We start from the raw sequence: 53,591 nt of genomic DNA, 5'->3' as shown, positions 1-53,591 counted from the left end.
CGGCCCCATCTCGGACGCACGCGCTTCGACGGGGCGGTGCTGCCGTCCGATGCGGCGCTGCGGGCCTTCTGCGTCGAACAGGACAGCTCGTTCGACGGTGCGTGCTTCCTCGGGGCCGCGTCCTTCTACGACGCGCGGTTCTTCGGCAACGCCTCGTTCCGCGACGTGCGGTTCGGACGCAACGTCTCCTTCCACGGGGCGCGTTTCCACCGGCACACCTCGTTCGAGGAGGCCGTCTTCGCGGAGGACGCCCTGTTCGGCGACGCGAACTGGCACGCCGACGCCTCGTTCAGGCGCGCGGCGTTCATGGGCGCGGCCTGCTTCGACGGCGCCAGGTTCGGCCGGGACGCGGCGATGCAGGCGGCCCGGTTCGGCGGGGCCGCTTCGTTCAAGCGGGTCCAGGTGACGCGGCACGCCCGGTTCGAACGGACGAGGTTCCGGCACGGGATGTGGCTCGGGCCGCTCGTCGCGGGCGGCAGGATCGAGCTCGTGGACACCACCGTGCACGGCGGGCTGCGCGTCCGGGCGGCGGCGCGGAAGGTCACGGCCCGGGGCGCGACCGTCCACGGGGAGGCCGACTTCCGGCTGCGCCACGCCGAGCTGGACCTGTCGGACGCCCTCTTCGAGGGGACGGTGTCCGTGCGTTCGCTGCACCACCCGATCCAGGGGCTCACCGAGCCGCCGTGGGCGGGCCCGGCGGAGGTGCGGCTCACCTCCCTGCGGGGGGCCGACGCGGAACTCCTGCAGGTCACGGACGTCGACCTCAGCGAATGCGGCTTCCCGGGGCTGCGCCGGCCGGAGGTTCTGCGCATCACCGGCGAACGACCGCCCGCGGGCGTCCGCGGCGGGCCGGGTCCGCGCCGCGGCGCCGGCCGGGCGGTACGGGTCGCGGCCTGGATCGCGGTCATCGCGGCGCTGCTGTTCTGCGGCGCGTCATTCCTGCGCTACGACCACCGGCAAGACGTCCGCCAACACGATCGTCACGGCGACCGCTCCGACAACACGCAGACCGCGCACACGGCCGGCCCGAACACATAACCGGGATCACGCCGAAAGGGCGGGGCCCTTGTTTTGTCAGACCCTTGCGTAATGATTCCAGTTATGAGCAGAGACACCCACCCGGGGGTGCAGTGCCCGCACTGCCAATCGCATCTCGCGCTCGTCCCCGTGCCTGGAAACTCCGCCGCCACCACCATCCCCGTCCTGCCCGTCGTGCCCATCGTCTCGAAGGAGGAATGGCAGCCGCCGCCCGTCGCGGAGGTCCTCGCGGTTTACGCCGGCCGCGCCAAGGACACCGTGACCGCGACGCGCGGCGCCGCCAAGGTCAGGGAAAGCCTCAACCGCGCGAGGGCGACCGCCGCGCAGCGCAGAGCCGCGCAGAAAACCGCCCGCCGCACCCCGAAAAGCGCCTGATCACAACCCGGCCACTAACACGCGCCGGGGTCATGCGAAAGGGACGGCACCAACCGGGCGCCGCCCCTTCCCATAAACGGGTCACCGCGGGGGCGAGTCCGTCCATTCCGCGCTGATCGTGACGACCGAGTTCATCGCCCGCCCGGCCGGGACCTCCTCCCCGGATGCGGGCTTCAGCATGATGTTCTGGCTGGCCAGCGCGGTACCGATGGACAGATCAATGATCATCCGGTGCCGGATCACACCGCGGGGCGTCTCCTTGTCGACGGCGATGGCGTTTCCCGTCCTGCCCTCGGGGTCCGTGACCTCGCCGATGGACTTCACCGACGGGAGCCCGGCGAGCATCCGGAACGCGGCGGCGCGGACCTCCGGCCGCACCGGCATGTCCATGACCAGGCCCTGGGCGACGCCGTAGAGCCACTCCCCGGGCCGCGCCGGCACGTCGCCCTCGGTGCCGTGCCCCTCGTACCACCGCATCAGCTCGGCCTTGAGCCGCGCCGCGTCGGACGGCAGCGACCGCAGATCCTTCATGGTCACGTTCCGGCCGAGCCAGAACACCTTGCCGCCTTCCGCCGGCGTGGAAGGCCGGATCTCGACGGGACCGGGTTCGACCTCCACTGTGAACGGCTTGGTGATCGTGCTGCCCGGGGAGATCGGGACCCGGACGTCGAACCCGCCGGGCGACCCCGCGCTCCGCCACGCCTCGGCGTCCGCCGCCGTCGCGGGCTTCGCGCCCAGGTACTGCCGACCGTTCCACGCCTTACCGCCCGGCTCACTGGGCGTCCAGGTCTCTTGCCTGTCCCTGGTCACGATGGCGTAGCGGGCACCGGCCTTCCCCACCGTGTAGGTGTGGGACGCGATCGCCACGTGGTGCCAGTACGCGCGCGGGGTGTCGGTCTGCCCGTTCGCCTTCTCGGCGGCGGCGAGCAGGACGGTCTTCGCGTCGAGCGTCTTCTCGGCCCCGGGGCCGCCGCCGGCCCGGTTCGCCCCCGGCTCGTCTCCGCCGGGCGCGACCAGCGTCGCCGCGACCAGCGCCCCTGCCGCCACCGCCCCTGCGAGGCCGAGGCCCCACATAGGACGGACGCGTCTCCGCATCGCCTTCCCCGGCGTCGCCGGGTCGACGTCGGCGGCCATCGCGCGCGCCAGTTCCGCCCGCCGGGCGTCCGCGTCGACCGTCGCGTCCGGGTTCAGTTCGGCGGGCCGGGCCTCCCGCAGGGTCCGCAGCACGTCGTTCATGTCAGCTCCTCACCGATGATTCGCACTTGCGGACGTGTTCCGGCCGGTCCGGCGCCTTCCGCCGCCCTCCCGGTCGCCGCCTTCCCCGCCGCCGCTTCAGCCGTCGCCTCCACCTGGCGGACGAGCCGCCGCCGCGCCCGGTGCAGCCGGACGCGCAGCGCGGCGGGCGAGCATCCGACGACCTTGGCGGCCTCGCGGGGCGTCAGCCCCTGCCAGGCGATGAGGATCAGGATCTCCCGGTCCCCCTCCGGCAGCGTCGCCATCGCGCGCAGGACGGCGAGGCGTTCCGCCACGTCCTCGGCGATGTCGCCGGCGGGACGCGCCGTCCACCGTCCGACCTCGTAGGCGAACGACTCGCGCCGCACGTCCGCGCGGTGGCCGTCGCGCAGGACGTTCCGCGCGACGCCGAGCAGCCACGGCAGCGCCGGGTCGGGGACGTCGGCGAACCGCCGCCACGCGACGGCGAACGTCTCGCTCACCACCTCGTCCGCGACCTGCCGGCCGGCGCGGCTGACGGCGTACGCCCACACGCGCTGACGGCACTCGTCGTAGATCGCGGTGAAGCGCCGTTCATCGGGGGTCACGGGCACCGCCCACCCGTTCATCAGGGGCTTCGTCTGCCACCGCCTGCTCCTCCGTCCGTCCGGATGTCCACGTCACCAGGTAGTGGCCCGGGGAGCGCCATTGTTACGCGCGTGTTCTCGGGAGGACCGTGTCGAGGAAGTCCGCGATGAGCGGGGCGATCTCGGGAAGCCCGTCCTCCAGCGCGAAGTGGCCGGTGTCGAGGACGTGGAGGTCGGCGTCCGGGAGGTCGCGCAGGTAGGCGCGGGCGCCGGGTTCGGGGAAGAACATGTCGTTCCGTCCCCACACGATGAGGGTGGGCGGGGTGTGCTCGCGCAGCCACGCCTGCCACTCCGGGTACCGCTCGACGTTCGAGTGGTAGTCGAAGGCGAGGTCGATCTGCGGCCTGGTCCGGCCGGGCAGGTCGAGGAAGTGCTGGTCGAGCGTCCAGCCGTCGGGGGCGACGAGTTCGGGATCGGCCGTCCCGCCCTCGTACTGGCCGCGCGTGGACGGCAGGGTCAGCAGGTCGCGGACCGTCTTCTCCGCGCCCTCCGTCTCCGGGCGCAACGCGATGAACTCGCGTGCGCCGTCCGAGAGCCCCTCCTCGTAGGCGTTGCCGTTCTGGACGACCAGGCCCGCGATCCACTCCGGGTGCCGCAACGCCAGCCGGAACCCGACCGGCGCTCCGAAGTCGAAGACGTACATGACGAAGCGGTCGAGGCCGAGGCCCTCGACGAACCCCTCCATGACGTCAGCGAGCCCGTCGAAGGTGTAGGCGAACGTCCCGCCGGTGGACGCCGGTTCCGGGACGTCGCTGTGCCCGAAGCCCGGGTAGTCGGGGGCGATCAGCCGGTAGCGCGCCCCGAGCAAGTCGATCAGGCGCCGGAACTGGTGCGAGGCGGAAGGGAAGCCGTGCAGGAGGAGCAGGACGGGCGCGTCCGGGTCCGCGGGCAGCGACTCGCGGTAGAAGACGCGGATCCCGTCGACGTCGATGTGGCGGTGAGCGGTGCGGGCGAGCACGGGGAACGTCATGTCACATGCCTCCATAGCAAGAAGATGCATTAGTCCTAACCCGTGCAGGCCTAATGTGTCAACGTGGCCGGATAGCATTAGGACATGAGACATCCCGTGCCGCTGACCGGTGAGCCGCCCGCGCTGGACCTGCTCAACACCCGTCCGGCCGGCGCCGACCTGATCTCCACACCGGACGGGCTCGCCGCCTGGCTGGCCCTCCAGGGCGACCGGGTACCGCAGCCGGGACCCGGAATGCTCACCGACGACGACCTCGCCCCCGTCCACGAGGTCCGCGACCATGCCGCCGCCGCGATCGACCGGGCGCGCAGGGGCGAGCGACCGCCCGCCGCGTCCCTCGACGGCCTCACCGACGCCCAGCGCCGGGCACCCGCGATCAGGCGGCTGGCCTGGAACGGGACGGCCGTCACCGCGACCGCCCACCGCACCGGCCCGTACGGCGTGCGCCTCGCCGCACACCTCGCCGAGGCGGCCGCCGCGCTCCTCGCCGACCCCGCGATCGGCCGGGTCCGTGCCTGCGAGGCCGACGACTGCACGATGCTCTTCCTGCCCGCGCACCCCCGCCGCCGCTGGTGCTCGGCGGCCCGCTGCGGAAACCGCGCGCGCGTCGCCCGCTACTACGAACGGCACAAGTACGGTTGATCAGATGAACGCTCCGTTTCGAGCGATACATCGGCACTTGCGGTGCCTCGCCTTAGCCGAATGCCCTTAACATTTGCTCAACGGCAAGCAACTACCCGCCTGACATGCTCATGGTCGTGCCAGGCCAAAGGAGCTGATCGATGACCGCGATGCACAGTCGCGGCGCGGAGCGGCTCCTCGGGGTGGCCGGCTCCCCCCACCTGCTTCTCGTCGAGGACGACCCGGGCGACGCGTTCCTGTTCGAGGAACTGCTGGCCGAAGCGCAGCCCGGCGTGCGGATCACCGTCGCCGCCACGCTCAGCGAGGCCCTCGACGCGCTGCGGCCCGACATCCAGTGCGTCATCGTCGACCTGTCGCTGCCGGACGCGGAGGGCCTCGACGCGCTGCGCCAGATGCACGCCCACGCGCCGTCCATCGCCGTCCTCGTCCTGACCGGCCTCGACGACGCCCACGTCGGCGTCGAGGCCGTCGCCGCCGGCGCCCAGGACTACCTCGTCAAGCAGGACGTGGACAGCGCGCTGCTCACCCGGGCGATCAGCTACGCGATCGAGCGCAAGCGCGCCGACGAGTCCGAGCGGCAGCTGGTGGAGGCGCGGGCGCTGAGCCGGGAGAACGCCCGGCTGGAACGCGGGCTGCTGCCCGTCCCGATCCTCAAGGACACGACCCTGCGCCACCACACCCGGTACCGGCCGGGACGCGACCGGGCGCTGCTCGGCGGCGACTTCCACGACACGGTGGAGACCGAGGACGGCGCCGTCCACGTGGTCATCGGCGACGTCAGCGGGCACGGCGCGGACGAGGCGTCCCTCGGGGTGCGGCTCCGCATGGCGTGGCGCACGCTCGTCCTCGCCGGGCACACCGGGCCGCGGCTCCTCGACACGCTCGACGCCGTCCTGGAGCACGAGCGGTGGGGCGAGGAGATCTTCACGACCGTGTGCATGCTAACCATCGCCCCCGACCGGCGCAGCGCCAGGCTGTACCGGGCCGGGCATCCGCGCCCGCTGTTCTTCGGCCCCGGCGGCGTCGAGACGATCCCGGACGAGCCGCGCGGCCCCGCGCTCGGGCTGATCCCCGGCGTGGACTGGCCCGCGGTCGACCTCGAACTCGGCGACTCGTGGGGGCTGCTGCTCTACACCGACGGGCTGATCGAGGGGTACGCCGGCGACGGCGGCGAGCACCTCGACCTGTCCGGACTGGTGGAACTGGCGAAGGCCGCGCACGGGGACGGGCAACGCGGCGACGTGCTCGTCGACGGGCTCATCGCCGAAGCCGAGCGGCTGAACGGGGACGTCCTGTCCGACGATCTGGCCGTCCTCCTGCTGAGCCGGGGCGACAGCTGATGACCGCGCACGACCCCGGCCCCGACGAGCCGCCCACGGACGGTTCCGCGGACGGGTCTCCGGCGGACGCATCTCAGGCGGACGCATCTCAGCCGGGCGCATCTCAGGCGGGCGGGCTTCAGCCGGACGCATCTCCGGCGGGCGCATCTCCGGCGAGTGGGTCTCCGGCGGGCGGGTCTCAACCGGGCGGGTCACCTGCAGGCGGGTCCCAGGCGGGCGCGTCTCAGGCGGGTGGGCTTCGGGTGGGTGGGGGCGAGCCGCCGCCGGTCGTGGAGACCGGGCGGAAGCTGAGGATCTCTGGGCCAGCCATGGTGCTGCCGGCGGCGGACATCCCGGAGGCGCACGGGATGAGCCGCATCCGGCTCGTCCAGATCTACCGGTGGGGTTCGATCGTCCTCGGGCTGCTGCTCCTGCTCGCCTTCGTGCAGGCCGGGTCGGCGCTGTACGAGGACGGCCGGGCGCGGGAGGTCCTCGTCGACAGGGTCGACCCGGCGGCGCTGGAGCAGTTCCGGCTCTCCTCCGCGCTCACCACCCAGGACGCGGCCATCCGCGACTACGCCTTGGACGGCGGGCAGAACCGCCTCACCGAGTACCGGGAGGCGGTCGAGCAGGAACGGGCGTCCGCCGCCAGGATGCGCAGGTTGCTGGCCGGGGTCCCGGGCAGCGGGGACGTCCTCCGCCTCCTGGACAGGGCCATGGCCGATTCACGGGCATGGCGGACCACGTTCGCCGACCATGTCGCGGCCGGACCGGGCGGCCAGGGCCTCGACCGGGCCGAGAGCCGGCAGGCGCGGCGGCTGCTCAACCAGGCGCGCGGCGACATGTCCCCGCTGCAGGCCGGGATCACCCGGCTGCACGACCGGGCGGCCGGCACGCTCCAGTCCCGCGCCAGGACGATGGTGTGGTCGATCGGCGCCGCGCTGATCCTGGTCGTGGTGGCCGCGATCGCGCTCGCCATGCTGATCCGCCGGACCGTGCTGACACCGATGTCCTCGCTGACCGGACGGGTCCGCGCGGTGGCCCAGGGCGACTACGCGCACCCGCTGGACGTCCCCGGCCCGGCGGAGATCAACGAACTCGCGGTGATCATCGACGCGATGCGCGACCGGATCATCGACGAGTGGCGGGCCACCGTCGACAAGACCCGGCAGCTCGACGCGCAGACCGAGGAGCTGCGCCGCTCCAACGCCGAGCTGGAGCAGTTCGCCTACGTCGCGAGCCACGACCTGCAAGAGCCGCTGCGGAAGGTGGCGAGCTTCTGCCAGATGATCGAACGGCGGTACGGCGACCAGCTGGACGAGCGGGGGCGGCAGTACATCGTGTTCGCCGTCGACGGCGCGAAGCGCATGCAGGCGCTCATCAACGACCTGCTGAGCTTCTCCCGTGTGGGCCGGCTGTCGCGTCCGGAGGAATCCGTCGACCTGAACGAGGTCGCCCGGCAAGCCCTGGACAACGTCGCGGCCCTGCGGGAGGAGACCGGCGCAGAGGTGGACATCGGGGACCTCCCGCATGTGCCCGGCGACCGCACCCAGTTCACGCAGCTCTTCCAGAACCTCCTCGGCAACGCGATCAAGTTCCGCCGCGCGGACGTGCCGCCCCGCGTCACCATCGACGTCCGCCGGGCCGGGGACGAGTGGGAGTTCCGCTGCGCCGACAACGGCATCGGCATCGAGCCGCGCTACGCCGACCGGATCTTCCTGATCTTCCAGCGGCTCCATCCGCGCGACGCCTACGCCGGCACCGGCATCGGCCTGGCCCTCTGCAAGAAGATCGTCGAGTTCCACGGCGGCCGCATCTGGCTCGGCACCGGCGACGACAGCGACGACGACGGCGACGACGGCCCCGGCACCGTCTTCCACTGGACGCTGCCGGCCGACCCTCCGCAGACGCAGGCGAACACCACCGGCGCGGACGCATCCCGATGACGCGGCCGCACCGCCACCCGAGACACCCGGCACCCGTCCACCCGAGACACCGAGCGAGGACACGCACATGACCGAAGGCCCGCTCCCCATCGAGGTCCTGCTCGTCGAGGACGATCCCGGCGACGTCCTGCTGACCGTCGAGGCGTTCGAGCACAACAAGGTCAACAACACCCTGCACGTCGTCAACGACGGCGAGCAGGCGATGGCGTTCCTGCGCCGGGAGGGCGAGTACGCGGACGTCCCGCGCCCCGACCTGGTCCTCCTCGACCTCAACCTGCCGCGCAAGGACGGCCGGGAGGTGCTCCAGGAGATCAAGAACGACGACGACCTGCGCCGCATCCCCGTCGTCGTGCTCACCACGTCCGAGGCCGACGAGGACATCCTGCGCAGCTACAACCTGCACGCCAACGCCTACGTCACCAAGCCGGTCGACTTCGAGCAGTTCATCTCCGTCGTCCGCCGGATCGACGACTTCTTCGTGACGGTGGTCAAGCTTCCGCGCTGACCGGCGGGTCACCGGCCGGCGGGTCAGCGGTCGGCCGGTCAGCGGACGCCGCCGTCCCGGCCGGTCCAGTCGATGCAGACGATCACCGCGTCGTCGGCCGGCTCGGTCTCCTCGTGGTAGGCGACGAAATGCCGGATCACGGTACGGACGGCCTCCGGCGGCTCCTGCATCCGGGTGGCGCGCAGAGCCTGGATCAGCGCGGACTCCCCGTACGGCTCGCCCGCCGGCGACAGCGCGGTGTGCACCCCGTCGCTGACGATGACCAGCCGGTCGCCCGGCTCGGCGGTGAACTCCTCCGTCACGTACCGGGTGTCGCCGAACATCCCGAGCGGCATTTGCGCCTCGAACCCGACGCCGTCGGTGGCGCTCCCCCGCATGCGGAGGATTCTCGGTGAGCCCGCGTCGGTCACCCTGACCCGCCCGGTGGCGAGCTCGAAGTCCAGCAGGAGCGTGTCGACGTGCCGTTCGCCGCGGTGTCGCGCGAAGACCGTCTGGTCGGCGAGCGCGGCCTGCTCGGCGATGCCCGCCCCGGACCGCCGCGCGTTGCGCAGCGCGCTGATCGCGAGATGGGTGAGCGCCGCCGCGTCCGTCCCGGATCCCATCCCGTTGCTGACCGTCAGCGTGAGCCGCTCCCCGGACGCGGCCCAGTCGAAGTTGTCGCCCCACACCGCGTACGCGGGTTCGAGTTGCCCGGCGAGGTGGAACTCGGCGGTGTCGCAGGCCGGGGCGGGCAGCAGGTCCCACTGCATCTCGGCCGCCAGCGTCAGCCGCGTCCGCCGACGGATGCGCCGGAACAGGTCGGTGCCCTGGTTCGCGATCTTCATGGCGCGGGCGAGGACCGCGGCGAACTCCTCCAGCCAGGGCGGGCCGCCGTCCGGGAGCCGGACGCTCAGCACGCCGAGACGCTCGCCCTGCACGGTCAGGGGGAGGTGGACGAGGCGGCCGCCGTCCTCGTCCGCCCGTTCCACGACGGTCCGCTGCGCGGCGAACGCCTGCCCGGGGGCGGTGTTGTCGACCGGGACGTCCTCGTGCCCCGGGACGGTCGGGACGAGGAACGCCTGCCGGTAGTCGATCAGCAGGACCCCGGCGTCGACCCCGTTCGCGTACCGTCCGATGAGCCCGTTCGCGACGTCGATGAGTTCGTGCGGCGGCGCCGCCCAGACGGCCTGCGCGATCGCCTGGAACTCCTTCTCCGCGGGTTCGTCGTGCATCGGACTCCTCGCCGGGGGTGGGAGCGGGCGCCACCTGCGGATCCGGACGGGCCGTGCGGCCCCGGATGCCGTTGGCGACGTCGTATGTAACAGTGGAGGGCATGGTGGCCACATCGGGTGAGGGCGCCGCGGAGTCCGCGGCCGCGCTCGACGACGCGGCCTCCACTCTGATGAACGTCTGGTCGCGTGCGCACAGTGCCCCCGATGTGCCCGTTCCGTCGACGCAGTTGCGCGCGCTCTTCGTGGTGGAGCGCGGGCCGGTGAACGTCAGCCGGCTGGCGGAGGAACTCGGCGCGCTGGTGTCCTCGGCGAGCCGGCTGTGCGACCGGCTGGAGGCGTCCGGGCTGCTGACCCGCGACCCCGGCCGGGACCGCCGCGAGGTCACGGTGCGGCTGAGCGCCGACGGGCAGGCGCTGCTCGACCGGCTGCGGCTGCGGCGGCGCGAGGATCTGACCCGGGTGCTCGCCTCGATGCCGGCGCCCGCGCGGGCGGCGCTGCTGTGGGGGCTCAGCGAGTTCCATGAGGCGGCCTCCAAGCCGGACGCCGCCGGCGGCTCCTTCTCCATGCCCGCCTGATCCACGTTCATGCCCGCCTGATCCGCCAAAATGTCCCGCTTTGCCGGGACAGGCCGAGGCTAGGCAAGTTTTCTAGAAAGTCGGAGAATATCGCCATTTCCAGAGGCGACTCCGCGTCAATTTTTCGCCATTATCGATGCGCGCGACTTCTCCGCCGCTAATATCGCGCCTCATGGCGACCACCAATGTCACGCGGCATTCCCGCCGCGCCGTCACCGCCGCCGGCCTGGTTCCGGCGGTGGCCGCCGTGCTGCTGCTCGGCGGATGCGGCGGTTCGTCGCCCAGCGCGGCGGCGAAGGACGGGAGCGCGGCGGCGAAGGACGCGGGCGCGGCGGGCGGCGAGACCGGCGCGTCCGACGTCCCCGAGGCCACGACGTTCACCACCGTCCCCGGCGCCCCCGAGGACCCGGCACCGGACGGCGTCACCGACGGCCTGGTCGTGCACCCGACCCAACCCGTGCCGGTGCACGACCGTCCGGACGGACGCCGCGTCGCCACCCTCCCCGCCGAGCAGCTCGGCGGTCCCACCTGGGTCCCCGTGGTGGAGACCTCGGGCGGCTGGCGGCGGGTGCTGCTGCCGAGCCGCCCCAACCGGGCGAGCGGCTGGATCTCCGGCGCGGGGCTGCGGACCGCGCACACGCCGTACGCCGTCCGCGTCGACCTCGCCGAGCGGCGGCTCACGCTGCTCAAGTCCGCGCGGGAGGTCGGCCGGTGGAAGGTCGCGATCGGCGGCGCGAAGACCCCGACACCGTCCGGGCGGACGTTCATCATGGCCACGCTCGCCCGGAAGAAGACGTCGCCGAGCCCGATCGTCCTGCCGCTCGGCACCCACTCGGCGACCCTCGACACCTTCGGCGGCGGGCCCGGCACCGTCGCCCTGCACGGCTGGCCCGACGCCTCCGTGTTCGGCCGGGCCGTCACGCACGGCTGCGTCCGGGTGCCGAAGGACGCGCTGAACGCCCTGTCACGGGTCCCGCTGGGATCCCTGGTTTTCATCAACGGCTGACCAGCCGCACGCCCCAGATCTCAAGAATCGGAGAAACACCATGCGTTACAGCCATGCCGTAGGACGGCTCACCGCCGCCGGAATTCTCACCGGGGGCCTGCTGGCGCCCGGCCTGGCCGCCGCCGCCCCGGCCCTCGCCGCCGCCCCGCACGGCTCCGAAGGCTCCGCGTACGGGCTGACGGTCGCCGGGCCGGTCGCCGTCCCGCCGGTGCCGGCCGTCTCCTCCACCACCGGCAAGGTCAGCAAGAGCCTGCTGCGCGAGAACCACACCAAGCTCGTCCAGGCGTCCGCGCTGGACGTCAGCGCCTCCGCCGCCCGCGCCCGCTCGACCGTCGCGCGGGTCGCCGTCCCGGCCGCGAAGCTCATGGCCAGCGCCGTCTCCGCGAAGTGCGACGGCGGCCGGGGCTCGGCCCACCTCGCCCGCGCCGTCATCGCCGGCAAGCGCCTGGACGCCTCGCCGCCGCCCAACACCACCGTCCCCGTCGACATCGAGGGCCTCGGACGCGCCTCGCTGATCCTCAACAAGCAGGAGCGCATGGCCGACGGCCGGCTCGCCGTCACCGCGATGGAAATCCAGGTGCCGCTGCCCGGCAAGCCCGCGACGGTGCGGATCGCGTCCGCCACCTGCGGCAAGACCGTGTCCGAGGCGCCCGCCCCGACCCCGGTCGAGCACGACCTTCCGGTCACCGGCTGACGAACGCCCCCGGCGCGGCGGCCCGGCAGGGTACCTCCCTCCGGGCCGTCGCGTCAGCTCGCCAGCGACTTCTCGAAATGCACGATCGCGCCCTCCCGGTGGACGCGATCGGCGATGTGCAGTTCCTCCGTGAACGCCCGTATGAGTTGAAGTCCCCGTCCATGCTCGGCCAGCGGCGCGGTCAGGGCGCTCTCCCACCCGCCCGCCACCTCGGCCTCGTCACCGGCCACCGCGACGCCGACGCCGTCCGCCGTGCCCCCGTCGATGACCTCCACGACGCATCTCACCCCGTCCATCCGCGCCCGGACCTCGTATTCCATTCCGTTCGCGGCGTGCTGGATGACGTTCGCGCACGCCTCTCCCAAGGCGAGCGCGATATCGGCACGGATCTCGGAGGCGACCCCGAGCCCGCGGAGAGAGGCATCGAGCGTGTGGCGCACCAGCGGAGCGCTCTCGGCGTTCCTCGGCAGGGTCATTTCGAGAACGACCTCCATGCCAATCGCCTCCGTTCCTCTAGCAGCCAGATTTCCCGTTGATCTTCAGAAGAAACTCAAGCCACCAGAAAAACACGGGCGACCGGGACACCTTTCCCGGGCGACTTCGGCGTCCGCCGGGACCTACTCGTCCGCCCGTCCGGCGAGCCGCCGCGCCGCCGCGATCTGCTCCTCGTCCAGCCCCTGGTAGTCGCTGCGCCGATGCTGCTCGGCCTGGTCGTCGATCCACCGGCCGTGCGCCTCCCACGCCGCCTGCTTGCTGACCCCGAGCGCCGCGCCGATCTGCGTCCACGACGCCCCTGCGGACCGCGCCGACCGCACCGCGAGCTGCCGCCCGTACACCGCCTTCCGCGCGATCACCTCCCCGAGCGCGAGCATCTCCAGCACCTCCTCCCGCCGGAGCGGCTCCTCCCCGACGGCGTCCCGCAGCCACAGCTCGTCGTACCGCCCCGCCGCCGTCGTCAGCGTGATGTCCCGTTCGATTCCATCCGGAGTGACCATGCAACAAGTTTCACCGTCAAGGCCCCCTGACGTCAAGAACCCTTGACGCTCAGGCTCGGAAGGCCGCTGCGGCGTCCATGGACTCGACGCCGAAGACGACCGAGCCGACCGGGGTGCCCCCGGCGGCCGTGTGCACCCGGGCCACGGCGTCGGCGCCGAAACCGCCGAACAGCTCGATCAGGCCGGCCTCCTCTTGCGCGGCGACCCGTTCCGCGGCCTCGACGCCCGGCACCGCGACCGCGGTGAAGCGGGCGCCGCCGCCGTGCTCGCGGACGATCCGGTCCCGGTCCGGATCGGCGCCCGGAACCAGCACCATGAACAGGTCCGACTGGATCCGCCCGGCCAGGTACGCCAGGTGGTAGCGGGAGATCGCGGCCAGCGACTCGCCGCCGTAGCCGATCGCCCCGACCGGGGCCCGGTCGCCGACCTCCGCGATCACCTTCGCCGTGCCGACCGGCCCGAACCCGCCGCACAGCTCGATCAGCCCGGCGCCCTCGCCGACGAGTCCGGCGACCACCGGCCCGGCCTCCTCCTCGTCCGGGACGGCGACCAGCGTCACCCGGCGTCCACCGCCGTCGAACACGATCCGGTCCTTGTCCGGGTCGGCGCCCGGCTGCGGGTAGATCACGACTGACTGGGGCACGGCGCTCACTCCTCGGATCCGTTCTGCCGGACGTCGGCGACGCTACGGGGAGCCGCTGATGACCGGCTGACGGTCCGCTTACGATCGTGGGCGTGCGATTCGGGGTGCTGGGCTCTCTCGCCGTGTGGACCGACACGGGGCGGGAGGTCGCCGTGCCCGGCGTCAAGGTGCGCGCCCTGCTCGCGGACCTGCTGGTCCATCACGGGCGCGCGGTGCCGGCGGAGACCCTGATCGAGGACCTCTGGGAGGGAGCGCCGCCCGCGCACGCGGCTGGAGCCCTCCAGTCCAAGGTGGCGCAGCTGAGGCGCGCCCTGGAGCTGGCCGAACCCGGTGCCCGCGCGCTGGTGGAGACCGCGCCGCACGGGTACCGCCTGCGCACCGAGCCGTCCCGCGTGGACGCGGCACACTTCGGCGAGCTGGCCGCACAGGCGCGCTACGAGGAGGCCCTCGCCCTGTGGCGCGGCCCCGCCTTCGCCGAATACGCCGGGGCGCCTTTCGCCCGAGCCGCCGCGGAACGGCTGGAGGAACAGCGCGTCACCGCGTTCGAGGGCCTCGCTGAACAGCGCGTCGAACGCGGCGAGCACCGGGCGCTGGCCGGTGAGCTCCCGGCGATGCTGGCCGCCCACCCGCTCCGCGAACGGCTCCACGCCGCCCGGATCCGCGCCCTCTACCTGGACGGGCGGCAGGCCGAGGCGCTCGCGGCCTACCGCGAGATCCGGGACAGGCTCGCCGAGGAACTGGGCGTGGAACCGGGTCCGGAGCTGGCCGCGCTTCACCAGGCCGTCCTCCGCCAGGACCCGGAGCTGGCCGGTCCGGCGGAGCCGCCCGCGTCCGGCCTGCCCGTCCCGCTCACCGCGCTCGTCGGGCGGGACGCGGCGGCGGCCGAGGTCGGGACGCTGCTGCGCGGGCACCGGCTGGTCACGTTGACGGGCCCGGCAGGGGTGGGCAAGTCGCGGCTGGCGCTGGAGGTCGCGGGCGCCGCCGAGGAGGTCGCGTGGCTGGTCGAGCTGGCCGACGCCGGGACGGGTGAGGACGCCGCCGGCCTGGCCGACCGCGTAGCCGCGGTGCTCGGCGTCCGCGGCGAGCCGGTCCGGGCGCTGCGCACCCGCCGGCTCCTCTTGGTCCTGGACACCGTCGAGCACCTCACCGTCCCGGTGTCCGGGCTGGTCAAAGCACTGCTCGAGAACGCGCCCGGGATCCGGATCCTGGCGACCGGGCGGGAGCCGCTGGGCATACCGGGGGAACGGATGTGGCAGGTGCCTCCCCTAGGCCCCGACGAGGCGGTCCGCCTCTTCCGCGAGCGGGTGCGGGACGCCGTGCCCGGCTTCCGCGCCGACGACACGGAGATCGCGGCGGTGTGCCGCAGGCTCGACCGGCTGCCGCTGGCGATCGAACTGGCCGCCGCGCGGGTCCGGACCCTCGGCCTCCGGGAGGTGGCGGCCCGGCTCGACGACCGCTTCCGCCTGCTGGGATCGGGCACGCGCACGCTGAGGGCCGCCTTCGACTGGAGCTGGGACCTCCTGGACGGCCGCGAACGCGCCGTCCTGCGCCGGCTGTCGGTCTGCGCCGGCGGGTTCGACCTGGCCACGGCGGAGGCGGTCGCCGCGGGCGCGGGCGTCGCGCCCAAGGAGGTCGCGGGGACGGTCGCCGCCCTGGCCGACCGCTCCCTCCTCTCGGTCGACGACGCCGGGCCGCGGCGATTCGGGCTGCTGGAGAGCGTCACCGCGTACGCGCGCGAGCGGCTGGCCGAGGCGGGCGAGGCCGCCGAGTACGCCGGGCGCCACGCCCGCCACTTCGCGCGGCTCGCCGAGGAGGCCGACCAGCATCTGCGCGGCCCCGGGCAGCGCGAGTGGCTACGCCGCCTCGACGCCGAGACCGCGAACCTGCGTGCCGCGCTCGACCGGGCGCTGGAGCGGGGCGACGCGGACTTCGCTCTGCGCCTGTGCGGGTCGCTCGGCTGGTACTGGTTCCTGCGCGGCCGGTACCGCGAGGCGCACCGCTCGTTCGGCCGGGGCCTCGACGCCGGAGGCGGGCCCCGAACCGGCGCTCTGGTGTGGCGGGCGGCCCTGGAGGCGTGGGAGCGCATGCCGGTCGAACCGGTGGAACCCCCTGGCGACCTGTCCCCCCGCGAGCGGTGGCTCCTGGGATTCGCCCGCGCCGACGGCGGTGACCTCCCCCGGGCCATCCACCTCGTGGACGACGCGCTGAAGGACTTCCGGCGGCTCGGCGACCGCTGGGGCACGGCGGCGGCGCTCGCCGTCCTCGGCTGGGAGTCGCTGCGGCTCGGGAACCTGGAGGCCGCGCGCCGTGCGGGCGAGGAAGGGCTGACGCTTTTCCGCGAAGTGGGCGACCGCTGGGGCGAGTCGCGCGTCCTCCAGCTACTGGGCGTCCTCGCGGAGGTGGACAGCGACTACGACAGTGCGGAACGGTTGCACCGGGCAGGCCTGGCCTCGGCCGAGGAACTGCAGCTCTGGCCGCTCGTGGTGGAGGAGATCTCCCAGCTCGGCAGGGTCGCCGCACTCGCCGGGGACTTCGACCGGGCCGACGCACTGTACGAACGCGCACTGCGGGTGGCGCGCGAACGATCGTTCCACCACGGGGTCGTCCACGCGCGCGTGGGTCTGGGGGCGTCGGCGCGCAGGCGGGGGCGGCTCGACACCGCCGAGGAGCATCTGCGCGCCGCCGAGGACGCCCACCGCGCGGACGGCTACCGCTCCGGCCTGGCCTACGTGCTGGCGGAGCTGGGCTTCGTCGCGGAACTGCGTGGTGACGCCGCCCTGGCCCGCGCCCGCCACCAGGAGAGCCTGACCCTGGCCCGCGACGCGGACGACCCGCGGGCCGTTGCGCTGGCCTGCGAAGGGCTCGCCGGTGCGGCGTCCCTGGAGGGGGCCGCCGACGAGGCCGCCCGCCTGCTCGGCGAGGCGTCCGCGATCAGGCTACTGCCGCCCGCCGAACGCTTCGACGTCGACAGGATCGCGGCGGCGATAAACCGAACCCGCTCTTGACCTCGCCCGGCGGACGGGCAGACTGGGGCGGTGGTCAAATCGCTGCGTCCCCAGAACTACAACGAGGTCCTTTACGTCGGGCACTTCTTCCGCAAGGGCGTGCCCGTCCTCATGGACCTGACCGACCTCCCGGACGCCGAGGCCAAGCAGCTCGTCGACTTCGCCACCGGCCTGGTCTTCGGCCGCGGCGGCGCACTCGACCGAGTCGACCGCAAACTCTTCCTCCTCCAGCCCTAGGCGATGGCCAAGCAGGAACGGTGGCCCGGAAGTTGCCCGCGCTGCGGCCGGCGCCAGGAGTACTCCGAAGCGTTCGACGCCGCCTTGTGCCCCCACTGCGACGAGTGGCGCGAGGGCGCCTGCCGTGATCCCGACTGCGAGTACTGCGGGGACCGCCCCGTCCGCCCCAGCCTGGGCCGCGAACTCCACCCCCGCGACCCGGCCCTACGCCGCGCCGCCAAACTCGCCACCCGCCCCCAACGCCCGGTCCCCAAAAGCGCGACCGTCCGGAGTAAGGGGGAAACATGAAACCAGTCGCCGTAGGTCTCCCTTCTGAGTGGGCGGCTTACCGGTTTTGGAACCGGGCAAGGAACCGCCGGAACTCGGCGACCGGGAAGCCGAGTGTCCCGGCTTCCCGCGCCTTGGAGTCACGGACCCTGACGAGGTCGCCGTCCCGGCCGATCTCCACGCAGTCTTCTTCCATTCCCGAATGCCGGGACTTACGGAACTCGATGTCCTCGCTCACACGCTCTCCTCAAAGGTCGGCCAGGGTGTTCTCGGTACGGTGCGTCACGGGATGGCCGGTGCCAAGCACGCGCTGCAGCACAGACAGCAGTTCCTTGAGCTCTTTGCGTGCGGCCCGCGTTCTGCCACGCGCCACGAGCATGGTCGCCAGTTCATATCTGATCGACAGGACGTGCCCATGTTCGGCGCCAAGGGCTCGTCCCAGGGCGGGCAGTATCTCGGTCAGCTCGCGTTCCGCCTCATCGAGCCGCCCGGCCTGGACGAGCGTGGTCCCGATGTACTTGCGCGCGACCAGCGTGTCCTGGTGGTCCGGCCCGAGGACACGCAGCCTCGCAGCGTAGACCGCGCGGTATTGCTGTTCCGCCTCGTCCAGCCTGCCGAGCTGAACCGGGACACGGGCCAGCACATGACGGCTCATCAGCGTGTCCGGATGGTCCTCGCCAAGAAGGTTCCGCCTGGCGGCCAGAACGGCCGTGTACTCCTGTTCTGCATCGGTGACCCTGCCCTGGCCAATGAGGCAAAGTCCGAGTTCGTGGCGTGCGCTCAGCGTGTCCTGGTCGTCGGGGCCGAGGACGCGCTCGCGCGTCCGCACGACTTGGCGGGCGATCGGCTCGGCCGCCTCCGGGTCACCGAGCAGGCGAGTGACCTTGGCCTTGGTGAGCGTGAGCTCAACGACGGCGGGATGTTCACCGCCCAGGGCCGTGATGGTCGTCAGCGACTCCTCGGCCAAGCGGAGCGCGGCGAAGTAGTGGCTACCCCAGCCGAGCGCAATGGCGACAATGCTCGCCGCCTCAGCGGCCCGCTCCAGGGCGGGATCACCGTGCCAGGACATCGTGGTCTGGAGCACTTCAGAGACGTGCGGAACGAGGGAGGCCCAGGCGGGATGGTGCCCGGGATCCCTCGGGTCCAGGCTCTCGGCGCCGGTCGCCAGCAGGTCCGCCGCGACGCCCCCGTGGGCGCGAACGTCCCCGTCGTCGGTCCGCAGCGTCTCCGCGACCAGCGGATGCACCGTAATCACGTCAACGTTTCCGGAGGAGCTGAGCGAGACCAGGCCGGTGTTCGCCAATGCCCGTAGCCCGTCGGCGCCCCGCGCGCCGTCCGGCAGACCGCAGCCACGCGCAAGGACGTCGTGGTCGAGCAGGTCGCACCGGAAGGGGACGCCGCCGGCGAACATGGACAGCACCCGCATCAGGGCGCCGGCCTCTGTGTGTCCGTCGTCGATCAGTGCGTCGAGGGTGATCCGCCAGGTGCTCGTCACGATCGACCGGTCGTCGACCCCTGCTCCCATCAGCTCGGGGAATCGGTCCTCCAGAGCATCGGCATAGGCACTGAAGGAGCGCTCACGATGGAAGGGGGACGCCAGGTGAAGCCCTGCGTGATGCAGCGCCAGCGGCAGTCCGCCCAGACGTTCCGACAGCTCGCGGGCTTCGTCCATGGTGCCCGCCTGCGGAGCAAGGTCCAGCAGGACGCGTGCGCCCTGTTCGGCCGAAAGCCAACCCACGGTATGGACCGTGACATGCCGTCCCCAGACCATCGGGTCGATGTTACGGCTCGTGATGAGAAGCAGGCCGGACGAGGTAGGCCGGATCCAACCGGAACTGTCGCCCACCGTCCGGCCGTGCACGGCGAGCGCGTCGGGGTCATCCGCGTTGTCGATCACCAGTACCCAGTCCCGCTGGGTCTCCAGGAACTCCCACAGCAGGTCGGCGGGGTTGCGTCTCCCGCTCGACACGTCCTCGATGTCCTGAGCCGTAGCGCCCAGCGCCAGCGCCAACTCCAGAAGTTCGGAGCCGAGTGAGCCCGCGTCCACGCCGGAAACCCACCACACCCGCCGCCCGGCGGACAGGCACGTGTCCGCGACACGCAGCGCGATGGTCGTCTTCCCCGTGCCACCAAGGCCGCCGAGCAGGTGGATCGTGCCGTCCGGGCGCCGCGCGGCGCCCTCGATCGTGTGCAGAATCTGCTCGCGGCCGCGGACATGGCCGGGCAACCGGCCGGTCGGCGGACGCAGGATCACCTGGGGCGATCTGCCGCCGTTTCCCTGCCCCCGGGAGATGGCCGGAGTCCGGCGCAGCTGAACCCACGCGATCACAGCGGCGGTCGCCGCGACGACTAAGCCACCAGCGCCGAACACCGCCTCCAGATTCATGCTGTAATCATAGATTCGCCGGCGGACGCCTGCGCGTCGATCAGGTGGCGTGGTTGAGGACGAGGCCGGGTAGGGCCGGTTTTCGATTTAATGAGCCGGCTGGGACTGGAGGCGATCCGAAGGCGTTTGGCCGCCGCCGAGTCACCGAAGAACTCGCAGCGTCCTCCTTTCGCGGCGTATAGGTCGGCGGCCGTGCTAAATGAAAGAGTTGAACGCCGCGCCCCGTCTCGCCCGGTAGTCGACCCACTGGCCGACGGCAGAGACCATGGCCCAGAGCCAATCCGCATCGGGGTCGCGGTCATGGCGATGGCGGTTCATGCGCAAGGCCGCAGCGGCGAAAGCGTCCACAGCTTCCGGATCCGCATTCGCCCACGCGGTGGAGCCGCCCGCCCACTCCTCCGCTGATTCTGCACTGTGGCCGGCTGCAATGAGCTGGACGACCAGGAGCGAGGGCGGAATGTGCGCCGCGCCCCGAGTGGGCCACGCCCAGTCGACCGCCCACGTCGTCTGCTCCCCGATCAGCAAGTTGTCCGGATTGAGGTCGGTGTACAGCAGTGCATCCCCCCGCAACAACCGAGCCTCTGCGTCGGTAGAGAAGCGGTCCCACCGGGTCTCAGGCCAGTCCCGCACAATGCCGGGCGGTTCGACGCGCGCGATCCGGTTCAGGACGTCGACCACGGCGGGCAGGTCCGGGGATCCCGGCGACAGGTCGGCATGATGGCCGCGGACGATCTCAAAGCCGAGCGCGATCCATTCTGGGCTCTCGGCCTGCCAGAGCACAGCTGGAGAGATCGGGTGAACGGACGGGTTGATGAGCCCTTCCCGGATCAGGGAGTCGCGTCGGCCGCCGGGGCGGTTGCGGACGGCCTTGACGAACCACTCCCCCTTCTCACCGACGACCAGGGCGGTGACGTCCGAGAGGTTTCCGCGCTCGGTCGGCTCGACGCTGGTGAGGGCTCCGGTGTGGGGGGCGAGGGCCTCGGCGAGCCCCGCGGATCCGGGAAGGTCGCTCAACGGGTGCTCCTCAGGTGCGTGGGCTGCAGCCGCTGTCGCCGTATCCGGGGCTGCACTCCCCGTCGGGGTCGCAGTCGGTGATGGCGGGGACGGCGTCGCGGATGGCCTCTGTCACTTCGGTCATTGCCGTGCCGCCGAGGATAGCGGCCAGCTCGGCGGTGTTGACGTTGCCGACATTCAGCGCGGCGGACATCGGGCATGGCGAGACATCACCGGTCGGACCTATGGAGGCGCGGCCAGTGCCGCACCGGCCGCACAGCTCCGCCGGCTCCGGGGGAAGGTCCTTGGAAGCACGGCCGAACGCCCGGACCCGATCGATCCTGATGCTGGTGACGCCGATCTTCTCCAGATCGCACCGGGCGTCTTGGGCGCGGCGGAGGTCGCCTGTGTTGACGATCCCGACTCGGATGGGGACGCCGAACTGGACGGCCCGCATGATGTTCCCCCGGGTGAGCCGGTGGCTCGGTCGCCCGGTGACCGCGTTGTGCCCAGAAGCGTCGGCGGCATAGTAGGACGTGGCGATCGACACGCCGTCCCGCTGGAACAGGTCCCACCACGCCGCGGAAACGTGGACGAGGTTGCTGTAGACCTCGACGGCCATGCCGAGGTCGAGGGCATGGCAGAGGAGTTCGACGGCGTCGGGGTGCATGGTCGGCTCCCCGCCGATGAGCTGGATCCACACGACGCCGCTGTCCCAGGCCTGATCGATCACTCGGATCCAGTCCTCGCGGAACATGGTGCCGTGCGTACCGGCCGGGCCGGAGTCGTTGTAGCAGTGCGTGCACTCGAGCTGGCATTTGCGGGTCAGGTCCAACCACAGCATCCGGGGAACGGTGCTGTCGGCTGGTAGCCGCGTGTCGGTGATGGTCATCATGCCCTCCATGGCGCGCCTTGGGTTCGGAGTCCGTGGCCCGGTGCGCGCCTACCGGCCCGGACCACGGAGCATCAGGGCCGCTCTTCCGTGGCGGCTGCCGCCGGAACTCGCGCGCCGAGGGCTTCGGCCGCGGCCGGCGGGCCGAAGGTGTCGAGCCTCACTTGGACACGGCCTCCAGCCGGACGTACAGCTCAGCTGGGGTGGATGCCTCAATGGTGGACGCGGCGTCAGGATTGAGGTCCTCGCGAACCAGCACGGCACGGGTAGCCCACCAATTGCCGCGGTCGGTGTGGATGATGTTCCAGCCGGGGAACTTGTCGGCGAACAGCGCCTTGATGTCGGAGACGTCACCGTCCGGGACCGGGTGCGTCCGCTTCACCCTCAGGGCTCCGATGACCGAGACGGCCGCATCGATGACATGGTCGGCCGCATCGATCGGTTCACCCCACGAGTGCCAAAACCACAGCCGGTTCCCATCGGACGGGCGAGGCTTGCACACGATCTCGGTCGTCAAGCGGGACCCGTGGTCGCCCGGGGCGGTCACGGCCAGGGACGACGTGGTCAACTCGACTTCGAAGCCGTGCATGGCCAGCCGCACCCGGAGTGCGGCGAGCCGGGCGGCGTCCTCGCCTGTGGGGGATGCCTCTGTGGGGTCCTGGTCTGGGACGGCGTGCACCATGCGCTCCATGTTTCGTGGCGATTGGGTCACGGTCAGTCAAGGCCCACGTTGCCTGCGGACGGTAGGCGGATAATGGCGGACAGTGAGGCGGACTGCTGGAGAGTCCGCTCCGGTCGAGGCGGGTGGTGCACGCGATGACCGACGAGAATCTGCCGCTGTGGGCAGTGCGGTTAAGGGCTGAGCGAGACGCCCGGAAGTGGTCGAAGCCGACTATGGCGCGGGCCTTGTACAAGGCGGCTGACCTGCGACCGACCCGGACACAGGTGGAATCACTGGCGCGGCAGATCCGCGGGTATGAGCGAGGTGAGCATTTCCCCCGCGACTGGGCGTCCGCCTATGCCGCATCATTCGGAACCACCCCCGATGAGCTCTTTGGCGGTCCGGGTACAGGGGTGGACAATGAGGACGTGGACCGCCGCGCACTCCTTGGCCTAATGGCCACCGCCGCCACCACGAGCGCCCTCGCCCGTGACACCGAACCTCTGCGGGACGCCTTCGAGGCAGCGGTCACCGCCGACGCGAGCGACCGCGACGCAGATGCCTGGGAACGTGTCGCCCATGACTACGCCCGCGAGGTCGGCTGGGCCTCCTCCACGGTCCTGCACCGGGAACTGTCCACCGACTTCGCCGAACTGACGCGGCTGTTGCCGTCCGCGCGCAGTACTGCCCGGACCCGGATGATCCATGTCGCCGCACAACTGGCGGCGCTCATGGCCATCACCCTGACCAACATGGGCGAAGGGCGGGCCGCGCGCCGCTGGTGGCGTACCGCCGCACGCGCCGCCGATCAGACCAGCGACCATCAGGCCGCCGCACTCGTCCGTGGCCGCGCCGCGGTCTTCTCCACGTACGCCGACGTGTCGCGCCTGTCGATCGTCGAGCAGGCCGAGGAGGCCATCGCGGTCGGGCACGGCGCCCCCTGCACCGGCGTGGTGTCCGGGCACGCCGCCCGCGCCCAGGCCCTCGCGGAACTCGGCCGCCACGCGGAGGCCGTCGACGCGCTCGACTACCTTCGCGGCGTCTTCGAACAACTTCCTGACACGGTCACCGGGCTCCGCGGCCACCAGTGGGGCTGGCCCCAAGGCCGCCTCCACTTCGTCACCAGCCTCGTCCATACCTGTGCCGGGAACGTCGGCCCGGCGACGGCCGCGCAGGACGCCGCGCTCGCCCTGTACCCGACGCGGAACTGGCAGGCTCGCGGGCAGATCGAGATGCACCGTGCCGGGGTCATGATCCGCGCCGGGGACGCCGCCGAAGGCGCCCGCCACATGACGCGGGTACTGGAGAGCCTGCCGGTCGAGCAGCGCGGTGACGGGCTGCTGCGGGGGAGCGCGTTGGCGTCGCTGCGGCTCGCGGACCCTGACCAGACTGCCGCGCCCGCCGTCCGGCAGGCTCGGGAACTGCTCGCATCCACCACGACGGGAGATCGATGACACCGGATCCGACGTTCAGCCGCCACGACCCCGCCGCCGCAGGAGAGATCCTGCACAGCGTGATCGTCCCGCTGTACGTGGCGTCGCATCAGGAGGTGATCGACCGGCCGTTCTATTCGGCGGAACGGTTCGCCGAACGTTTCCCTGGATATGCGAAGGCTCCAGGGTTCGAGATCGTCATCGCCTACCTCGGCGGGGAACCGGTGGGGCAGGCGTTCGGGTACACGTTGCCGCCGGCCGCCCGCTGGTGGGACGGGTTGACCACCCCGGTCCCGGACGGGTTCACGGAAGAGACGGGGTCGCGCACGTTCGCATTGAACGAGCTCATGGTCGTGCCGGACTGGCAGGGAAAGGGTGTGGCACACGCCCTGCATGACGCGCTGCTGGGCGGTCGGGCCGAGGAGCGGGCAACGTTGCTGGTGCGGGAGGACAACACCTCGGCGCAGCGCGCGTACGCGCGGTGGGGGTGGCGAAAGATCGGCAAATCGCAGCCGTTCCCCGACTCGCCGCACTTCGACGCGATGATCCTCGACCTGACGCCGGGCGACGACCGGGAATCGGCGGCCGGCGGCACGCCGCAGGTTCGCTAGTGCTCGTGCCGACGCCGGCGCGCCCGGGGGCGTCAGGTGGCGTGGTTGAGGGGTAGGCCTGGGTGGGGCCAGTTCTCGATTTTGAGGAGCTGGCCGGTGCTCGATGCGGTGACGTAGGCGGTGCGCATGTCGTCGCCGCCCCAGGTGATGTTGGTGATGCCCGGGTCGTTGTCGACGTTGATGTCGACGAACTGGACCAGGTGGCCCTTGGGGCTGACGACGGAGATGCCCGCGTGGATCATGGACGCGACGCAGACGTTGCCGTGGCCGTCCACGCCGAGGGAGTCGAAGTTGGTGTAGTCGGGCGCGGTGTAGAGGAAGTTGCCGCCGCCGGAGCCGCCGAGGGACCGGCCGCCCTCGATCTGGCCGGGGCCGGTGACGTCCCACCACCAGACGCGGGCCGTGTAGGTCTCGCTGACGTACAGGCGGGTGCCGTCGGGAGACAGGCCGATGCCGTTCGGGCCCTCCATGCCGCCGGCGATCATCTCGATGGACGAGCCGTCGGTCTTGGCGTAGAAGAGGCGGCCCTTGTCGCCGGTGACGCCGTCGCTCTTGCCGTAGTCGGTGAAGTAGATGCCGCCGGAGGCGTCGACGACCAGGTCGTTCGGGCCGCGCAGGCCGTCGGTGTAGAGGGTCTCGACGGAGCCGTCCGACAGGTCGACGGCCTGGATGCTGCCGGTGGTGTAGTCGTCGGGGATGCCGCCGGCGAAGACGAAGCCGCCGACCTCGAAGCGGTTCAGGCCGCCGGAGTTGGCGATGTAGACGCGTCCGTCCGGGCCGAGCGCCGAGCCGTTGGGGCCGCCGCCCGTCTCGGCCGCGATGGACGTGGTGCCGTCCGGCCTGACCCGGGTGAGGGTGCCCCGGTGCAGTTCGACGACGAGGACGTCGCCGTTGGGGAGGACGGTCGGGCCCTCGGGGAACATCAGCCCGTCGGCCAGCTTCGTGATCTTCATCTTTCTTCCCTTTCGCGGTCGGTGCGGGCCGGCGGCGGCCGTGCCGGCGGGGCCGAGGACGGCGGCGGCTCCGAGACCCGAGATGAGGGCCCTGCGGGTGAGCTTCATGCCATCTTGTGGAGGATCCGGCGGGCCGTGCTCTGGATGTGGACCTCGTCCGGGCCGTCGTAGAGGCGGGCCTCTCGGGCGTGGCGGTACATGCGGGACAGGGGTGTGTCGTCGGTGAGCCCGGCGGCGCCGTGGACCTGGATGGCGCGGTCGACGACGTTGTGCAGCATGCGGGCGCCGGCGACCTTGATCGTTCCGATCTCGATTCGTGCATCCGCCCCAAGGCCGTGCTCGCCCGCGTCGATCCGCTCGGCGGCCTGGAGGGTCAGCAGCCGGGACGCCTGGATCTCGGTGTAGGAGTCGAAGACGTGCTGCTGCATGAGCTGCTTGGCCGCCAGCGGCTCGCCGAACGCGACGCGGGTACCGAGGCGGGCGCACATGAGCTCGAAGGCGCGCTGCGCCTGGCCGAGCCAGCGCATGCAGTGGAAGATCCGGCCGGGGCCGAGGCGGTCCTGGGCGATGACGAAGCCGTGCCCGCGCGGGCCGAGCAGGTTCTCGGCGGGGACGCGCACGTCGTCGTAGGCGACCTCGTAGTGCCCGCCGTTGATGCCGAGGACGGGCGTCTCCCGGACGATGCGGTAACCGGGCGTGTCCGTCGGCACGACGATCATGCTGAAGGAGCGGTGCGGGGCCGTCCCCTCGGGCTCGGTGCGGCACATGACGGTGGTGTAGGCGGCGTTCGCCGCGCCCGTCGTGAACCACTTGCGGCCGCTGATGACCCAGTGGTCGCCGTCCAGGACGGCCGTCGTCTGGAGCTGGGTCGGGTCGGAGCCGGCGAAGTCGGGCTCGGTCATTGCGAAGCTCGGCCACACCTCGCCCGCGACGAGGGGGGCCAGGTAGCGCTCACGCCAGCCCGGGCTCGCGTACTTGTGCAGCATGAGCGAGTCCTGGAGGGTGAACGTGCCGAGGGCGAGCTGGCCCCACTCGGAGCGTCCCTGCACCTCGTTGACGTAGACGTAGTCGAGGAACGGGAGGCCCCCGCCGCCGAGTTCGGCGGGGTGGCCGAGCGCCCAGAGGCCGGCGTCCTTGGCCTCCCGCTGAAGTTGCCCGAGTTTCTCGCGGTCGCCGCCGTCGAGGGCGGGTTCGGCGGGCTCGACGCGTTCGGTCATGAACGCGTGGACGGCGTCGCGGACGTCGCGGACCCGGTCCGGTACGGGGAACAGCATCAGCGGTCCCCGGTCAGGTCGGCGGAGATGTCGCGGTTGCCGTAGCCCTCGGGCGCCGCGACCTCGACGATCGGCTCGGGACGGTCGTCGAACTCCAGCCGCAGCGCCCGCGACATCGTCGCGTGCATCTCGTACATGCAGGTGATGTAGGTGAGCTGGAGGATCTCCTTGTCAGAGAGGTGCTCCTTGAGGACGTCGAAGATCGCGTCGGCGACGCGGCCGCCGTCCAGGACGAGGCCGTCGGTGTAGGCGAGGACGGCGCGTTCCAGCGGCGAGTAGCAGTCGGCCGTCTGCCAGTGCGGGATCGCCTCGATCTTCTCCTCGGCCATGCCGAGCGCCCGCATCTGCTTGCAGTGCTGCGAGAAGACGAACTGGCTGCCGCGCGCCCACCCGGCCCGGCACTGGCCGAGTTCGCGGAGGACGGGGTCCAGGTCGGCGTTCCGGTACAGCGCGAAGCCCTTGACGGCGTGGCGGAACACGTCCGGGGACTGGGCGAAGACCGTCCACCAGTCGCCGGGCGAGCCGGTCGCGGTGCCGTGGTCGACGGCCGGGTCGCGGTCGGGCGCGAACAGATGGTCGTAGAAGAAGAGGATCTGCTCGTCGGTGACCTCGGCGCGGGGAACTTCACGCAGTCGCGGCATGCTTCTCCTTGGAAATGGTGCGGTCGGCGGCGGTCTTGGGTTCGTGGGAGACGTCGGAGTCGCTGAACGTGCGCGTCCAGCAGGCGAATTCGAGGAGGATCCCGTCCGGGTCCTGGAAGTAGAACGACCGGACGAACACGCCCTCGTTCACGTCGCGGGAGACGCCGAACTCGCTGTCGTCGTGGTTCAGGACCGGGCTGACCTTGACGCCCTTCTCCTTCAGCCGGCGGCGGTAGTCGTCGAACTTGTCGGTCGGGACGTGGAAGGCGACGTGGTTCATCGAGCCGACCGCGCTGATCAGTTCGCCCTCTTCGGGACGGCCCTTCGGCGCGGAGATCCCCGGGACGCCGTCGGGGGCGTCGGGGAACCAGAAGAACGCGACGCAGTCGCCGCCGCCGCAGTCGAAGAAGAAGTGCTGGCCCATGCCGCCCGGCAGGTCGAGGGTCTTGATGAGCGGCATTCCGAGGACGCCGGAATAGAAGTCGATGGTGCGCTTCATGTCGGACGACACCAGCGCCAGGTGGTTGATGCCACCGAGTTCGAACTCGGTGTTCCCGCCGGTCATGAGACCTCCTTGTACAGATTGCGGAGTTCGCGTTTCAGGACCTTTCCCGCGACGTTGCGGGGCAGTTCGGAGACGATTTCGACGCGCCGCGGGACCTTGTAGCCGCCGAGGTGCTCGCGGGCGAACGCGATGATGTCGTCGGCGCTCGCCTCCTGTTTCAGGACGACGGCGGCGCAGACCGCCTCGCCCCACCGCGGGTCGGGCGCGCCGAAGACGGCGGCGTCGGCGACCGCGGGATGCCGGTACAGGACCTGCTCGACCTCCCGGGACGCGACGTTCTCCCCGCCCGTGATGATCATGTCCTTGATCCGGTCGACGATGTAGACCATGCCCTCATCGTCGCGCCGGACGACGTCGCCGGTGCGGAACCAGCCGTCCCGGAACGCCGCCTCGGTCAGTTCCGGCTCGCGCCAGTAGCCGCGCATCACCTGGTCGCAGCGGACGACCATCTCGCCGGGTTCGCCGGGCGGGACGTCGCGGAACTCCTCGTCCACGATCCGGATGTCGGCGAGGTCCATGACGCGGCCGGCGGCGGCGAGCAGATGCGTCTCGCCGGCGGCGGCGCGGCGGTGCTCGGCGATCCCGAAGTGCAGGATGTTCCCGCCCAGCTCGCTCATGCCCATGCCCTGGTAGAAGTCGCAGCCGAGGACGTCCATGCCGCGGCGCAGCACCTCGGCCGGGATGGCGGACGCGCCGTACCCGATGGCCTCCAGCGTGCCGAGGTCGTGGTCCTCGATGCCGGGATGCGACAGCAGGAACGCGATCATCGTGGGCGCCAGCCCGGTCTGGGTGATCTTCCAGTCGGCGACCAGGCGCAGGAACGTGTCGTTGTCGTAGGACCGGACGATGCCGACGGTCGCGGCGCGCATGTGGAACACGACCGCCGTGTAGCCGCCGACGTGGCAGAGGGGGAAGCAGAACAGGAACCGCGTCCCGTCCGGGATGTCCCAGTGCGCGACGGAGCTGATCACGCCGGTGACGAGGTTGCGGTGGCTGAGCATGACGCCCTTGGGCTTGCCGGTCGTCCCGCTGGTGTAGACGAGCCAGGCGACGGAGTCCTCGTCGGGGCGCGGCGGCTCGGTGACGGGGGCCTTCGCGACGAGGTCCGGGAAGTCGCCGTCCAGGTCCAGGACGACCTTCACGGTGGGCATCGCGTCCTTCAGCCGCTCCATGGCCTCGCGGTACTCGCCGCTCACGATCAGCACCGACGCCTGCGCGTGGTCGACGAGGCCCGCGATCTCGGACGGGTGGAGCCGGTGGTTGAGGAACGTCAGCGCCATGCCGGCGGCCGGGACGCCGTAGTAGAGGTCGAGGTACTCGGGCCGGTTACCGGACAGGACGGCGACCCGGTCGCCCGGCTCGGCGACGGCGTGCAGGGCGTTGGCCGTCCGGCGGACCCGGTCCCGGAGTTCGGCGAACGTGATCTCCTGGTCCTCGAACAGGACGGCGGCGCGCCGCGGATGCTTGCGCGCCGCGTACTCGACGATGTCGCTGATCAACATGGCCCCACCACCATCGCACTCCCCAAGTTGACTTGACAGTCATATCAACTTACACGATGCTCGGATACTCTGCCTGCGAGCAGCGTTTTGTCAACCCCGGGCGAAAGGAACCACGGCCATGCGGAGCGGGGACGATCCAGGAGGTCAGCAGGCGCCGCTCACCGAACGCGGCGCCCGGACCCGGGAACGCATCGTCGCCGCCGCACGCGAAGTGTTCGAGGAACGCGGCTTCCTGGAAACCCGCGTCGCGCACATCACCCGGCACGCCAAGGTGGCCTACGGCTCCTTCTACACCTACTTCCCGTCCAAGGAGGCGGTGTTCCTGGAGGTCGCGGACCGGCTCTTCGAGGACATGACCGACCACGACCTCGTCCCGGTCGCCGGCCCGTCCCCCGCCGCGCGCGTCCGCCGCACCAACCGCGCCTACTACGAGGCGTACCGGCGCAACGCGAAGATGATGGCGATCATCGAGCAGGTCTCCACGTTCAATGAGGAGTTCCAGGAGATGCGCCGCAAGCACCGCGCCGTGTCCTGGGGCCGCTCCGCGAAGGCCATCGAACGCTGGCAGAACGCGGGGATCGTCCCGTCCGACATCGACCCGGAGATGGCCGCCCGCGCGCTGACCGCGATGGTCGACCACTCGCTGTACCTGTGGCTCGTCCAAGGCGACGACGACTCCCACACGGAACGCCTCCTGGATACCCTCGACGCCCTCAGCGTCCGAGCCCTCGGCCTTCCGACCTGACCCTGCCGACTTGACCCTGCCGACCCGTCACTTCAAAGGGAGACCCGTGGAACTCGCCGACCGGTTCATGGCCGCCATCACCTCCGGTGATGTCGACACACTGCGTTCCCTCTACGCGCCAGGCGCGCTGATCTGGCACAACGGGCCCGGCGCCGGCGGCGGCTCCGAGCAGAGCGTGGACGACAACCTGCGCACGCTGCGCTGGCTGTCGCGCAACCTGGACGGGTTCCGCTACGAGGAGATCCGCCGCGACCCGCTGCCGGACGGCTACGTCCAGCGGCACGTCCTGCGCGGCACCCTCCCCGACCGGACACCGGTCGAGATGGCCGCGTGCGTGTTCGTCACCGTCGCCGGCGGCCGCATCGCGCGCATCGAGGAGTACGCCGACACCCGGGGCAGCGACCCGCTCCGCGACCTCGCCGCCGCCCAGCGCGCGGCCCGCGCATGACCGCCCTGGACGCCGCGCTCACCGCACGCCTGGGCGCGGCCGTGTCGGACCTGGTCCGCCTGTCGGGCGGCGCCAGCCGCGAGACCTGGTCGTTCGACGCCGACGGCCGCCCGCTGGTGCTGCGCCGCGACCCGCCCGCGTCCCCCGACCCCGAGGCGATGGCCCGCGAGGCCGCCCTGCTGGCCTCCGCCGCCGCCGCGGGCGTCCCCGTCCCCCACCTGGTCGACCACGGCCCCGACCTGGACGGCTCCCCCTACCTGATCATGGGGCGGCTGTCCGGCGAGACGATCCCCCGCCGCCTCCTGCGCGACGAGCGCCTCGCGGCCGTCCGGGGACGCCTGGCCCGCGACCTCGGCGGCATCCTGGCCCGCCTGCACACGATGGCCCCCGTCCCCGGCCTGCCCGACGACGACCCGATCACCGCGCTCACCGCGTACTACGAGGAGTTCGACGAGCCGCGTCCCGCCGTCGAACTCGCCCTGCGCTGGCTGCGTGAGCACCGTCCGCCCGCGTCCGGCCGCCGCACGGTCGTCCACGGCGACTTCCGCAACGGCAACCTGATGATCGACGCGTCCGGCGTGACCGGCGTCCTGGACTGGGAACTCACCCACACCGGCGACCCCGCCGAAGACCTCGGCTGGCTCTGCGTCAAGGCCTGGCGCTTCGGCTCCCCCCACCCCGTCGGAGGCTTCGGCCCACGCGAAGACCTCCTGGACGGCTACGCCGCCGCAGGCGGCACCCCGCCGACCCTGGAAGAACTCCACTGGTGGGAGGTCTACGGCACCCTCCGCTGGACGATCCTGTGCCGCCACCAGGCCGAGCGCTACCTCAGCGGCGCCGACCTCTCCATCGAGTACGCCGTCCTGGGCCGGAAGGTCTGCGAACAGGAACACGACCTCCTCCTGGCCTTGGGCCTCACCGAACCGATGACCGTCCAAGACCCGCTGAAGACCGCACCCACCCCGGACAACGCGCCCCACGACCGTCCTGACGCGTCCACCCTCATAGACGCCGTCGGCGCCTTCCTCATCGAGGCCGAACAACCCGACGACCGGCTCCGCTTCCACGCCCGCGTGGCCGCGTCCGCCCTCCGCATAGCCCGCCGGGAAATCCTCCTGGGCGAGACCCACAAGGCCGCCCACCACGACCGCCTGCGAAAGCTGGACTGCGAATCCGACGCCGACCTGGCCACCGCCATCCGCGAAGCCACCCTGGACGACCGGAGGGACGAGGTCGTGGCCGCGGTACGGGCCTCGATCATCGACAAGCTCACCGTGGCCAACCCCGCCCACCTCTCCCTACCCGGCTGAAGCAACCGTCGCCCTGGGCGGTGAGTCAGGATCTCCGGCTTCACCGCTCAGGGAGTTCCTGAGCCGCGAGGGCTTATCGCGGTGGGTTCCGCAGGGCGGGGGTGATTACCGTCGCCACGGTTCTGCGGACGGCTTCGGCGTCTGGTGGGGTGCCTTTCCGGTCGGCGAAGAGCAGGTGCGCGGCGCCGATGAGGGTGGGGGCGAGCGTGGTGATGTCGGCGTCGGCCCTGACGCGGCCCAGGTCGCGCTCGGCGGTGAGGTAGGACGCGATCATCGCCGTGGCCTCCGTCATGAGCGGGACGCCGGTCGGCCTCGTCTCGCGCAGCCGGGCGCGGAGGGCGTCCCGGGAGATGATGAGGCCGACGATCGCCACGGCGACCGAGCCGAACAGGTCCGTGAGCGCGCCGGTGAGGTTGCCGGCGACGGTGCCGGTTCCCGCGGACTCGCGCAGCGCGGCGGACCGGGCGTCGAGCCCGGCTATGCGGTCCAGGACGAGTTCGGCGAGGAAGCCGTCGAAGTCGGTGAAGTGCCGGTGCAGGACGCCCTTGGCGCAGCCCGCCTCCGTGGTGACCGCGCGGCTGGTCAGCGCGCTCGGGCCGTCCCGGAGCAGGACGCGCTCGGCGGCGTCGAAGAGCTGCTCGCGCGCGTCGCGCATGGCGACCCCTGTCGGCATACCGCCTTCTCCCGCCATTGCTTGAGTGGGCACTTGCCCACTAGTGTGGGCGCATGCCCACTCTACCGCCGGAACGGCAGTCGGATCGGGAGCCCCATCAGGCTCGGGAGGTCGCGGAGTCGTTCGGCACCGACCCCGACGGCTACGACCGGGCCCGCCCCCGATATCCGGATGCGCTGATCGACCGGATCGTCGGCGGTGCCGCAGGGCTCGACGTCCTCGACGTCGGGTGCGGCACCGGCATCGCGGCCCGGCAGTTCCAGGCGGCCGGCTGCCGGGTGCTCGGGGTCGAGGTCGACGCGCGGATGGCCGAGTGGGCGCGGCGGCGCGGCCTTGAGGTGGAGGTGGCGGCGTTCGAAGCCTGGGACCCCGCCGGCCGGACGTTCGACGCGGTCGTCGCCGGGCAGGCCTGGCACTGGGTGGATCCGGTCGCGGGAGCGGCCAAGGCGGCGCGGACGCTGCGGCCCAGCGGGCGGCTGGCGGTGTTCTGGAACGCGTTCCGGCCTCCGGACGAACTCGCTGAAGCCTTCTCTGCGGTGTATCGGCGGGTACTGCCCGACTCACCGGACTTCAGCCAAGCCCTGACTGACGCGTACTCGGTGATACTCACCAAGGCGGCCGACGGGATACGGCGGGCGGACGCCTTCGATGACCCGGAGCAATGGCGATTCGCGTGGGAGCACGCCTATACCCGTGACGAGTGGCTCGACCAGGTGCCCACCTTCGGCGGGCACAACCGGCTGCCGCCGGGGAAGCTGCGGGAGCTGCTGGACGGCCTCGGCGCCGCCATCGACGCGGCCGGGGGCGGCTTCACGATGAGTTACGCGACGATGGCGGTCACGGCGCGACGGGAAACGGCGCCGTCCGGCCCGGCGTGACGGTGTCCACATTGAGTCATTGTTCAAGCGGCGAACCAAAACGGGTTTTGGTGCATCTATTCCTTTGACATCGTGTTCAACAGGAGGAGGGCACTTTGCTCCGTTCCGTCCCGGCTCTGGCCGTTCTCGTGGTCGCGGGTGCGCTGGCGCTCAGCGGATGCCAGAGCAACTCCTACTCGTGCAGAAACGGCGAGTGCCATGTGACCGTGTCGGGCGCTGGTCAGACCCTTGATATCAACGACACGAACGTGACGGTCACGGAAATCAGCGAACGGGGAATGACGGTGTCGGCGGACGGTTCGGCACCGACCGAAATCCCCGTGGGACAGAGCGCCGAGGTCGGGGGCGTCCAGATCAGGGTCACATCCGTGGACGGACAGCAGGTCAAGTTCGACATGAGGTGATGGGCCCGGCGATATTCGGCGGCGGCCAGGGGGAGGGCCGCCGCCGAATTCGTTTGCTCCTTTTTGTGGCGGGGGCGCCCTTTCACGGGAACGATCATTCTCATCCTGCCTGACCAGGCGATCCGTGCCGTGTGAGGGGTTTGTGAGCGGCGGGCGGCAGCCTCGGGGGCATGAGTTACGCGTTTCAGGCCGATGGCCTGGTCAAACGATTCGGGAAGACGACAGCGCTGGCCGGGGTGGAACTCGCCGCCCGACCGGGGACGGTACTCGGCGTCCTCGGGCCCAACGGCGCAGGGAAAACGACGGCGGTCCGGGTGCTGGCGACACTGCTGCGGCCCGACGCGGGAAGGGCCGAGGTGGGCGGCCTGGACGTGGTCCGGGACGCGGCCAAGGTGCGGGAGCTGATCGGGCTGACGGGGCAGTACGCGTCGGTGGACGAGGACCTCACCGCGGTCGAGAACCTCGTCCTCATCGGGCGGCTGCTCGACATGAGCAAGGCGGAGGCGCAGGCCCGGGCGGCGGATCTGCTGGAGCGGTTCGAGCTGACCGGGGACGCCGGGCGCCGGGTCTCCACCTACTCCGGCGGGATGCGGCGCCGGCTCGACCTGGCCGCGAGCATGATCGGGCGGCCCACCGTGATCTTCCTGGACGAGCCGACGACCGGCCTCGACCCGGGCAAGCGGGAGGAGGCGTGGCGGCTGATCCGGTCGATGACGGACGGCGGCGGAACCGTCCTGCTGACCACGCAGTACCTGGAGGAGGCGGACGCGCTCGCCGACGAGATCACCGTCATCGACCGGGGGACGGTCATCGCGACCGGCACGCCCGCGGAGCTGAAGCGGATCGCCGGCGGGCAGACGATCACCGCGCGGCCGCGTGACCCGAAACGGCTCGTCGAGGTCGCCGCGATCCTGAACGCGGTGTCGGGGCGGGAGGCCGAGTCGCTGCGCCGGGACGTGATCAGCGTGCCGGTCAGCGGTGACGGGGAGCACGCGTTCGCCGAGGCGGTCCGGCGCCTGGACGCCGCCGGGATCGGCGTCACCGAGCTGTCGCTGCGGCTGCCCAGCCTGGACGAGGTGTTCTTCACCCTGACCGGCCACCGCACCGAGGAAGAGGAGGCGGCGGCATGAGCGACATCGTTCTCGAATCCGGCTTGGCCGTGCGTGAGGGGGCCCGTCCGAGGCGCCGTCATCGGCTGGTGCGGCACAGCCTGCTGCTCGCGGGACGCAGCCTCACCAAGACCAGGCGAAACCCGGGGCTGCTCCTCGACGCGCTGTTCATGCCGATCATCTTCCTGCTGCTGTTCGTGTACCTGTTCGGCGGCGCGGTCTCCGGGTCCACACAGGAGTACCTGCAGTACATCTTCCCCGGCGTGCTGGTGATGACCTTGCTCCTGGTGGGGATGCTGTCCACCGGGCTCAGCATCAACACCGACGTCAAGAAGGGCGTGTTCGACCGGTTCCGCAGCCTGCCGATCGGACGTTCCGCGCCGCTGGTCGGCAACGTGCTCGGCGACACGATCCGCTACGTCGTCGCGGCGGTGGTGCTGTTCGCCACCGGGTACCTGCTGGGTTTCCGGGTGGAGACCGATCCGCTGTCGGCGCTGGCGGCGGCCGCGCTGGCGACGGCGCTGGGCTTCTCGCTCGGCTGGATCAACGTCCTCATCGGGGTCCTGATCAAGGAGGAGGTCATCGTGCAGACGGTGGCGTTCCTCGGGATCTTCCCGCTGGCGTTCGGCACGAACATGGCCGTCCCGACCGACACGCTGCCGGGATGGCTGCAGGCGTGGGTCAAGGTCAACCCGGTCAGCGACGCCGTGGACGCGTCGCGGGGGCTGCTGACCGGCGGCCCGGTCGCCGAACCGGCGACGATGACGCTGCTGTGGTCGGCGGGGTTCCTCGTCGTGTTCTGCCCCCTGGCCGTGTACGTCTACCGGCGCCGGAGCTGATCGTCCAGCAGGGCGAGCGCGCCTGCGACGTCCAGCCGCCCTCCGCGGGCATGGGCGGCCCGGTGGGCGTGCTCGCCCAGCGCCCGGCGCAGCAGCCGGGTCACGAGGATGACGTCGGGATTGTGCGCGTCGGGTGCGCCGCGCAGGACGGACGCCGCGCCGAGAACCTCCGCGGCGGCCTCCGGGTCGCCGCCGGCCCGCAGCCGCGCGACGGCGTAGCCGGTGACGGCGGCGATCGGCATGTCCGGGCCGTCCGTGGCGAGGGTGAGCGCCCTGCGCAGGTGCCGCCGCGCCGCGTCCGGGTCACCGCGGTCGATCGCCATCTGGCCGCGCGCCGTCTCCAGCAGCGAGCGGTACTGCGGGTAGGACGGGACGCGGTCCAGTTCGCGTTCGGCGGCCGCGTAGTGCTCAAGCGCCTCGTCCACGGAACCGGTGTGGCGGGCGAGGTCGCCCAGCGCCAGCCGCGCCGACACCAGGTGGCGGGACGGGGTACCGGCCCCCGGGGCGATCATCGCAGCGAGTTCGTCCCGCGCCCGCTGCACGTCGCCCGACCGGACGCGGGCCACCGCGAGCATGACGCGCTGCATGACCGCGCCGTCGTCCTGGCCCAGTTCGCGCAGCAGCCCGATCGACTCCTCCAGCCCGGCGGCGGCCTCGCCGAACTCGCCCCGGACGGTCTGCCCATCGGCCATGAAGACGAGCGCGAGCGAAAGCCCGGCCCGGTCCCCGGCCTCGCGGAATCCGGACTGGGCGACGGCGACGTCCGCGTAGGCGGCGTCCATCTCGCCGCCGTTGCCGTTGAGCATCGCCCGCATCAGATGCAGCGCCGCCCTCGTCCACGGGTCGCGCTCGGGCAGCCGGCGATCGATCGCCGCCACCCCGCGCGCCGTGTCGTCGGTGAGCAGCGCGATGGACGGCTCGATCAGCGCGGCGAGGGGATGCGCCGACTCCCGGGCCTTCTCCCCGATGAACGGGTCGTCCCGTGCGTCGCCCCCGGACATGACGGTGTTGAACAGGTAACCGCCCAGCGCGATCGCCTCCGCGTCGTCCGGGACGGGTTCGCGGCGCGGCGCCTCCAGCGCGAGCCGCAGCCTGCGGGCCGCCTCGGCGTGATCGCCCAGAATCATCCAGAACGTGGCCAGCGCCGCCCCGAGCCGGACGGCCGAGCCGCCATCGCCCGTCTCCACGGCGTGGTGCAGCGCGGCGAGAAGGTTGTCGCGTTCCGCCGCGAGCAGGAAGAACCACTCCGGCTGCTCGGGACGGCGCAGATGCGGCTCGGCCCGTTCGGCGAGATCCAGGAAGCAGGCGAGATGCGCGGCCCGGACCCGGTCGGTCTCCCCGGTCTCCGCGAGCCGCTCCCGCCCGTACTCGCGGATCGTCTCCAGCATGCGGAACCGCGGCTCGGCGCCTTCGACCACCTGGAGCAGCGACCGGTCGGCGAGGGAGTCCAGGACGTCGAGAGCGTCCGGGTGGCCCGTCACCCGCGCGGCGCTCTCCGGCGAGATCGTGCCGGGGAACACCGACAGCCGCTCGGCGAACCGGCGTTCCTCGTCGTCCAGCAGGTTCCAGCTCCACGCGACGACGGCCCGCAGCGTCCGGTGCCGGGACAGGGCCGCGCGGTTCCCGCCGGTCAGCAGCCGGAACCGGTCGCTCAGCCGGGCCGCGAGGTGGTCCAGCGACATCGACCGCATCCGCGCCGCCGCCAGCTCGATCGCCAGCGGCAGACCGTCCAGGCGGCGGCAGATCCCACCGATCACCTCCGCGTCGCCGGTGAACCCCGGCCGGACGGCCGCCGCCCGCTCGGTGAACAACGCGACCGACGCCGGGACGTCCAGCGGCGGCACCGGGCACAGGGCCTCGCCGTCCACCCCGAGGCGTTCCCGGCTCGTCGCGAGGACGCGCAGGCTGGGGCAGGTGCCGAGCAGATCGTCCGCCAGCCGGGCCGCCGCCTCCACGACGTGCTCGCAGTTGTCCAGGACGATCAGCGTCTCGTCGGCCGACAGCGCCTCGACCAGATTGGCGCCGTCCCGCAGACCGAGCACGCCCGCCACCGTCCGGGGCACCTCTTCGGGATCATCGACCGGCGCCAGCTCCACCAGCCACACCCCGCCCGGGAACCGCCCGGCCAGCTCCGCCCCGACCGTGGTCGCGAGCCGCGTCTTCCCTGCGCCCCCGGCCCCGACGAGCGTGACGAGCCGCCCTTCCCAGAGCCGCCGCGCGATCCACGCGCGCTCGTCCTCCCGACCGACGAAGCTGGTGGGCGGCACCCGCAGATTTCCACGCGCCCGCTGCTGGGGGGCGGCCCGCAGCACGGCCAGGTAGGCGTCCTGCAACTCGCGCCCCGGATCGGTGCCCAGCTCCTCGGCCAGGACGCCCCTGAACTCCTCGAACACCGCCAACGCCTCGGCGGACCGCCCGGCCCGGTGCAGGGCCTCGACCTGAAGGGCGCGCACCCGCTCACGCAACGGATGCGACGCCGCCAGCGCTTCCAGCTCCGCCGCCAGCGGCCCCGGGTCGCCGCCGACGGCGAGCTCGGCGGACACCCGGTCCTCCGTCGCCGACACCCGCAGCGCCTCCAGCCGGACGGCCGCCGCGTCCGCGAACGGCACACCGGCCGCATCCGCCAGGGCGTCCCCGCGCCACAACTCCAGGGCTTCCCGCAACCGCGAGACGGCGAGCTTCGCGTCCCCGTCCCGAAGCGCTCTGCCACCGTCCTTGGCCAGCCGCTCGAACTCCGACGCATCGACGGCCTCGACGTCCAAGGCGTAACCGCCGGGCACGGACCGCAACCGTCCCGCGGGCAGGCACCGCCGCAGCCGCGAAACGAGCGCCTGCAACGCGTGCACCCGATCCCCCGGCCCGCCGTCCGGCCACAACGCCTCGACGAGCGCGTCGACGGTGACCGTCCGCCCGGGTTCCAGCGCCAGCCTGATCAGCAGCACCCGCAGCCGAGCCCCGCCGACCGCGACGTCCTTCCCCCGGTCCGTCACCGCCAACGGCCCAAGGACCTCAACCCGCATATCTACATAGTGTCAGCGACGTCCCAGTAGTTCGGTGACGCGGATCAACCCGTCCTCGCCGTGCCCCATGCCGATGACACGGCGGGCCAGGCCCTCAGCGGCCCGCATGACCCCGGCATCGATTCCGTGGGCCTCAGAGGTATGGATGATGTGGGCCATGGACGACGCCGCCGAGGTGATCGGGTTGTCCTCGCCGGAGAAGTTTCCGCTGTCGGCCTCGTCCGCGAACTCCTCGAAGATCGGTGGCAGGATCTCGCCGATGCCCTTGGCGAACGGGGCCAGTTCGCGTGCCGTGATCCCCTCCGCCTTCGCCACGGCCAAGGCGTGGGCGTAGCCCGTCATCGCGGTCCAGAAGATGTCCAGCAGAGCGATGTCGTGCGCGGCGGCCCGGCCGATGTCCTCGCCCAGATGGGTGTGGGTACCGCCCAGTTTCTCCAGGACCGGCAGGTGCTTTCGGAAGAGGTCCTGCGGGCCGCTGTGGATGAACACCGCGTCCGGCGTCCCGATCGTGACGACCGGCGTCATGATCGCGCCGTCCAGGTAGCGGATGCCGTGCTCGGCCGCCCACGATGCGGTGTCGCGGGCCCGCTCAGGCGTGTCGGCGGTGAGGTTCACCACGGTGCGTCCCTTGAGCGCCTCGATGACCGCATCGCGCCGCAGAACCGCGTCCGCCGCGTCGTAGTTCACCACGCAGACCACGGTCAGGTCACTCGCGGAGACCGCCTCCTCCGCCGACCGGGCGCGAATCGCACCGCGTTCGACCAGCTCATCGTCCCGGCCCGGAGTCCGGTTCCAGACGGTGGTGCGCAGCCCGGCGTCCAGGCACGCGCGAGCCAGGGCCCGTCCCATCGGTCCCAAACCGACCACGGTCACGGCAGACTGTTCATACATGACTTAACCCTTCGAAAGACTCATGCAAGGACGAACGGGACGACTGATGACGCGCAAGCTCGCTCAGAAAACGGATGTCTGCGGAGTGACCGCCGCGATCGCCGTGATCGACGGCAAGTGGAAGACCAGCCTGCTCTGGCTGCTGGAAGAGCGCCCGCACCGCCCCGGCGAACTGCGCCGACGGCTACCGGGCCTCAGCGAGAAAGTGCTGACTCACGCACTCCGCGAAATGGAAGACGACGGCCTGGTGCACCGCGAAGTGCACGACGAGCTACCACTGAAAACGGTGTACTCCTTGACCGAGTTCGGTTTCGACCTCTCCAAGGCACTGACCCCGATCTCCGACTGGGGCCACCGCCGCTTGGAAAAACTCGCCGAGGCCCAGTCGGCTTCCTGAACGCACGCCACCTCCATTCCCCGCACCGGACGGCCCCTTGACCGCCCACAACAAGGTTCGCCCGTCCGCCCCGTCCAGCCAAGTACCCACAAAAAAGTGGGTACCGAAGGCCTCAACCAACCACGTTCGAGACGCCCTGACCGTGCGCACCGACGCCGAGCCGCGTCGCAAGCTGGGCCCCTAATGACTCGCAAGCACCATTCGCAGCCCACCACGGGAGCCGCAACGCGGGATCACCAAGCCCGGCAGCCGCCTCCCGGTGAGTCTTCGCGGACGCCGATCAGACGTCCGGCGTCCGGCGTCCGGCCCAGCGGTCTTCGCCGGTCGCACCGTTGAGCCTGCCACCCGGCGCTCAAAAGGTGCTTGCCGCGAAGCGGAACACGGCGCTCAAGAGGCGCCTGAAGTTGCCCCGTCCCGGCGGACGGAGCGCCGGGACGGGGGCGGCCCAACTTCCATCTGGCCTACGAGTGGACGATCCAGGACGGCACATGGCCTGGGGACGCGGCGCAAGAGCCGCACGGAGTCGCCCAGCCAGGTCGCCGGCGGTCTTCGCTTCGACCAGCCGATCGGGCAGCAGCGCCCACAGCGAGCCGCTGAAATCCCCGTACCAAAAGCACACGCTGGGGAAAGAGCGGCGCAGATCGTCAAGCCCCTGGGAACTGTCGACGTCCAACCCCAGGTGCTCCAGCCGAACACCTAGAGAGTCGACGTTCACCGTGATACCCCGGGTGGCGCACCCCAGGTGGCTGGGTACATGCGGTGTTTGAGGAGGCCGTCGACCTGGTCGGCGGCGTACTTGGTGTCGCCGCAGGGCGCGAGGTAGCCGTGCCTGCCACGTCCGGCCAGGTAGTAGCTCCAGGTACCGCCGGGCATGGCGTGAACCGCGACGCCAACGCGGACGTGGTGGTCGGGACCGAACGCGAACACCCAGAGGACCGGCGGACGGGTGGGAAGGTCATCGGCCTGGTACAGCTTGACGCACCGGTACGCCTTGGCCTGGATCGCGACGCTGAGGAGGTCGAGGTGGCGGATCGCCGTGAGGCGACCGCGCCGGGTACGCCACCGCAGGACGTGGCGCTGAGCATTCAGCGGACGCAGCGAGCCCACGTGACCTTTCCTTCCTCTTTGAGCGGGCGGACGCCCCAGTCGTGGACGAGTTCGGCCACAAGCAACAGGCCACGCCCGCTGACGGCGTCCCGGTCCTCGCGTCCGATGACTGGTAGCCCCGGTCCCTCGTCGCCGACCTCGATGACGCTGAGGGCTTCGTCCGGGTCGGGCAGGATGCGGACGACGATGTGCCCGAACCCCACGTGCTTGTAGCTATTGGTAACCAGCTCGGTAACCACCAGGCGGCCGATGAAGTCGTCGGCGTGCCCGAGTTCGCGAAACCGCTCGACCAGGTAGCGGCGCGCCAGCGCGGGAGCCCGATCATTCGGCTCCAGGACAAGCGCCGGCCTCTCCGGCGCAAGAGCAGCGGTCGGCATGACCCCTCCATGTGGACGGTGACGGACCTCGAAGGCGGCTCTTCACGGCAAACCGGAAGATCCCTCCAAAATCACTCTCTGTCGTCGAACGAACACCATGGAGTCACAGGGCGGCGTACGTTATCTGTAGACCGAGGTAGCACTCGCATTTCGGTTTCATTCGTTAGCGCGCCTGTTACATCGCAAGGAGGGATCGGGATGGCCAAGACCGGCGATAACGCCAAGACCAGCCCGGAACTGCGGACCTTCGGAGCAGAGGTCAGACGGTTGCGCGAAGCGTTGGGGATCAAGCAAGTGGAACTGGCGACCCTGGTGAACGTCACACGCGCCTACGTCAGTCATGTCGAACTCGGCAAGACTCGCTGCCGTTACGACTTCGCAAGTCGCCTGGACGGCGCCCTCCGTGCCAATGGTGAGGTCATCGCGGCATGGAATGATCTAGTGGAGTCGATCAAGTCCGCCAAGTACGCCGCTCACTTCGTGAATTTCCCAAAAGCAGAATCGACGGCCAACTCGATCCGCGTCTACGAGACGCACATCGTCAACGGGCTGTTCCAGACAGAGTCGTATGCTGGCGCGATCCTCAGAGATTCAGCAGACGTGACTACGCGGATGAATCGACAGAAGCACGTGATGACCGAGCCCGCGCCGAAGATGTTCGTGGTCCTTGAGAAGAGTGTTCTCCACAGGCAGGTCGGCAGTGTGCATGTCATGCGGGAGCAACTTGAATACCTGCTGGAGTTGTCTCACCGAGGCGGCATCCATCTCCAGGTCCTCCCGACCGTCTATGTGGAGGAGGCGCGGGCAGCCTTCGCGATCGCTACGCAGGCGGACCGCAAGGGAGCCGCCTACATCGTCACCGGAACGGGCGGCGTCACCAGTGCAGACCCCGAAGACCTAGCCACCTTGGACGAAACCTTCGCTAGTCTTCAGGCAGAAGCGCTCAGCGTGAGGGACACCCGAGCGCTGATCAGAAGGGTGATTGAGGAGAGATGGACCTGACCAAGGCCGTCTGGCGCAAAGCGTCCCGTAGCACTGTTCAGAACGATAACTGCGTCGAGGTGGCCGACGTCCCTCGCGCCGTGGCGATCCGAGACAGCAAAGACCCCCATGGCCCCAAGCTCATCATGAACCGCAGCGACTTCCGCCGCCTCGCTGACGCTCTTAAGAACCTCTAGTGCAAGACCAGTTGCTCGTCCCGGAAGGCGGTTGAAAAGAGATGGACCTGAGCAGGGTTGTCTGGCGTAGGGCTTCGCGGAGCACGGCAGAGGGAGACAACTGCGTCGAGGTGGCCGACGTCCCTCGCGCCGTGGCGATCCGAGACAGCAAAGACCCCCATGGCCCCAAGCTCATCATGAACCGCGACGACTTCGGCCGCCTCGCTGAGGCTCTCAAAAACCTCTAGGCGCAGAACCAGCCCTTCGTCCGGAAGGCGGTTGAAAAGAGATGGTCCTGACTGATCCAACGTGGCGCAAATCATCCCGTAGCAGCGAACAAGGTGACGCTTGTGTCGAAGTTGCGATGGCTTCCAATATTATTGCCATCCGTGACAGCAAGGACCCAACCGGTGACCGGTTCATCATGAATCGCAGCGACTTCCGGCGCTTCACCGAGATCCTCAAGGGCCGATAGCCGCACCACGAAACCCTGCGCTCGACCGCAAGGGCATCGACACGGGCTGTGTGGGTGACCGAGGTGTAGGCGAGCCTGGAGCGTGTTCAGGGTTCCCGCACGCCGCACGTGCCGGATCTGACCGGGGTGCTACGCGCTGCACCAGTTCCGCCACTCCGCGCTCAGGATCACCATGGCGTCGGCCGTCAGAGGCGTCACACTGCTCCGTTTTCCGTTGTTCTCCGAGGCCGGAGTAATCGCGGGTTGCTTGTCGCGCGTCTCTATTGCGAGGTATTGCGGGGGCGAGATGCGCGATGGAGCATGGTTCCTCAAGGTCGTGGCGCCGTTGATCGCGGTCTTCATTCTCTTCTACACGGTGCAGGACCTACGGCCGGCCTACGCCGCGCTGTTCCGCACCGGCGAGGTGGGGACCTTCACCGCCAGGGACCGGGAGTGCGACAAGACCTGCACGTGGCGGGGCGACTACGTCTCCGAAGACGGCGCCACCGTGCGCCGCAACGTGCAGCTGGCCTCCGGAGCACATATCGACGACGCGGGCGACCGGGTGAAGGCACGGGACACCGGAAATCGCGTCGTTGTCTATCCCGCCGCGTGGTCGTGGGACTGGTTGCTGGTGACGACGTTCGTCGTGGTCTCCGTGGTAATCCTGTACTGGTGGGCGCGATGGGCCTTGCGGTGGCGGCCGGGTGGTCGGGAGGGGACGCTACCTCCAGCCGGCCCCTAACGAGAGTCGCCGTCAAGTAGGGTCCGCGCCCACATCTCTTGGTGTTGCTCCGGCGGCGGGACGAAGTCCTGCACGGCGTCGTGGAAGTCGCGGATGAGGTGGGCGACCCGCGCGAGTTGCGGTTGGGGGTCCAACAGAGCGAGGCGCCCGGGCCACATCACGGTGCCGGGGGCATAGGTCAGCACTTCACGCCCCTGATCGTCGATGCCCAGTGGCCGGGGGGCTGCCCGAAAGCCGGCCTCGTACAGGTGCTTGAGCAGCGCGTGCACGGCGGGAGTCCATGACCCTGCGGGACGCCGGACGGTGTCCCCTATCCGGACAACGTCGTTGACGTTCCCGCCCCTCAACGGCTGCTCTTCATCGTTCAGCACACCGCCAGTTTGACCGACTGGCTTTCCCGGACGTCGTTCTCACTCGCGCTGGCTGCCACGCGTGTTCGCCGTCCTTGGATTGGGCATCGGGATCGGTGATCGCCCAGCATTACCACCAGGATTGGCCTTGCGGTCGGCCCGCTGATCGGCCACGGGAATGGTGGTCGCGGGTGGACGGCTTCCGGCATGGAACGTGTCAGGCGCGGCTGGCGTCAGTATCGGGGTGGGCCGTCCGGGATCACGGGGCGGCTCTTCCCGCCCCCGTGAGAGAAACCCGATGCGCACCCCACTTTCCGACCTGGACGCCCGTGAGGTCCTCGATGCCCTGTACGACAGGCTTGCCACGCCGGTGGCGATGGCCGACGGAACCTTCGACGAAATCGTCGAGGAGGTCATCGACGGCCACCTGATGATCGACTTGCCTCTGGAGATCGAGGCGGGTGAGTTCGAGGAGCTGGAGGGCGTGGGCGAGGACGACTTGCGTGCCTGGCTCGTGGACCTGCTCCGGTACGAGTTCGCCGAACACCTGGCCTGGCAGGAGAGCCTGGGCGGACGTCCGGCCGACGGCGACCGGCTGAGCGACGCCTTCGACGAGCTCAACGCCCGGGCGATCGTCGCGCGCGAGGACTTCGCCTGCTGCCAGAGGTGCGGCCTGCTGGAGATCCGCGACGAGGACCACGACGGCGAGGACGAGGAGGCCAGAGGCTATGTCTTCTACCACGAGCAGGACACCGGGCGCCGCCCCCTGTACCTGGCCTTCGATACCCCTGACGGCTCAGAGGAGTCCCGCGTCGCGCTGGGCGACGAGGTCGTCGATGTGCTGCGCGACCACGGCCTGGTACCGGAATGGGACCGTGACCCGGGCAGGCGCATCGCGCTGGACGTGGACTCGCGCAGGGTCCGGTACGGCAAGCTGGCCGACTATCCGGGGCGCGGCCTCACCCCGGAGGAGTCGAACGGCTGAGGAGGCCGGCACGCCGAGCGTGGAGCCCGATGGGTTCGGTGCGGAACGGCATCGCGGGAACGGTCGTCCAACCTCGGCGAGGTGATGGATCGTATGCGACCGGCCCTGTACCTGATCTCCGCGTTCATTTTCCTGTTGGGGCTGATGAGCCTCTATTCGGCGAACGCGCGGGTCTTCGGAGGAGGCGATGCCACCGCCTACATTGTGGTCCCTCTCAATCTTCTCGGGGCCGGGCTGGTGTCGTTCGGTGTGGGCCTGCTTCCGCCGCGCTGGAAGGGAGAGCCGCGGCGCGGGGAGATCGATATCGACGGCACACCGGCCGCCGCGCTCGTTTTCCCCTTCATGCGCAGACCGCTGATCGCCTTGTCGGCCGCTCTGACGATGTTGGCGTTGACCGCGATATACGGCTTGGCAGCGGCGTTGATCGCAGGGGGGTTTGCGCAGGTGGCGGGCGCGGCGATGTTCGTCGCGCTGCTGACGTGGGGTGCGGTGGCATCGATACGCAGGCTGGGTTCCCCGAAGCATGTGGCGCTGACACCGGAGTCGCTGTCCTTCCGGGCGCCCGGCGGCCGTCTCGTCGTCCGATGGGTTGATATCGAGGAGATCGGGCTTGTCGTCCGCGGCATGAATTTCCGGTGCTGGATCGAACTGCGTGCCGGGGCACGCGTTCCGTTCCGTGACGGTGATGTGCTCAAGGCGTATCGGGTCGTCGGGGCGGATGTCCTGGAGCTGAGCTGGCTGACCTGCCATCCGAGGCGGGTCTTCGCCGAGATGGAGTCCTTCCTGGGACGGGCCGCCCCAACCCGATGAACTCCCGGAGCATGGCCGAACCACCCCCGGGTCAGAAGCTTGGGGCGCCCAGGTGGGTTACGTGGTCCAGCGCGGTCAGGTCTTCGGCGTCCAACTGGATGCTGTCGACGGCCAGGTTCTCTTCTAGGTGGGCTACCGAGCTTGTGCCGGGGATCAGCAGCATGCGGTCGTAGTGGGCCAGCAGCCAGGCGAGCGCTATCTGCGACGCCGAGGCGTTGTGCTTGGCGGCCACTGACGCGATCGACGGATCGGCGGCGAGCGCCTTCGGGCCGCCCGTGAACGCGGAGCCGAGCGGATAGTAGGGGACGTAGGCGATGCCGTGCTCGCGGCAGAGGTCGACGACCGGCTCGTCCGTGCGGTTGGCGATGCTGAACGCGTTCTGCACCTCGGCGATCGGGGTGGTCTCAAGGGCGGCCTTGATGACGTCGGCCGAGGTGGTCGAGAGGCCGATGAGGTCGAGTTTGCCCTCGTCCCGCAGGTCGGTCAGGGCGCCGAGCTGCTCGGCGAGCGGGATGGTGTCCGGTTCGGGGCCTCCTACGCCGAAACGCATGTTCACCAGGTCGATGTGTTCGAGCCGCAGGGAGCGCAGGTCCTGCTCGACGGTCGCCCGCAGCTGTTCCGGACGGGACGCCCGGATCCAGCCGCCCTCCGCATCGCGGGCGCCGCCGACCTTCGTGGCGATGACGAGGTCGTCCGGGTAGGGGTGCAGCACCTCGGCGATGAGTTCGTTGACGACATCGGGGCCGTAGGGCTGCGCGGTGTCGATGTGGTTGACGCCGAGCTCGACGGCGCGGCGCAGCACGGCGCGGGCCGCGTCCGGGTCCTGGGGCGGGCCGAGCACCCACGGGCCGGCGAGCTGCATCGCGCCGAAGCCGATGCGCCGCACGGTCCTGTCGCCGAGCCGGGAGGTCTGAGTGATGGTGGTCATGCGTCGACTATGCGGGCGCGGGCGCCGTCCCCACGAGTGGTGGCGGCATCCTGGGACGCACAGACCCACCCAACCGGACACACCCGGCGCATACCGTTGGAGCATGGCCAAGAACGGTGAACTGCGGGAGTTCCTGCGCACTCGGCGGGCGCGCGTGCAGCCTGAGGACGTGGGCATCGAGACCGGCGGCCGGCGCCGCGTCCCGGGCCTGCGGCGCGAGGAGGTCGCGATGCTGGCCGGCGTGAGCCTCGACTACTACGCCCGCCTTGAGCAGGGCCGCCGGCACCTGCAGCCGTCCGATCAGGTGCTGGACGCGATCGCCCGCGCGCTGCGGCTGGCCGAGGTCGAGCGGCTGTACCTCCACAACCTCGTCCGGTCGACCGTGGTGCCCAAGCCCGACGATCTGCGGCTCGCGCCCCTCGACGCGGGCATGCGGCTGATGCTCGACAGCCTCAAGTTCCCAGCGATCGTCGTCGACTCGCGCGGAGACGTCCACGCGATGAACCGCATGGGGCGAGCACTGCTGGTGGGACTGGAACCGATGCCGTCCGCGGCGGCGAGCCACCCGCGCTGGCTGTTCCTGCAGCCGTCGGCGCGCTATCTCCTGACCGACTGGGAGATGAACGCGCGCGTGAGCGTCGGGGTGCTGCGGGAGGCTGCGGGCCGCTACCCGCGCGACAGGCGACTGCACGCGCTGATCGGTGAACTGTCCGTCGCCAGTCCCGAGTTCCGCAACTGGTGGGCCGAGCACGATGTCGACGTGCGCTGCCGCGGCCCCAAGCGATTCCACCACCCCGTCGTCGGCGACCTCGTCATGCACGTTGAGGCGCTGCAACTCCAGGACGGGGAGCGCTGGCTCTACACCTATGCGGTGGAACCCGGATCGCATTCCGCGGAGGCGCTCCGGTTGCTCGGCACGTGGGCCGCGACGCAGGACGCCGAGGAAACGGACGACCAGGCCGAACTCCCGCGTTCCCCCCTCCACGCGTCCAACGAGTAGCGGCAGCGCCGCCGACGGCGCCCCACCCGGGACCCGTGCTTTGAGCGGATGTCAGGGGCGGTGGGACGTGTTGAGGCGGGCGGCCTGGCGGGTCAGGTGGGCGCGTTCGGCGAGGTTGGGGGCCTGCTGGGCCGCTTCGGCGTACAGGCGGGCCGCCGTCGTCAGGTTGCCGTCGCGTTCGTGGAGGTAGGCCGCCACCGCGGTGTGGCGGGGCAGCGAGTCGTCCAGGGACGCCAGCGCCGCCAGGCCGGCGCGGGGGCCGTCGGCTTCTCCTACGGCCACCGCGCGGTTGAGGCGGACGACCGGGCTGTCCGTCAGGCGCACGAGTTCGTCGTACCACTCGACGATCTGTACCCAGTCGGTCTCCTCGGCGGCCGGCGCGTCGGCGTGGAGCGCCGCGATGGCGGCCTGGGCCTGGTATTCGCCCAGGCGGTCACGGGCGAGGGCCGCCTGCAGGATGCCGATGCCCTCGGCGATCGACTCGGTGTCCCACCGGCGGCGGTCCTGCTCGGCGAGCGGCACCAGGCTGCCGTCGGACGCGGTTCGGGCGGCGCGCCGGGCATGGTGGAGCAGCATGAGAGCGAGCAGGCCCGCCACCTCGGGGTGGTCGATCGCGGCGGCGAGCTGCCGGGTGAGGCGGATGGCCTCGGCGGCCATGTCCACGTCGCCGGAGTAGCCCTCGTTGAAGACGAGGTAGAGGACGCGCAGGACGGTCGCGACGTCGCCGGGCTGGTCGAACCGGACGCCGGAGACGGTGCGCTTGGCACGGCTGATGCGCTGCGCCATGGTCGCCTCGGGCACCAGGTAGGCCTGGGCGATCTGGCGGGTGGTCAGGCCGCCGACGGCGCGCAGCGTGAGCGCGACCGCGGACGACGGCGTCAGCGACGGGTGGGCGCACAGGAAGTAGAGCCGGAGCGTGTCGTCGCGCTCGGGTGCGGGGCCGGGCGGCGGCTCCTCGTCGGCGATGTCCTCACGCCGGCGGCGGGCCGCGTCCGCCCGGGCCGCGTCGAGGAACTTGCGCCAGGCCACGGTGACCAGCCAGCCCTTGGGATCGCGCGGCAGGTCGTCGGGCCAGACGCGGATCGCCTCGACCAGCGCGTCCTGGACGGCGTCCTCGGCCGCGGCGAAGTCGGCTCCGCGGCGGATGAGGATCGCCAGGACGTTCGGCGTGAGGCTCCGGAGCAGGACGTCGTTCACCCGAGATGACACTCCGTGATATCCGGCTGCGCGGTCAGGAGCGGCCGGACCTCCAGCCACTCGTGGACCGGCTCGCCGCCCGCCCCGGGAGCGGCCGACAGCTCCCCGGCCAGCTCGATCGCGCGCTCGTAACCGTCGACGTCGATCACCGTCCAGCCGGCGATGAGGTCCTTGGTCTCGGCGAACGGGCCGTCGGTGACGGGCGGCCGGCCCTCTCCGTCGTAGCGGACCCACACCCCCTCGGGCGCGAGCGCCCGGCCGTCGACGTACTCGCCGTTCGCCTCCAGGCGGGAGGCGAAGTCCTCCATGTACTTCACGTGGGCCGAGATCTCCTCGGGCGTCCACTTGTCCATCGGCACGTCGTTGACCGAGGCGGGAGCGCCGCGGTAGTGCTTGAGCAGCAGGTACTTGGCCATCGTGATTCTCCTAGGTGCTGGTGCCACTCTCATGCTCGTCCTCACCACGGGGACGGAGCCGGTCACGGATTCTCGACATCGCCGTCCGAACCATTCTGGCTCTCCCGGACGAGCCGCCTCGAGTTCCACGCGTGGCGCGGAGTCAGGATTCTTCGGGGTCGCGGCCTACGGCGTGGCGGCCACCGTCCACGGGGAGGACGGCGCCGTTGACGAAGCTCGCCTCGTCCGAGAGCAGGTAGGCGACGGCGGCGGCCACCTCGTCCGGGCGGCCCACCCTGCCGACCGGGTGCAGCAGGCGCATCTCGTTCTCGATGCGCGCCGCCTCGTCCGGGGTCCGGCCTTCGAGGAAGTTCTCGTAGCGCGCCGTCGTGGTCGCCCCTCTCCTCGTGCGGCTCGTCCGATCTTCCGTGCCGCCGAGCCCGTGTGCCAGGCTGGCGGCGTGATCTTGGTGCGGCGGGTGTGGATGGTCCGGCACGGGCAGAGCGAGTCGAACGCCGGGCTGCCGACGAACGGGCCTGGTGTCTCCCCGCTGACCGCGCGGGGACGTGAGCAGGCGGTGCGGATGGCCGCGGCGTTCACCGGGCCGCCCGCGCTCATCGTCAGTTCGTCGTTCGTCCGGGCGCGTCAGACCGCCCAGGCGACCGCGGAGCGGTTTCCCGGGGTGCCTTACGAGGAGTGGCCCGTCCAGGAGTTCACTTATCTGGGCGAGTTGCACGGGCCGCGGACCACGAACGAGCAACGGCGGCCCTTCGCCGAGGACTACTGGGAACGGAGTGACCCTGATCACGTCAACGGCGGCGGGGAGTCCTTCCGGGCGCTGATCAGGCGCGCCAACGCCTTCCTGGACGGCCTCGCCGAACGTCCGGAGGACGGGCTGATCGCGGTGTTCACTCACGGCCTCTTCATGAAGGCCGTGATGTGGTCGTTGATGACCGGGGTCACCGACCCCGACGCCGCGGCGATGCGGGGCTTTCGTCATTTCAACGGCGCGTGCGACGTCCCGAACTGCGCCGTCGTCGAGTTGTGGCGGCCGAGCGGGCCGTACGGGTTCCGCGTCGTCGGCGGCGGCACGACGCACCTTGCCGAGGCGTCCACCAGCCAGGAGACCGCTCCGTCCGGGCTCCTGGACTAGGCGCGCGGGGCCGGTTCACGGGCGGGCTATAGACTCGGGCCTGCGGACGGTTCACTCGTGCCTCGTGCGGGTTCGGGTGTCGTAAGAGGGAACCCGGTGGGAATCCGGGACTGCCCCGCAGCGGTGAGCGGGAACGACCGCCGTCATCACGCACTGGGCCACGGCGGCCTGGGAAGCGACGGCCAGTAGGACGCCTCGGAGGAGGCGGTGCCCGCGAGTCCGAAGACCTGCCTCCGCCCGCGCACCGGCCGGTGCGCGGTGGGTCTGCGGCCTCGTGGGACGGTCTGCGGCACGGGGTTCGCCGTGCGCATTCCCTTTCGCGGGCCGCTTGTGGCACAGCGAGGGAAGCCGCCATGAACACGACGATCCTCGGATACCCCCGCATCGGGGCGCGCCGGGAGCTGAAGTTCGCCACCGAGGACTACTGGGCGGGACGCGCCGACGCCGACGCGCTCGCGAAGGCCGGCGCCGAACTGCGCGCGTCGGTCTGGACCGAGTTGCGCGACGCCGGGCTGGACGCCGTCCCGTCGAACACGTTCTCGTTCTACGACCAGGTGCTCGACACGAGCGTGCTGGTCGACGCCGTCCCGGACAGGTACCGGCATCTGACCGGGTTCGACCGGTATTTCGCGATGGCGCGCGGCGTCCAGGACGTCCCGCCGCTTGAGATGACCAAGTGGTTCGACACGAACTACCACTACATCGTCCCCGAGCTGGGGCCGGACGCCAGGTTCCGGCTGGCGGAGGGTGCGGCGGCCAAGCCGCTGGCGGAGTACCGGGAGGCCAAGGCGCTCGGTGTCGAGACGCGGCCGGTGCTCGTGGGGCCGCTCACGTATCTGCTGCTGGCCAAGCCCGCGGCGGACGCGCCCGAGGGGTTCCGTCCGCTCGATCTGCTCGACGGGCTCGTCGACGTGTACGCCGAGGTGCTGGAACGCCTGGCCGGGGCCGGGGCGGAGTGGGTGCAGCTGGACGAGCCCGCCCTCGTCGCGGACCGGAGCGAGGAGGAGATCGACGCGCTGGCGCGGGCGTACGCGCGGCTGGGGCGGCTGACGAGCAGGCCGCGGCTGATGGTCGCCGCCTACTTCGGGACGATCGGGGCGGACGCGCTGCGCACCCTGGCCCGCAGCCGCGTCGAGGCGATCGGCCTGGACTTCGCCGCCGGGCCCGGCAATGTCGACGTGCTCGCCTCGGTCGGCGGGCTGCCGCGCAAGACCCTCGTGGCGGGAGTGGTGGACGGCCGCAACGTGTGGCGCGCCGACGAGCGGCGGGCCAGGGCCGTCTGCGCGTCGGTGCTCGGGCTCGTCGACCGGGTCGTGGTGAGCACGTCCTGCTCGCTGCTGCACGTCCCGATCGACTTGGACGCCGAGACGTCGCTGGACACCGGTGTCCGGGAGCGGCTCGCGTTCGCCCGGCAGAAGGTCGCCGAGGTCGTGGCGCTCGGCCGGGCGCTGCGCGAGGACGTCCCCGCCCCGGCCGAACCGGCGCCGGCCGCGGGGATAGACCGGGCCGTCCGGGAACGGCTGGGGTCGATCGGCGACACGCGCCGGGGCGACCGCGCCGCCCGGTTCGCCGCGCAGCGGGACGCGCTGGGGCTGCCGGAACTGGCCACGACGACGATCGGCTCCTTCCCGCAGACCCCCGAGATCCGCCGGGCCCGCGCCGACCGCCGCGCCGGGCGGATCACCGGCGACGCCTACGAGCGGGCGATGAAGGACGAGATCGCCCGCGTCATCGCACTGCAGGAGGACCTCGGGCTGGACGTCCTCGTGCACGGCGAACCCGAGCGCAACGACATGGTGCAGTACTTCGCCGAGCAGCTCGACGGGTACGCCGCGACGGAGCACGGGTGGGTGCAGTCGTACGGGTCGCGGTACGTCCGGCCGCCGATCCTGCACAGCGACGTCGCGCGTCCCCGGCCGATGACGGTGGAGTGGGCGACGTACGCGCAGTCGCTGACGAGCAGGCCGGTCAAGGGGATGCTGACGGGTCCGGTCACCATGCTCGCCTGGTCGTTCGTCCGGGACGACCAGCCGCTCGCCGACACCGCCCGGCAGGTCGCGCTCGCCCTCCGCGACGAGATCGCCGACCTGGAGGCGGCCGGCATCCGGATCATCCAGGTCGACGAACCCGCGCTGCGTGAACTGCTGCCGCTGCGGGACGCCGACCGTCCCGCCTACCTGGACTGGGCGGTCGGCGCGTTCCGCCTCGCGACCTCCGGCGTCGCCGACACCACCCAGATCCACACGCACATGTGCTACTCGGAGTTCGGCGAGATCATCGGGGCGATCGGGGCGCTGGACGCCGACGTCACCAGCGTCGAGGCGGCCCGCTCGCACATGGAGCTGGTCGGCGACCTGCGCGCCGCCGGGTACGAGAACGGCATCGGGCCGGGCGTGTGGGACATCCACTCACCGCGCGTCCCCGGCGCCGGGGAGATGGAGGAGAACCTGCGGCGCGCGCTGCGGGCCGTGGAGCCGGCGCGGCTTTGGGTCAACCCCGACTGCGGGCTGAAGACCCGCGCGTATCCGGAGACGGAGGCGTCGCTGCGGAACCTGGTGACGGCGGCGCGGCGCGTCAGGGACGACGTGGCCGGCTGAGGGTTCCACGTGGTCTGACCGTCCCCCCCGTACGGTCAGACCACGTGGACGTCGTCCAGCGATTCGCAGATCCGGACGATCTGCTCGCACGCCTCGGTGATGTCGGTGACGGGGAGTCCTCCGGTTTCGCCGGAGCGGGCGTGCCAGCGGAACATCGCGTCCTCGCACCACACCTTCAGGTCGCCGTGCCCGGACAGCTCGCAGACGCCGAGTTCCTCCATGGGCGTGAAGCGGTCGATGCCGCGCTGGACGAGCAGCGAGTGAAGGACCTTCGTGGCCTGTCGCTCGTCGCCGGCCCGGCCGTTCCGGCGTCCGCGGGCGATGCGGGTGCGCGGGATCGGCAGGGCGAACCAGGTGGCCTTGCCGCGCACGGACGGTGAGCTCAGCCGGGACCGGGTCGGGTGGTACCCCCACCTGCCCTTGG

The 53,591-nt window shown here is 71.1% G+C and carries 58 protein-coding genes, 2 pseudogenes and 1 riboswitch (2 of these 61 running past the window's edge); of the genes and pseudogenes, 32 read left to right on the top strand and 28 right to left on the bottom strand.

Features of this window, described 5'->3' with window-relative positions:
- A protein-coding gene (locus AB0C35_RS27070) for a pentapeptide repeat-containing protein (protein WP_358461284.1) crosses the window boundary here: on the top strand, positions 1 to 1,038 show its 3' portion. It extends 237 nt beyond the left edge of the window; only the last 1,038 of its 1,275 coding nucleotides appear in the window; the start codon falls outside the window, past its left edge; it ends in the stop codon at positions 1,036 to 1,038.
- Between the two features lie 63 nt (positions 1,039 to 1,101).
- Positions 1,102 to 1,413 carry a hypothetical protein gene (locus AB0C35_RS27065; protein WP_358461281.1) on the top strand — a complete coding sequence of 104 codons (312 nt, stop codon included), beginning with the start codon at positions 1,102 to 1,104 and terminating at the stop codon, positions 1,411 to 1,413.
- A gap of 81 nt (positions 1,414 to 1,494) precedes the next feature.
- On the opposite strand, the gene AB0C35_RS27060 is transcribed toward AB0C35_RS27065, so the two are convergent.
- From AB0C35_RS27060 to AB0C35_RS27050, 3 genes are all read right to left on the bottom strand, one after another.
- Entirely contained in the window at positions 1,495 to 2,649 is a 1,155-nt protein-coding gene (locus AB0C35_RS27060) for a CU044_5270 family protein (protein WP_358461278.1), read from the bottom strand.
- On the bottom strand, positions 2,646 to 3,233 hold the full coding sequence (locus AB0C35_RS27055; RefSeq protein ID WP_358461275.1) for a sigma-70 family RNA polymerase sigma factor: 588 nt from the start codon (positions 3,231 to 3,233) through the stop codon (positions 2,646 to 2,648). The genes AB0C35_RS27060 and AB0C35_RS27055 overlap by 4 nt, the downstream gene beginning before the upstream one ends.
- A gap of 103 nt (positions 3,234 to 3,336) precedes the next feature.
- Positions 3,337 to 4,242 carry an alpha/beta hydrolase gene (locus tag AB0C35_RS27050; protein WP_358461273.1) on the bottom strand — a complete coding sequence of 302 codons (906 nt, stop codon included), beginning with the start codon at positions 4,240 to 4,242 and terminating at the stop codon, positions 3,337 to 3,339.
- An 84-nt stretch (positions 4,243 to 4,326) separates the two neighbouring features.
- Here AB0C35_RS27050 and AB0C35_RS27045 point away from each other — a divergent pair, with 84 nt between their 5' ends.
- From AB0C35_RS27045 to AB0C35_RS27025, 5 genes and pseudogenes are all read left to right on the top strand, one after another.
- The gene (locus AB0C35_RS27045; protein ID WP_358461270.1) at positions 4,327 to 4,884 is read left to right on the top strand and encodes a CGNR zinc finger domain-containing protein; all 558 of its coding nucleotides are present in this window, start codon (positions 4,327 to 4,329) and stop codon (positions 4,882 to 4,884) included.
- A gap of 140 nt (positions 4,885 to 5,024) precedes the next feature.
- On the top strand, positions 5,025 to 6,224 hold the full coding sequence (locus AB0C35_RS27040; RefSeq protein WP_358461267.1) for a fused response regulator/phosphatase: 1,200 nt from the start codon (positions 5,025 to 5,027) through the stop codon (positions 6,222 to 6,224).
- A gap of 69 nt (positions 6,225 to 6,293) precedes the next feature.
- Positions 6,294 to 6,515: pseudogene (locus tag AB0C35_RS27035) on the top strand (pentapeptide repeat-containing protein); the annotation flags it as partial.
- A gap of 17 nt (positions 6,516 to 6,532) precedes the next feature.
- The gene (locus AB0C35_RS27030; protein ID WP_358461264.1) at positions 6,533 to 8,149 is read left to right on the top strand and encodes an ATP-binding protein; all 1,617 of its coding nucleotides are present in this window, start codon (positions 6,533 to 6,535) and stop codon (positions 8,147 to 8,149) included.
- A 67-nt stretch (positions 8,150 to 8,216) separates the two neighbouring features.
- Positions 8,217 to 8,654, top strand: coding sequence for a response regulator (locus AB0C35_RS27025; RefSeq protein WP_358461261.1), 438 nt, complete (start codon positions 8,217 to 8,219; stop codon positions 8,652 to 8,654).
- Between the two features lie 38 nt (positions 8,655 to 8,692).
- On the opposite strand, the gene AB0C35_RS27020 is transcribed toward AB0C35_RS27025, so the two are convergent.
- Positions 8,693 to 9,865: a PP2C family protein-serine/threonine phosphatase gene (locus AB0C35_RS27020; protein WP_358461258.1), complete on the bottom strand. Its 1,173-nt coding sequence runs from the start codon at positions 9,863 to 9,865 to the stop codon at positions 8,693 to 8,695.
- A gap of 101 nt (positions 9,866 to 9,966) precedes the next feature.
- On the opposite strand from AB0C35_RS27020, the gene AB0C35_RS27015 reads away from it, so the two are divergent.
- The 3 genes from AB0C35_RS27015 to AB0C35_RS27005 all read left to right on the top strand — a co-directional run bounded on the left by AB0C35_RS27015 (position 9,967) and on the right by AB0C35_RS27005 (position 12,140).
- The gene (locus AB0C35_RS27015) at positions 9,967 to 10,440 is read left to right on the top strand and encodes a MarR family transcriptional regulator (protein WP_358461255.1); all 474 of its coding nucleotides are present in this window, start codon (positions 9,967 to 9,969) and stop codon (positions 10,438 to 10,440) included.
- 172 nt (positions 10,441 to 10,612) lie between these two features.
- A complete protein-coding gene (locus AB0C35_RS27010; RefSeq protein WP_358461252.1) occupies positions 10,613 to 11,446 on the top strand; it encodes a L,D-transpeptidase in 834 nt (277 codons plus the stop codon).
- 40 nt (positions 11,447 to 11,486) lie between these two features.
- Positions 11,487 to 12,140, top strand: a complete 654-nt coding sequence (locus AB0C35_RS27005) for a choice-of-anchor P family protein (RefSeq protein ID WP_358461249.1) — start codon at positions 11,487 to 11,489, stop codon at positions 12,138 to 12,140.
- Between the two features lie 53 nt (positions 12,141 to 12,193).
- Here AB0C35_RS27005 and AB0C35_RS27000 read toward each other — a convergent pair whose 3' ends face one another.
- The 3 genes from AB0C35_RS27000 to AB0C35_RS26990 form a co-directional block, all read right to left on the bottom strand.
- A complete protein-coding gene (locus AB0C35_RS27000; RefSeq protein ID WP_358461246.1) occupies positions 12,194 to 12,634 on the bottom strand; it encodes an ATP-binding protein in 441 nt (146 codons plus the stop codon).
- Positions 12,635 to 12,757: 123 nt separating this feature from the next.
- Positions 12,758 to 13,135 (bottom strand): hypothetical protein, encoded by a 378-nt coding sequence (locus tag AB0C35_RS26995; protein ID WP_358461243.1) that lies wholly within the window; start codon positions 13,133 to 13,135, stop codon positions 12,758 to 12,760.
- Positions 13,136 to 13,184: 49 nt separating this feature from the next.
- Complete coding sequence (locus AB0C35_RS26990) at positions 13,185 to 13,778, bottom strand: DUF6506 family protein (RefSeq protein WP_358461240.1); 594 nt, start codon at positions 13,776 to 13,778, stop codon at positions 13,185 to 13,187.
- Between the two features lie 92 nt (positions 13,779 to 13,870).
- Between AB0C35_RS26990 and AB0C35_RS26985 the strand changes: the two genes are divergently transcribed.
- Positions 13,871 to 16,783: a BTAD domain-containing putative transcriptional regulator gene (locus AB0C35_RS26985; RefSeq protein ID WP_358461237.1), complete on the top strand. Its 2,913-nt coding sequence runs from the start codon at positions 13,871 to 13,873 to the stop codon at positions 16,781 to 16,783.
- A gap of 30 nt (positions 16,784 to 16,813) precedes the next feature.
- On the top strand, positions 16,814 to 17,020 hold the full coding sequence (locus tag AB0C35_RS26980; protein WP_176404398.1) for a cell division protein SepF: 207 nt from the start codon (positions 16,814 to 16,816) through the stop codon (positions 17,018 to 17,020).
- A 325-nt stretch (positions 17,021 to 17,345) separates the two neighbouring features.
- On the opposite strand, the gene AB0C35_RS26975 is transcribed toward AB0C35_RS26980, so the two are convergent.
- The 5 genes from AB0C35_RS26975 to AB0C35_RS26955 form a co-directional block, all read right to left on the bottom strand.
- Positions 17,346 to 17,525, bottom strand: a complete 180-nt coding sequence (locus AB0C35_RS26975; protein ID WP_358461234.1) for a DUF397 domain-containing protein — start codon at positions 17,523 to 17,525, stop codon at positions 17,346 to 17,348.
- Positions 17,526 to 17,534: 9 nt separating this feature from the next.
- The gene (locus AB0C35_RS26970; RefSeq protein ID WP_358461231.1) at positions 17,535 to 19,673 is read right to left on the bottom strand and encodes a tetratricopeptide repeat protein; all 2,139 of its coding nucleotides are present in this window, start codon (positions 19,671 to 19,673) and stop codon (positions 17,535 to 17,537) included.
- Between the two features lie 195 nt (positions 19,674 to 19,868).
- Positions 19,869 to 20,687 (bottom strand): protein kinase, encoded by an 819-nt coding sequence (locus AB0C35_RS26965; protein WP_358461228.1) that lies wholly within the window; start codon positions 20,685 to 20,687, stop codon positions 19,869 to 19,871.
- A 10-nt stretch (positions 20,688 to 20,697) separates the two neighbouring features.
- Positions 20,698 to 21,558, bottom strand: coding sequence for a radical SAM protein (locus AB0C35_RS26960; RefSeq protein WP_358461225.1), 861 nt, complete (start codon positions 21,556 to 21,558; stop codon positions 20,698 to 20,700).
- A gap of 160 nt (positions 21,559 to 21,718) precedes the next feature.
- Positions 21,719 to 22,240 carry a hypothetical protein gene (locus tag AB0C35_RS26955; RefSeq protein WP_358461222.1) on the bottom strand — a complete coding sequence of 174 codons (522 nt, stop codon included), beginning with the start codon at positions 22,238 to 22,240 and terminating at the stop codon, positions 21,719 to 21,721.
- A 407-nt stretch (positions 22,241 to 22,647) separates the two neighbouring features.
- Here AB0C35_RS26955 and AB0C35_RS26950 point away from each other — a divergent pair, with 407 nt between their 5' ends.
- Together AB0C35_RS26950 and AB0C35_RS26945 are read left to right on the top strand one after the other, a co-directional pair.
- Positions 22,648 to 23,673 (top strand): hypothetical protein, encoded by a 1,026-nt coding sequence (locus AB0C35_RS26950; protein ID WP_358461219.1) that lies wholly within the window; start codon positions 22,648 to 22,650, stop codon positions 23,671 to 23,673.
- A 59-nt stretch (positions 23,674 to 23,732) separates the two neighbouring features.
- Entirely contained in the window at positions 23,733 to 24,263 is a 531-nt protein-coding gene (locus AB0C35_RS26945) for a GNAT family N-acetyltransferase (RefSeq protein ID WP_358461216.1), read from the top strand.
- Between the two features lie 32 nt (positions 24,264 to 24,295).
- Here AB0C35_RS26945 and AB0C35_RS26940 read toward each other — a convergent pair whose 3' ends face one another.
- The 5 genes from AB0C35_RS26940 to AB0C35_RS26920 all read right to left on the bottom strand — a co-directional run bounded on the left by AB0C35_RS26940 (position 24,296) and on the right by AB0C35_RS26920 (position 29,198).
- Complete coding sequence (locus AB0C35_RS26940) at positions 24,296 to 25,216, bottom strand: SMP-30/gluconolactonase/LRE family protein (protein ID WP_358461214.1); 921 nt, start codon at positions 25,214 to 25,216, stop codon at positions 24,296 to 24,298.
- Positions 25,217 to 25,320: 104 nt separating this feature from the next.
- Positions 25,321 to 26,490: an acyl-CoA dehydrogenase family protein gene (locus AB0C35_RS26935; RefSeq protein WP_358461211.1), complete on the bottom strand. Its 1,170-nt coding sequence runs from the start codon at positions 26,488 to 26,490 to the stop codon at positions 25,321 to 25,323.
- Positions 26,490 to 27,131 (bottom strand): carboxymuconolactone decarboxylase family protein, encoded by a 642-nt coding sequence (locus AB0C35_RS26930; protein ID WP_358461208.1) that lies wholly within the window; start codon positions 27,129 to 27,131, stop codon positions 26,490 to 26,492. Before AB0C35_RS26930 ends, AB0C35_RS26935 begins: the two co-directional genes overlap by 1 nt.
- Positions 27,115 to 27,696, bottom strand: a complete 582-nt coding sequence (locus AB0C35_RS26925) for a VOC family protein (protein ID WP_358461205.1) — start codon at positions 27,694 to 27,696, stop codon at positions 27,115 to 27,117. Before AB0C35_RS26925 ends, AB0C35_RS26930 begins: the two co-directional genes overlap by 17 nt.
- Positions 27,693 to 29,198 carry an AMP-binding protein gene (locus AB0C35_RS26920; protein WP_358461202.1) on the bottom strand — a complete coding sequence of 502 codons (1,506 nt, stop codon included), beginning with the start codon at positions 29,196 to 29,198 and terminating at the stop codon, positions 27,693 to 27,695. Before AB0C35_RS26920 ends, AB0C35_RS26925 begins: the two co-directional genes overlap by 4 nt.
- A 118-nt stretch (positions 29,199 to 29,316) precedes the next feature.
- On the opposite strand from AB0C35_RS26920, the gene AB0C35_RS26915 reads away from it, so the two are divergent.
- Genes AB0C35_RS26915 through AB0C35_RS26905 form a run of 3 tightly spaced genes read left to right on the top strand, consistent with a single transcriptional unit; the run spans position 29,317 to position 31,701 of the window.
- Entirely contained in the window at positions 29,317 to 29,943 is a 627-nt protein-coding gene (locus tag AB0C35_RS26915) for a TetR/AcrR family transcriptional regulator (RefSeq protein ID WP_358461199.1), read from the top strand.
- 46 nt (positions 29,944 to 29,989) lie between these two features.
- Entirely contained in the window at positions 29,990 to 30,391 is a 402-nt protein-coding gene (locus AB0C35_RS26910; protein ID WP_358461196.1) for a nuclear transport factor 2 family protein, read from the top strand.
- A complete protein-coding gene (locus AB0C35_RS26905) occupies positions 30,388 to 31,701 on the top strand; it encodes a phosphotransferase family protein (protein WP_358461193.1) in 1,314 nt (437 codons plus the stop codon). The genes AB0C35_RS26910 and AB0C35_RS26905 overlap by 4 nt, the downstream gene beginning before the upstream one ends.
- A 73-nt stretch (positions 31,702 to 31,774) precedes the next feature.
- Here AB0C35_RS26905 and AB0C35_RS26900 read toward each other — a convergent pair whose 3' ends face one another.
- Positions 31,775 to 32,374, bottom strand: coding sequence for a TetR family transcriptional regulator (locus AB0C35_RS26900; RefSeq protein WP_358461190.1), 600 nt, complete (start codon positions 32,372 to 32,374; stop codon positions 31,775 to 31,777).
- Positions 32,375 to 32,427: 53 nt separating this feature from the next.
- Here AB0C35_RS26900 and AB0C35_RS26895 point away from each other — a divergent pair, with 53 nt between their 5' ends.
- The 4 genes from AB0C35_RS26895 to AB0C35_RS26880 all read left to right on the top strand — a co-directional run bounded on the left by AB0C35_RS26895 (position 32,428) and on the right by AB0C35_RS26880 (position 35,604).
- Complete coding sequence (locus AB0C35_RS26895) at positions 32,428 to 33,252, top strand: class I SAM-dependent methyltransferase (RefSeq protein ID WP_358461187.1); 825 nt, start codon at positions 32,428 to 32,430, stop codon at positions 33,250 to 33,252.
- Positions 33,253 to 33,347: 95 nt separating this feature from the next.
- Positions 33,348 to 33,656, top strand: a complete 309-nt coding sequence (locus tag AB0C35_RS26890) for a hypothetical protein (RefSeq protein ID WP_358461184.1) — start codon at positions 33,348 to 33,350, stop codon at positions 33,654 to 33,656.
- 170 nt (positions 33,657 to 33,826) lie between these two features.
- Positions 33,827 to 34,786, top strand: coding sequence for an ATP-binding cassette domain-containing protein (locus tag AB0C35_RS26885; RefSeq protein ID WP_358461181.1), 960 nt, complete (start codon positions 33,827 to 33,829; stop codon positions 34,784 to 34,786).
- Positions 34,783 to 35,604 (top strand): ABC transporter permease, encoded by an 822-nt coding sequence (locus AB0C35_RS26880; protein WP_358461178.1) that lies wholly within the window; start codon positions 34,783 to 34,785, stop codon positions 35,602 to 35,604. Before AB0C35_RS26885 ends, AB0C35_RS26880 begins: the two co-directional genes overlap by 4 nt.
- On the opposite strand, the gene AB0C35_RS26875 is transcribed toward AB0C35_RS26880, so the two are convergent.
- Together AB0C35_RS26875 and AB0C35_RS26870 are read right to left on the bottom strand one after the other, a co-directional pair.
- Complete coding sequence (locus AB0C35_RS26875; RefSeq protein ID WP_358461175.1) at positions 35,586 to 38,624, bottom strand: BTAD domain-containing putative transcriptional regulator; 3,039 nt, start codon at positions 38,622 to 38,624, stop codon at positions 35,586 to 35,588. The genes AB0C35_RS26880 and AB0C35_RS26875 overlap by 19 nt on opposite strands.
- A gap of 12 nt (positions 38,625 to 38,636) precedes the next feature.
- Positions 38,637 to 39,515, bottom strand: a complete 879-nt coding sequence (locus AB0C35_RS26870; RefSeq protein WP_358461172.1) for an NAD(P)-binding domain-containing protein — start codon at positions 39,513 to 39,515, stop codon at positions 38,637 to 38,639.
- Positions 39,516 to 39,561: 46 nt separating this feature from the next.
- On the opposite strand from AB0C35_RS26870, the gene AB0C35_RS26865 reads away from it, so the two are divergent.
- The gene (locus AB0C35_RS26865) at positions 39,562 to 39,912 is read left to right on the top strand and encodes a helix-turn-helix domain-containing protein (protein ID WP_358461169.1); all 351 of its coding nucleotides are present in this window, start codon (positions 39,562 to 39,564) and stop codon (positions 39,910 to 39,912) included.
- Positions 39,913 to 40,623: 711 nt separating this feature from the next.
- Here the strand turns inward: AB0C35_RS26865 and AB0C35_RS26860 are convergent.
- Positions 40,624 to 41,019 (bottom strand): hypothetical protein, encoded by a 396-nt coding sequence (locus AB0C35_RS26860; protein WP_358461168.1) that lies wholly within the window; start codon positions 41,017 to 41,019, stop codon positions 40,624 to 40,626.
- Positions 40,998 to 41,396, bottom strand: a complete 399-nt coding sequence (locus AB0C35_RS26855) for an ATP-binding protein (RefSeq protein WP_358461167.1) — start codon at positions 41,394 to 41,396, stop codon at positions 40,998 to 41,000. Before AB0C35_RS26855 ends, AB0C35_RS26860 begins: the two co-directional genes overlap by 22 nt.
- 198 nt (positions 41,397 to 41,594) lie before the next feature.
- Between AB0C35_RS26855 and AB0C35_RS26850 the strand changes: the two genes are divergently transcribed.
- The 5 genes from AB0C35_RS26850 (at position 41,595) to AB0C35_RS26830 (ending at position 43,752) form a co-directional block, all read left to right on the top strand.
- The gene (locus tag AB0C35_RS26850; RefSeq protein WP_358461166.1) at positions 41,595 to 42,398 is read left to right on the top strand and encodes a helix-turn-helix transcriptional regulator; all 804 of its coding nucleotides are present in this window, start codon (positions 41,595 to 41,597) and stop codon (positions 42,396 to 42,398) included.
- A complete protein-coding gene (locus AB0C35_RS26845; RefSeq protein ID WP_358461164.1) occupies positions 42,389 to 42,574 on the top strand; it encodes a DUF397 domain-containing protein in 186 nt (61 codons plus the stop codon). The genes AB0C35_RS26850 and AB0C35_RS26845 overlap by 10 nt, the downstream gene beginning before the upstream one ends.
- Before the next feature lie 41 nt (positions 42,575 to 42,615).
- Complete coding sequence (locus tag AB0C35_RS26840; RefSeq protein WP_358461162.1) at positions 42,616 to 42,801, top strand: DUF397 domain-containing protein; 186 nt, start codon at positions 42,616 to 42,618, stop codon at positions 42,799 to 42,801.
- 41 nt (positions 42,802 to 42,842) lie between these two features.
- Positions 42,843 to 43,028, top strand: a complete 186-nt coding sequence (locus tag AB0C35_RS26835; protein WP_358461160.1) for a DUF397 domain-containing protein — start codon at positions 42,843 to 42,845, stop codon at positions 43,026 to 43,028.
- Positions 43,029 to 43,314: 286 nt separating this feature from the next.
- Complete coding sequence (locus AB0C35_RS26830) at positions 43,315 to 43,752, top strand: hypothetical protein (protein WP_358461157.1); 438 nt, start codon at positions 43,315 to 43,317, stop codon at positions 43,750 to 43,752.
- On the opposite strand, the gene AB0C35_RS26825 is transcribed toward AB0C35_RS26830, so the two are convergent.
- Positions 43,749 to 44,123 carry a phosphotransferase gene (locus tag AB0C35_RS26825; RefSeq protein WP_358461154.1) on the bottom strand — a complete coding sequence of 125 codons (375 nt, stop codon included), beginning with the start codon at positions 44,121 to 44,123 and terminating at the stop codon, positions 43,749 to 43,751. The genes AB0C35_RS26830 and AB0C35_RS26825 overlap by 4 nt on opposite strands.
- A gap of 277 nt (positions 44,124 to 44,400) precedes the next feature.
- Here AB0C35_RS26825 and AB0C35_RS26820 point away from each other — a divergent pair, with 277 nt between their 5' ends.
- Both AB0C35_RS26820 and AB0C35_RS26815 read left to right on the top strand, forming a co-directional pair.
- Positions 44,401 to 45,087 (top strand): hypothetical protein, encoded by a 687-nt coding sequence (locus tag AB0C35_RS26820; RefSeq protein ID WP_358461151.1) that lies wholly within the window; start codon positions 44,401 to 44,403, stop codon positions 45,085 to 45,087.
- Between the two features lie 93 nt (positions 45,088 to 45,180).
- The gene (locus tag AB0C35_RS26815; RefSeq protein WP_358461148.1) at positions 45,181 to 45,897 is read left to right on the top strand and encodes a hypothetical protein; all 717 of its coding nucleotides are present in this window, start codon (positions 45,181 to 45,183) and stop codon (positions 45,895 to 45,897) included.
- A gap of 31 nt (positions 45,898 to 45,928) precedes the next feature.
- Here AB0C35_RS26815 and AB0C35_RS26810 read toward each other — a convergent pair whose 3' ends face one another.
- Positions 45,929 to 46,825, bottom strand: a complete 897-nt coding sequence (locus AB0C35_RS26810) for an aldo/keto reductase (RefSeq protein ID WP_358461145.1) — start codon at positions 46,823 to 46,825, stop codon at positions 45,929 to 45,931.
- A gap of 103 nt (positions 46,826 to 46,928) precedes the next feature.
- Between AB0C35_RS26810 and AB0C35_RS26805 the strand changes: the two genes are divergently transcribed.
- The gene (locus tag AB0C35_RS26805) at positions 46,929 to 47,825 is read left to right on the top strand and encodes a helix-turn-helix transcriptional regulator (protein WP_358461142.1); all 897 of its coding nucleotides are present in this window, start codon (positions 46,929 to 46,931) and stop codon (positions 47,823 to 47,825) included.
- Positions 47,826 to 47,876: 51 nt separating this feature from the next.
- Here the strand turns inward: AB0C35_RS26805 and AB0C35_RS26800 are convergent, their stop codons facing one another.
- The 3 genes and pseudogenes from AB0C35_RS26800 to AB0C35_RS26790 form a co-directional block, all read right to left on the bottom strand.
- Positions 47,877 to 49,022, bottom strand: coding sequence for a DUF6596 domain-containing protein (locus AB0C35_RS26800; protein WP_358461139.1), 1,146 nt, complete (start codon positions 49,020 to 49,022; stop codon positions 47,877 to 47,879).
- Entirely contained in the window at positions 49,019 to 49,438 is a 420-nt protein-coding gene (locus AB0C35_RS26795; RefSeq protein WP_358461136.1) for a YciI family protein, read from the bottom strand. The genes AB0C35_RS26800 and AB0C35_RS26795 overlap by 4 nt, the downstream gene beginning before the upstream one ends.
- 142 nt (positions 49,439 to 49,580) lie before the next feature.
- Positions 49,581 to 49,805, bottom strand: a pseudogene (locus AB0C35_RS26790) (SDR family oxidoreductase); the annotation flags it as partial.
- A gap of 72 nt (positions 49,806 to 49,877) precedes the next feature.
- On the opposite strand from AB0C35_RS26790, the gene AB0C35_RS26785 reads away from it, so the two are divergent.
- Together AB0C35_RS26785 and metE are read left to right on the top strand one after the other, a co-directional pair.
- A complete protein-coding gene (locus AB0C35_RS26785) occupies positions 49,878 to 50,570 on the top strand; it encodes a histidine phosphatase family protein (protein WP_358461133.1) in 693 nt (230 codons plus the stop codon).
- A gap of 51 nt (positions 50,571 to 50,621) precedes the next feature.
- Positions 50,622 to 50,820: riboswitch (cobalamin riboswitch) on the top strand.
- A gap of 103 nt (positions 50,821 to 50,923) precedes the next feature.
- Positions 50,924 to 53,167, top strand: coding sequence for a 5-methyltetrahydropteroyltriglutamate--homocysteine S-methyltransferase (metE, locus tag AB0C35_RS26780; RefSeq protein WP_358461130.1), 2,244 nt, complete (start codon positions 50,924 to 50,926; stop codon positions 53,165 to 53,167).
- A 35-nt stretch (positions 53,168 to 53,202) separates the two neighbouring features.
- On the opposite strand, the gene AB0C35_RS26775 is transcribed toward metE, so the two are convergent.
- Positions 53,203 to 53,591 carry the final stretch of an ATP-binding protein gene (locus AB0C35_RS26775; protein WP_358461127.1) on the bottom strand. The gene runs 400 nt beyond the window's last position, so only the last 389 of its 789 coding nucleotides appear in the window; its start codon lies off the right edge, out of view; it ends in the stop codon at positions 53,203 to 53,205.

Origin of the sequence: Spirillospora sp. NPDC048819, assembly GCF_040650055.1 — a bacterium.
Taxonomy (GTDB): domain Bacteria; phylum Actinomycetota; class Actinomycetes; order Streptosporangiales; family Streptosporangiaceae; genus Spirillospora.
This window is presented reverse-complemented; position numbering and strand designations above follow the sequence as displayed.

Bases quoted from the DNA above. Each gene is read 5' to 3' on its own strand.
- AB0C35_RS26895 (WP_358461187.1), top strand. From the start codon at position 32,428: ATGCCCACTCTACCGCCGGAACGGCAGTCGGATCGGGAGCCCCATCAG.
- AB0C35_RS27065 (WP_358461281.1), top strand. From the start codon at position 1,102: ATGAGCAGAGACACCCACCCGGGGGTGCAGTGCCCGCACTGCCAATCG.
- AB0C35_RS27040 (WP_358461267.1), top strand. From the start codon at position 5,025: ATGACCGCGATGCACAGTCGCGGCGCGGAGCGGCTCCTCGGGGTGGCC.
- AB0C35_RS26925 (WP_358461205.1), bottom strand. From the start codon at position 27,696: ATGACCGGCGGGAACACCGAGTTCGAACTCGGTGGCATCAACCACCTG.
- AB0C35_RS26865 (WP_358461169.1), top strand. From the start codon at position 39,562: ATGACGCGCAAGCTCGCTCAGAAAACGGATGTCTGCGGAGTGACCGCC.
- AB0C35_RS27005 (WP_358461249.1), top strand. From the start codon at position 11,487: ATGCGTTACAGCCATGCCGTAGGACGGCTCACCGCCGCCGGAATTCTC.
- AB0C35_RS27045 (WP_358461270.1), top strand. From the start codon at position 4,327: ATGAGACATCCCGTGCCGCTGACCGGTGAGCCGCCCGCGCTGGACCTG.
- AB0C35_RS26915 (WP_358461199.1), top strand. From the start codon at position 29,317: ATGCGGAGCGGGGACGATCCAGGAGGTCAGCAGGCGCCGCTCACCGAA.
- AB0C35_RS26805 (WP_358461142.1), top strand. From the start codon at position 46,929: ATGGCCAAGAACGGTGAACTGCGGGAGTTCCTGCGCACTCGGCGGGCG.
- AB0C35_RS26855 (WP_358461167.1), bottom strand. From the start codon at position 41,396: ATGCCGACCGCTGCTCTTGCGCCGGAGAGGCCGGCGCTTGTCCTGGAG.
- AB0C35_RS26960 (WP_358461225.1), bottom strand. From the start codon at position 21,558: ATGACCATCACCGACACGCGGCTACCAGCCGACAGCACCGTTCCCCGG.
- AB0C35_RS26875 (WP_358461175.1), bottom strand. From the start codon at position 38,624: ATGCGGGTTGAGGTCCTTGGGCCGTTGGCGGTGACGGACCGGGGGAAG.
- AB0C35_RS26830 (WP_358461157.1), top strand. From the start codon at position 43,315: ATGCGCGATGGAGCATGGTTCCTCAAGGTCGTGGCGCCGTTGATCGCG.
- AB0C35_RS26815 (WP_358461148.1), top strand. From the start codon at position 45,181: ATGCGACCGGCCCTGTACCTGATCTCCGCGTTCATTTTCCTGTTGGGG.
- AB0C35_RS26885 (WP_358461181.1), top strand. From the start codon at position 33,827: ATGAGTTACGCGTTTCAGGCCGATGGCCTGGTCAAACGATTCGGGAAG.
- AB0C35_RS26850 (WP_358461166.1), top strand. From the start codon at position 41,595: ATGGCCAAGACCGGCGATAACGCCAAGACCAGCCCGGAACTGCGGACC.
- metE (WP_358461130.1), top strand. From the start codon at position 50,924: ATGAACACGACGATCCTCGGATACCCCCGCATCGGGGCGCGCCGGGAG.
- AB0C35_RS27010 (WP_358461252.1), top strand. From the start codon at position 10,613: ATGGCGACCACCAATGTCACGCGGCATTCCCGCCGCGCCGTCACCGCC.
- AB0C35_RS26880 (WP_358461178.1), top strand. From the start codon at position 34,783: ATGAGCGACATCGTTCTCGAATCCGGCTTGGCCGTGCGTGAGGGGGCC.
- AB0C35_RS26810 (WP_358461145.1), bottom strand. From the start codon at position 46,825: ATGACCACCATCACTCAGACCTCCCGGCTCGGCGACAGGACCGTGCGG.
- AB0C35_RS26835 (WP_358461160.1), top strand. From the start codon at position 42,843: ATGGTCCTGACTGATCCAACGTGGCGCAAATCATCCCGTAGCAGCGAA.
- AB0C35_RS26930 (WP_358461208.1), bottom strand. From the start codon at position 27,131: ATGCCGCGACTGCGTGAAGTTCCCCGCGCCGAGGTCACCGACGAGCAG.
- AB0C35_RS26870 (WP_358461172.1), bottom strand. From the start codon at position 39,515: ATGTATGAACAGTCTGCCGTGACCGTGGTCGGTTTGGGACCGATGGGA.
- AB0C35_RS27015 (WP_358461255.1), top strand. From the start codon at position 9,967: ATGGTGGCCACATCGGGTGAGGGCGCCGCGGAGTCCGCGGCCGCGCTC.
- AB0C35_RS26995 (WP_358461243.1), bottom strand. From the start codon at position 13,135: ATGGTCACTCCGGATGGAATCGAACGGGACATCACGCTGACGACGGCG.
- AB0C35_RS27050 (WP_358461273.1), bottom strand. From the start codon at position 4,242: ATGACGTTCCCCGTGCTCGCCCGCACCGCTCACCGCCACATCGACGTC.
- AB0C35_RS26845 (WP_358461164.1), top strand. From the start codon at position 42,389: ATGGACCTGACCAAGGCCGTCTGGCGCAAAGCGTCCCGTAGCACTGTT.
- AB0C35_RS27030 (WP_358461264.1), top strand. From the start codon at position 6,533: ATGGTGCTGCCGGCGGCGGACATCCCGGAGGCGCACGGGATGAGCCGC.
- AB0C35_RS26970 (WP_358461231.1), bottom strand. From the start codon at position 19,673: ATGAATCTGGAGGCGGTGTTCGGCGCTGGTGGCTTAGTCGTCGCGGCG.
- AB0C35_RS26820 (WP_358461151.1), top strand. From the start codon at position 44,401: ATGCGCACCCCACTTTCCGACCTGGACGCCCGTGAGGTCCTCGATGCC.
- AB0C35_RS26840 (WP_358461162.1), top strand. From the start codon at position 42,616: ATGGACCTGAGCAGGGTTGTCTGGCGTAGGGCTTCGCGGAGCACGGCA.
- AB0C35_RS26795 (WP_358461136.1), bottom strand. From the start codon at position 49,438: ATGGCCAAGTACCTGCTGCTCAAGCACTACCGCGGCGCTCCCGCCTCG.
- AB0C35_RS27000 (WP_358461246.1), bottom strand. From the start codon at position 12,634: ATGGAGGTCGTTCTCGAAATGACCCTGCCGAGGAACGCCGAGAGCGCT.
- AB0C35_RS26905 (WP_358461193.1), top strand. From the start codon at position 30,388: ATGACCGCCCTGGACGCCGCGCTCACCGCACGCCTGGGCGCGGCCGTG.
- AB0C35_RS26900 (WP_358461190.1), bottom strand. From the start codon at position 32,374: ATGCCGACAGGGGTCGCCATGCGCGACGCGCGCGAGCAGCTCTTCGAC.
- AB0C35_RS26935 (WP_358461211.1), bottom strand. From the start codon at position 26,490: ATGCTGTTCCCCGTACCGGACCGGGTCCGCGACGTCCGCGACGCCGTC.
- AB0C35_RS26955 (WP_358461222.1), bottom strand. From the start codon at position 22,240: ATGGTGCACGCCGTCCCAGACCAGGACCCCACAGAGGCATCCCCCACA.
- AB0C35_RS27020 (WP_358461258.1), bottom strand. From the start codon at position 9,865: ATGCACGACGAACCCGCGGAGAAGGAGTTCCAGGCGATCGCGCAGGCC.
- AB0C35_RS27025 (WP_358461261.1), top strand. From the start codon at position 8,217: ATGACCGAAGGCCCGCTCCCCATCGAGGTCCTGCTCGTCGAGGACGAT.
- AB0C35_RS26920 (WP_358461202.1), bottom strand. From the start codon at position 29,198: ATGTTGATCAGCGACATCGTCGAGTACGCGGCGCGCAAGCATCCGCGG.
- AB0C35_RS27060 (WP_358461278.1), bottom strand. From the start codon at position 2,649: ATGAACGACGTGCTGCGGACCCTGCGGGAGGCCCGGCCCGCCGAACTG.
- AB0C35_RS26940 (WP_358461214.1), bottom strand. From the start codon at position 25,216: ATGAAGATCACGAAGCTGGCCGACGGGCTGATGTTCCCCGAGGGCCCG.